The sequence below is a fragment of the Tunturiibacter gelidiferens genome, assembly GCF_051013345.1.
GTDB lineage: Bacteria > Acidobacteriota > Terriglobia > Terriglobales > Acidobacteriaceae > Edaphobacter > Edaphobacter gelidiferens_A.
The window spans coordinates 1,602,532-1,660,202 of the sequence record NZ_CP132939.1 but is presented as its reverse complement, the minus strand read 5'-3'; the positions used below and the strand labels follow the sequence as shown (position 1 = coordinate 1,660,202).

Genomic DNA, 57,671 nt, shown 5'->3' with positions numbered 1-57,671 from the left:
GCTCAAGCGGTACACACACTTGAGGGCTGAAGATCTCGTCAGCCGGTTAGACGAAATGCGAAAGCGGCAATAGGCTTCGCGGCAATCAGTATCTCTTCTGCATGACAGACCTGAATTTCCCTCGATGATGAGCTGCTCGCTCCTTTATATTTGGGGTATTCCCTGCCTACGGTTGTGAAAAATGCTTAAAAGAGATCTGACGGTTCGGGAACACCTGAAGACGATCCAATCGGACGGCGGCCCGCTCCTGCACTAAGAATAAGGACATGAAACAGCTATTTCTGTGCATCATTCTCAGTGCTTTACCTCTACGTGCACAGACCGTGACGATCGATGCTCACGTCGGCGGAGAGATGGGCGAGAAGATCACCAACGCTGCGAACAGCGTTATTTGCTTGAACGGCTGCACCATCAACGTACCGCCCGGCGTTTACGCTCTGACAACTACCGCCAAGCTCCCCAACGGCCGGAAAAACATCAAGCTCATTGGAACTGGAGCCATTCTGACAGGCAATGTTTCGCTGAATACGATGATTTCCGCGCAGGGGAACAACGGCGAAGTCAGAGGCTTCACTTTCCACACGAATGGTTCGAATTACGGCATCGTGGCAAGCGATGGATACGGGCAGATCATTGCTGCGAATCATTTCAGTGGTCCGGCGGGCGTTTACATTGCTGTGAGCGGTTCACCAGGCGGCCTCAGGGCAACTAACAACGACTTCAATGGCGTGACAGGATGCGCATCTCAAGGCGATATCACTGTTTTCTTATCGGCGCATTTCGCGGTGACGAACAACACGGCGCAGAACACCTGCGGCTTCGCAATTCAGACGACGGCATCGCAGCACGGCATAATCTCGCACAACACCATCCAGCAAACGACATTTCGCTCTAGCCTTACGGCGAACGGTTCGCAAACGTCGTTTGTCTTCAATTGGGCACCTAGTCCAAGGATTCAACGCGTATGGGTACAAAAAGACGATATTGCTGACAATGCTCCGGTTGTAACTTACACTGATGCCACACATACAACCGTGACATATTCGAAGGCTCCTCCGAGAGGCAGCATCATTACGGCGCTGGGGTGGACGGCTTTGGAAAACATCCAAGTGAATTCGCAGAGCTGGGATATCACGGTCTCGAACAACGTAATCAACGGCTCTGGGGATTCTGGGATCGACATCGTTAGCGATTTTCATGGGACCGTCAATAGCGCTGCGCAGACAACGACTGCATCGCGGGTGACGTATACATTCCCCGCTAGGAACGCCCTCTCCGGGACGCCTGTAGCGGTCCTCAACGAGCGCATACTCACAGCCGGTGAAGCCACGATCGCCAAGTCAGGGAGCAACTTTGTCGTGACGCTCGCTTCCCAAGCACGGCTTGGCGATTCGTTGGCGGTTTGGGATTTCGTACTCAACTTTCCGGCGTCCATTGCGACCGACTACCCTGGTACGATCACCGTGCACGGCAACACCGTCAAGAGCGTCGCGGCGGCGTGTATTGCACCGGAAATCGCGGCGTCTGATGTCGTCATCGAGGGGAACGTTCTTGAGGACTGCGGCATCGGCGTCTCAACCCCTGCGTATTCCGCTGGGATCTTCACAGGCGGCGCTTCTCCTCTCGTCATCCGAGACAACGTTATCCATAATACTCACCCTATCGCGCGTGCGGGCATATCGGTGCAAAACATCGCAGATGACACGGGCTCTGCAGAAAAGCTCGTCAAGATTCGAGGAAATTCGTGCGTCGGAAGTTTTTCTAGCGGGTGCATCTTCATTCCAACGCTATTAGGGTATCGACAGCAATCAATCGACATTCAGGACGGGCAGGATGTCCCCTACCCTCAGCAACCCGACTTCGATTCCACGTTTACGAATACCCCCGCCAACACCGATCAAATCCAGTACGCGCAGACTGGCGGAGGGGCTCAGTACGACACTGCCACAAAGATGAGCGGCACCGCTTCAGCTAAGATCCCGGCCGGGACATCGCTGCAGATCTTCGTACGAGATACGGCATTCTTCAATCAGTCCATTGCGAAGGTTAAGTTTTGGGCAAAGCGAACAGGGACAAAAGGCAGTCCGCGCGTGATGTTAGTCACAAACCTGGCGAGCAGAACGTATTTTCAGATCGTCCCAATCACCAATACAGACTGGCGGGAGTTCAGCTTTTACACTAGCTTTGCGGGACTTGACACCAACTTACTCCGCCTGGATTGCGAAGCTAAGGATGGCCAACTGAATATCCAGAACGTCCGATTCTCCAAGCGAGCGATTCCAAGGTAGCCATAATCGATAGGACTGAAAGTAGGTGTCAACCATTCCTCGTGGTAATGGTATCTTCATCCACATCTAGAGTTAGGAGATCGAAGGTGAGCGTAATTCGGTTTCTTTTGAGTGCAATGCTGGCGACTACGCCAACGTCTTGTGGGTCTGGACCTGCGTTCCCGTTCAATGACTCTTTGAACGCTACAACGGCATTCATGGGCGATTCGATTACGCAATTCTGGCGGTTGCCTGACCACAACTTGGGAATATCGGGTCAGACAACTGCGCAGATGTTAGATCGATTTAATGCAGATGTTTTAGGCCACGGTTTCAAGCGCGTTGTGATCCTTGGAGGCACGAATGACTTAAGTTTTCACCAGAGTCTTTCGAATGTGTCGCTGAATCTGGACGCGATGGCCGCAATGGCACAAGGTTCCGGCATCGAAGTAGTACTATGCGCACTACCGCCGATTTCCGGACAAAATCTCAGTGACCAAGTAACATATGCGAATAAAGAGATTGCGGCTTTAGCTCGATCGAGAGGTTACCAGCTCGTAGACTATTTCACGCCGATGGCGGGCCATCCTGAGTATTTCATTGATGAAGTGCATCTGGATAAACTTGGCTACTCCGTTATGGAGACAACTTTATCAAGGGTGGTCACCAAGTAACCAAGAGGTGGCGAGAATTCATCGATCGCTTGCCCAGCATGGAATGCCTCAGCAATGCGTTGCCTTGTCAGACGGCGCCGGTAGCGGGTACAGATGGGGCGGATTATCATCCTGGCGAGGAAGTGGCCGTAAATGCGACTTTGCGGGAGCCACGCGACCGATTGGATCTGGGGTCTTCATGGTCTTTGCGGTGGCAATGAAGAAAGCTTTGTGAGTAAATGACAGCGATCACAGAACTCAGTCGCCCACGGTGTCCTCATTACTGCGTAATAGTGACGGTCAATTGGCCAACTTTCGAGACACCATTTGTTCGCTCACCAACTGCTCCGACGTATATCTTAGTTTCTGGACAGGTTCTAAGCGTTCTTACCGGACCTAAGAGATGCGAAAAACGCGGCAAAACGCTCGTGCAGCAGAACCCAGCCGCTACCTGCCAGACATCCGAGAATTAATCCACCTAGCATCATTAACATCCGCGGCGGAAAAGACTTAGCATCTGGATAGGACGCGATGTCAAGGACCTGCAACAACGGAGCTTCGCGGGCTTCGTCAATGCGCGCTGCTTCGTACTGCCTGGAAAGCATCTCGAAGAGAACTTCGTGATACTTCACCTCTCGCGACTTGCGCACATAATCCAATGCCAAAGCTGGAAACTTGGCAGTCGGAATAGCCCCTCCTCCACTCTTGCCAGAACCGGTCTGAAGCCGGGAGAGTTGCCCCTCCAGGTCTGCAATTTCACTCTGAAGCCTAATAAGTTGTGGATTCTGTTCGGTAGCGGATTGACGAAGAGCACTCAGCTCAACTTGCCGCATCGCGATCTGGGCGCGGGTCTCGGCAATGATCTGGATCTCGGAGGCGCTCTGGCCCACAGGAGCAATCAGGCCGGATGTCTCCTGAGTCTTCTTGAGTTCGACCTCCGCATCTGCCAGGTCATCCTTCTCCTTGGCGAGTTGCTGTCCGAAGAAAAGCCTACGCTGAGAAGACTCGCTGAGAGCCAGACGCCCGTTCGTCTCCCTTAACACATCAAGATAGGCATTTGTCATATCTTGGGCTCGCGCCGGGCTCTTGTCCGTCACGCTGATGGTGACGATAGAATCTTTTATGCCGATATCAAAATCCGAGTTAGAAGCAAGACGCTTCTCCGCCTCGCTTTCCTTTTTCACACGGTAAACACTCTTCAGGTCAAAACGCTTTACAAGTTTGCTTCCGACTGACCGGCTCTTGAGAATTCCGACATAAAGGTCACTAGGACTCTTTATCCCTCCCATGAGACTGCCTGCGCCAAGACCGGAAAGCTGAGAGAGTTGTCCCGCAAGCGCAGACGCAGTTGAACTGCTATTCGTGGTAGGTGGAATGAATGAACCTTTCGAGGTATACCGGGGAGGGATAAGGAATGCCGCGCTCGTAGCAATCGCGAATACGGCTACTGTCGTAACAAGGATCGTTCTCCTACCTTCATATAAGGAATTCAAGAGTGAGGCGAGATCAATCGAATTCTCTTCCTCATCGGACGCCAGCGGTCCGTCCATATGAGTTTCCACACTTCCTGCTCGATGTACTTCGTCAACCATTGCAAGTCCCTTTCTGTCTTGTTTTCAGTAGCTTACTTGACGGCATATGACAAACGCATCGCAAGCAAGCAGGATGAAATATGCGACCTCCATTTGACTCAAATCGCAGTTCAATCAAGTTGAGGGATATGAAGGATACCTGGAATTTGAGACCCTGAGTCATCGCACGGGTGCCACTGCGGCGGATAGCGAAGGCCGAGGTCCTTGATTTCTATTACTATCGTTGCCTTTTTGTCGCAGGATAAGGGTGAACCAACCGATCTGAGCAAGCATTGGCAGAGAAAGAAATAGATTGTAAAACACGCTGAATACTAGGCATTGTGCGAGAACTGCGAAAACGAGCTGAGATCGCAAGTCAGGCTTGTACCAGAACCACTGACAGGCACTTGCTGTAACTAAGCTGAAGAGGAACACCGCAAGCAAGCCAAAATCTTGTGCTGGGCCCAAGTAGGCCGTGGAGACATTCAATCGGGACTCAACCAGTTCCCCCGTCATTGCTTCTGCCGCGACGCTCGCATCACCATAGACATAATTGCGGATAACAGTTGGGAGGAGTATTGATAGTGTGTGCGGCAATAGCGGGTTAGCCTCTGGTCTTCTGGATAGCATGGAATAGGCAAGATTATTGAGCGGAGTCGTTGCGTAGATATAGACCCACAAGATCCCAGATGGAAGCCATTGAGGGTAGTGCGAGGTGGGTTGGGCAATCTCGCGAAATCTATCGACACCGGTTCGCTGGTCTCCAACCCAACCGAAGAGCAGAAGGGCTAGGATCCCATAAGCCCCAATCCTCATAAGAGTCTTCGTGCGAATAGGCCGAATTAGGAGCAAGAGAATCAAACATGCGACAAGGCTAAAGAGTAAGGTGCCCCGAGTAACCAACGCCATCCACCAAAGTATAGAAAAAAAGGCACTTTTAGATGTCGCCTCTCCCGGGTAAACAGATAAAGGCCAACACGGCAGAGGGTCAACGCCAAAAGCAGTGAGTTGACCAGACCATGCACCGATGGCAATCCATAGTCAAAATACGTCTTTCCTGGGTTAGTAAAAAGCCAGACGACGGGGAGGCCACCACTGACAGCGGTTTCAAATACAGCTGCCAATATCCAGACACGCCATAGAAACGTGAGTCTTTTTTCCATTACCACTATTTGTGTCTTTGTGAGTGGCACTAATTTGTACCGTCGCCGAAGCGATCGAGGCCGCCATAAAGCAGATCCGAGCGCAACCAACGGAAAAGGCGTCCAGATCGCCAGAACTAACGGGAGTAATTGGACAACAGAGAACCGAAGCAAAGCACTTAGATGAAGCGCATAGAAGACCGTCAACATCCCCCACAAGCCAGTAGCGATGGTCAGGGGATGGACCAAAGGATTCCGTTTCGATGAAAGTAATGGTGGAGGCAGTCTTCCTTCCGTCGTACTCATCACGGGGTCCTCATGATCCTCTCGGAAGGGCATTAGCAGACACTCACTAGATGAGCGCTGTCGCATTTGTAGTTCAGCATAGAGCAATATTGCCGGGCTAGTCACCGAGACTGCTTATATGGAAGCCAGTTTGTAGCCATCTCGAAGCCCTGTCGAAGGCTGAGTTGCTTCAATTGATATTGCTCTTGATTATATTGTCTCAGAAGCTTCCGTATTAGATATACAAGCGATAGGCCGGCGACGTATGGAAACGCAAGGAGTCGTCCAAGAAACTTAGAGAGCATATATATCCGATTCCGCGTCCCCATCCGCACCGAAAACTCCGACTCAGCGCCACCTGTCAGCGAACTGACCTTGTGCAACAGTTTGGCATTCGGCAGCAGGAAGAGGCGCTGATTCGCCTTTAAGCAGCGCAACATAAAGTCGGTATCATCGTGGTAAACAAAGTAGCGTTCGTCCATGAAACCAACCTGATCGAAGACGGAACGCTTGAACAGAACGCAACAAGTCGGCGCATGTTCGATACGACGTGCTTTGTTGAATTGCCCAACATCCTCGACGCCATCATTTAGATGAATACAGCGATAGCCCAACATTGGCTGAAACTTGCCACCGGCTGCCCAAATCACGTTAGGGCGATCATAGTAGTACATCAAGGGCGCAGTCATCTGGCAGGCATTGGCCGTGAGCCCTTCGATTAACCGGGCGAAAAGCTGAGAATCGAATTCGACATCATTGTTCAACAGCAGAATGTGTTCGCAACCAGCATTCAAGGCTGCATAAATACCTTGATTATTTCCAGCAGCGACACCGACGTTTTTCTCGTTTGCAATCACCGTAAAACGGTCACCTTGAGCGCGACACTGAGCGACCGAGTCGTCGTTAGATACATTATCAATAGCCCAAACATGGAAATCTTTGAACTCCTGCTGCTGAAGCGAGGAAAAAAACCTGGCAGTACCGATGAACTATTGAAAAGAACCGTTACGACCCCGATGCTTCGCGTCATTGCTTTCCTCGACGATGCTCTTGAGAAGCCTGCCGTTGTTGGTTCAATCAGTTGCCCGGCCGCGAGTTCCTCGAAATCCCTCACACATCGAGCCATCGGACCAGTACATACTTCAACAAACCAACCACCAGGAACAGAGAATGATTCTTGAAACACATTTTTACCTCGTTCCTAGCCGATAAAAGACGGGCGTTGCGTGACACCGTCGTTCGATTCTGCCAACCGCGACAATGGTATCCGAGCAGCCCCGGATGATGCACAATGTCCCAACCGGCGCGCCGAACTCGCCAGGAAACGTCGGTATCATCTTTGTACATAAAGAAACTTTCATCGAAAAGTTGATCCCCGCCTTCCACTACCGCATCCATCGCCTCGCGTCGGCCCATGGCTACAGCAGTACAAAGCCAGGGAATCTTGTTTGGCCTCGTATAGTGTTTGAGTGACTCGGCAGATTTCGTTTGATCTCGTTCTTCGAAGAACCCATACCAGTTTCGCACCACGCCAGTAGTATCGATCACGTCCATCGGTTGATGCGTCTCGATGTCGTAGCGAAGCAGCGATGGCGTTACCATTCCGATTCTTGCCTCGCCTTCCATAAAGGCCACGGCCTTCTCGATAAAGTCAGGGGCGGGAAAAGCGTCCGGATTGAGGAACAATATATAATCAAATCCTCTCACTCGGCGCCATCCGATATTATTTCCAACACAGACGCCTACATTCTTCTCGCGCAAGATTTCAACCGGCATAGAATACGCACCCGCTCGCTCAAGAAACTCCGGCTGCGTCGACCCGGAATCAACTATCACCACCAAGTCCGCACTGTAAGTCTGAGCATTCAGCGCGGCAATGTATTCATCAAAAAAGCGATCACTATTATAGGTGACAGTTACAACCCCTACAGTGGCTTTCCTTACCGCTGCGTCAACCTTCCGCGAGATTGTCGATTCAGGCGCGGCCATGGAGCAGACCCCTGTCTTTCATCTCTTCAAGCGAGCGCTCATAGCCACTGAGTTCCGGCTCGCTTTCTTCGGCCCATGCAAGAAAGCTGCGCAAACCGTCCTCAAACTTGACCCGCGGCTCAAATCCAAGCATCGCTCTAGCGCGTTCCAGGTCCGCCATCCCGTGGCGGATATCACCTTCTCGGAACGCACCGGTGACCTGGACCTTTGATTTGCCCCCGAAGTAACGATTCACCGCCTGCGCCACCTGCATCACGCTGGTGCGCTCATTCGAACCGACATTGACCGCGTACGACCGCTTTTCCGGGCTGTTGACGCAAGCGACCGTCGCACGCACGACATCGTCGATATAGACGAAATCGCGGCTCTCCTCACCATCCTCGAAGACGTTGATGTCCGCGCCCACTCGAGCCAGATTGGAAAAGATGGCGAGAATGCCGGTATAAGGGTTCTTCAACGACTGTCCGGGACCATACACGTTCTGATAACGCAGTGCGAAGGATGGGATACCGAAAACCTCTCCGAACAGCAGCGTCATCTGCTCCTGTACCTGCTTAGTAAGCCCATAAAACGACGAAGGCTGAAATGGAGCCGTCTCCGGCGTTGGGACGGAGAGGCAAATGACGGCGCATACCGGGCACACGGGATCAAAGAGACCGTTCCTTTTTTCCGAACTCACACGCGGCTGCGGATACACCTGCCCATGTTGCGGGCACTGGTACGCACCCTCACCATAGATGGCGCGCGAGGAGGCGACGACGATCCGCTCCACGCCGTGATCGGCCTTTCTTCCGAGCAGGTCGTACAACAGCGCCGTTCCCGCCAGGTTCACCTGCTCGTACTTTGCAACCTCATACATCGATTGCCCCGTCCCGGTCTCGGCCGCCAAGTTAACAATAACCTCGTGACCGGGCAGCGTAGAAGCCCAGACCTTACGATCCCGGACGTCGCCGCGGACTAGACGCACGCTCTGGCGGAGATCTGCAGTCAGTTCTGTGTTGCTGCCGTGAATTTGTGGGTTGAAATTATCCAACACCGTGACCGAGTGTCCCTGCTGCAGAAGAGATCGCGCGAGGCAGCTTCCGATGAAACCCGCTCCTCCGGTAATAAGTATATTCAAGCGCCTACCGCCATTTTCTCCGCCATATCATGAAGATTGTCGAATTCACTGCCATCTTCTAACATAAACCAACATCAAATATCCGCAGATTTAAACTGCAAGAAACACGTTTATCACCAGATTCTGCAGTATAAATAATTGCTTTAGCGAACTTTCGTCTGGAGCAACCAGCTCGACCTACTCCAATTCTTCCTTTGCAGACACCCACCGCCCGAGTGTCTGAGAATAGCGTTTTAGGATACGTGCAGGAGATCCGCCGATCATGGAATAGGCAGGAAAGGATCGCGTCACGGTCGAATTCGCCGCGACTACGCAATGTTCGCCTAGTGTCACTCCGGGCATCACTGCCACGCGGAAACCAAGAAAGCAACTTCGTCCAATTACCACAGGACCTTTACTGATCAGGGATTGTTCCATGATCAAGCCAGCCCGAGGGTCCATACCGTGGACCTCATCGGTCAAATAAACATATTCGCTCAGAACGCAGCCATCGCCAACCGAGATGCGATCGATTGCTGTGAAATAGGCATGACCGCCAATATAAACGTCGTCGCCAATCTCAATGGTAGGCATGTATCTGACACCGGCGTATTCCGTAATTGCCTGAATATACAGCCCTCCCCCAATAGAAGTTCTCTTGCCGATCCGAACCCGTTTTCGTCCGGAAATCGAATAAGGACGTTGTATATAAGACCGTTCGCCGAAGGCCACCCCCGACGGCCTGTAGAGCAACTCTTTCACCGACTCTTTGATAAACCTCATAAAGTCGGATCTCCGCATACAGACTTATCTCGCATCTTTTCCCCTGCAGATACGCGATTTGCATTTACTTCGGCGCTTATTGAGGCTAGCACCTGATCGCTGGACACCTGCAGGATGCAGTGAGCCTTGTCATGCTGACACATCGGCGAGCAGGGTTCAACAGGCGCAACGGGCTGCAGCACCTGTACCCGATTGCCGGCTGGCCTGAACCGCGTAGGTGAGTTAGGGTGATCCACCGTACAGGAAGACGGAAAAGGGCTGATCACAACAGTGAAGATGCCTAGCCCACCCGCAATGTGAGCAGGACCGGAGTCGTTACCCAGAAAAATTTCTGCGGCAGCAATAATGTCAAGTATCTGTAGCGAGTCTGTCTTGCCTGCCATCGAGAGCGCACTTTCACCAATTGCATTGCTCAACGCTTCGCAGCACCCAATATCCGCCGGGCCGCCGATTACAATCGTCCTCAGACCATAACGCTGATAGACAGCCCGTCCAATTTCCGCGAAGCGGGCGATCGGCCACATCCGTCGAGGATTGGTGGCCCCGGGAGAAATCACAGCATACCTTCCTACCACAGGCGCGGATATAGCCTCCCCGCGGATCTTACGCTGTTCCACGATGGTGCGAAGAGCGCGAATCGGATGTTGCGGAGTGTCTGGATCAACTGCAGCCACTGATTCTAAACCGCAGCGGCCCAATAACCGCGTATACCTCAACGATTCATGCTCGCCCGCCCCGCCAGTTGCAACAACTGTATAGAAGCGATCCACCTCAGTCGAGCCACCATCCGCCCCCCGAATACCCGCAGCGGATCGGAGCGCTTGTGAGATAGGCTAGATAGCCGGAAAAGAAGGAATCGGCTGAATCCCATCGGGGAGCGATCGTCAAATCATACGCGGTATCGGCAATCTCTTTTCTGAAAAGCTTGGTCGCATTGCATATCTCCGCGTAGTCGGCGAAGCCTGGTTTGCGAATCCTAGATCGTGCCAGCCGAAAAGTCCGATGCACATACGGAATAGCATTAACAACGGCTCCCATGGATGAGCCAACGGCGACGTCTATCTGGGCTTCAGGCCAGCGACGGTGTACGCGCTCGAGCAGAGTGAGAGAAAGTATGAGATCGCCGACGCTGTGGTATGGGAACGAGAAAAAATGCGCCTAATATCCGCTGGCGATTGCACACGCCCTTGCGGCAGGAAACGCAACATGCGGAGCACGGCGACATGTGCCACCAAGAGACGAGGTGAAACTCCTGCTCTGACCACACGCCCTAAAGTAGCTTTCAACATTGTGGTACACCCGTGCATCGTCGCAAATGCGCCTTCCATAAGCCGGCGTGTTCGGCCAGAGGCCACTGACGTGGCGCTGTAATCTTTAAGGAAGCGTTGCTGCGCACTAGGATCAGTTTAGTACACCTTGCATAATATACAGCGGACGACGTAAGCATTTCCTTCATATATAGTTGCAGTAAGTCCGGCAATGAAAGACAAGACAACAACAGCTGCGCTACACTAACAATGAAACCGTACAAAAGATCGGGCAGACCACAGCGAATGCGCTTGTGAATTATGCTTGGTGTACGTGAGATCGTCCGACTACGTGGATATTCTTATATGAAGAAAAGAACCTTTGCCGAAATCAAGTTGTCGGTTATGAGGCGACTTCGGCCGTGGCCGTTCTCGATAGGGATTACCAGCCTCTGGCCGGGCACGATCCTCGCTTACGAGCCTGATCGCTACTCCGAAAACCTACCCAAGTATCAGAGAGAGCCCGGACTGAGATCGAGCATAGATCCCCGCTCATTTTATGCCGGCAACCGTACCAATAATTGTGGCGATACCGTACGTCTCAACTTTCTCAGTCTTGTATGCGACCAACTCATCAAAGAGGGGTTCGCGGATCGATCGCTGAACTGGGAGTGTACAAGGGCAACACGGCCTTTCTGCTCGCAGAGTTGGCGCGGTTCTTCGACACGACGGCATACCTTCTGGATACATATGAAGGCTTTCTGGACGAGGACATGGTTGGGGAAGCTAAACCGTGGCACAACTTCTCGGATACCTCGCTCGAATCCGTCCGCTCTTTGGTCGGAGAAAAGAATGTGAGCTTTATTGAGGGCCGCTTTCCGGGAACCGCAAATGCGATACCTGACGCGGAGCGTTTCTGCCTGGTGAATCTCGATTGTGACCTCTACGCACCCTTTTCGGCAGGTCTTCAATACTTCTACCCTCGGCTGTTGCCCGGTGGCTTTCTCATCATGCATGACTATTCGAGTCTTCACTGGCCGCTCGTCGAGAAGGCTGTCGACGAATTCTTTGCGGACAAGCCAGAACGTCCAATTCTGATTCCCGACAAATCGGGCACAGCAGTGGTTCGCAAATCTGTTTCCTAAAGAACAGAATCCAAGGCAGATAGAATAGAAGTCAATGACCATTCGGGGCAACTTAGATGTTGTTGTGGCAGGGCATTTCGTTCGAATGGGTGTTTCATTCAATTGCGAGTCTCAAGAGAGAGATATTAACCTTCGATGATTCATGCGTTCCACGCCAAGCTAAAAGATGACCCGCGGCTGGCTCGCGTACTCAAAGGGGGTGTCGGGAGTTGGGGGAAGGCGACGGCTGTTCTGGTAAATGCTGTCAGTCTGCCAATTGCAATTCGTTATCTTGGCCCGGAACAATATGGGTTCTGGGTAACGATTAGCACCACGATCATGGTGTTGGCAGTGCTCGATCTGGGCATTGCGAATACGTTGACGAATTATATCTCGCGAGCTTATGCCGAACGCTCGGATGAGATGGCGAGACGCTACTATGCCACAGCCTTCTGGGCAACATGTGCGGTCGCTACGGCTCTTGGACTCTTGGGGGCTCTGAGCTGGCCTCTTATCGATTGGGGCAAGCTCTTCGGATTGCGCGATCCGGCGGTTGCGCTACAGGCTGGAATGTGTGCAGCCATCTCATTCGGCTATGTTCTTCTCACTCTGCCTCTGGGCCTTGCGAATAAGGTGATGGGTGGGTATCAGCGTGTGCCAGTTGCAAATGCGTTTGCGATGCTTAGCAGCGCGCTTAGCCTGGTTGCTATCGTAGTAGTGGTACGGATACATGGCACAGTAGTTGATCTGATGATCGCTTATTGCGCCGCAATGCTGACTGGAACCATTCTTCTGAATCTGTGGATGGCACTTCGTCATGAACCACGCATTCGTCCGACGCTGCGAAGCGTGCATCTGGGCGTAGTCCGCGAGATTATGAGTCACGGAATGCTGTTTTTCGTTCTTCAGATCGCTGGGCTCGCCGTCTTCAATACGGATAATCTCATTATTGCGCACTTCCTGGGGGCCGAACAGGTGACTCCATACGCGGTCACCTGGAGGCTCGTAGGGTATGCCTCGGTACTGCAATCTCTCCTGGTGCCGTCGCTTTGGCCGGCGTTTTCCGAAGCGTATGTAAGCCATGACCTCGCCTGGATTCGCACAGCTTACCACCGAATCATGCGTGCTACGGTATTGACAGTCATTCCCGCTGCGCTGGTTCTTGGTTTTGCGGGTCGTTGGGTCATCGGTGTATGGGCTGGTAAGGCGGCTGTTCCCGGTTCTGTTCTTTTATGGGGCATGTGTTTCTGGATAGTTCTGCTGTCGATTACAGTCAACCAAGGGGCTTTGCTGGCGGCGACCCAGCATATCCGATTGCAGGCCATCTACTCAAGCCTCGCGGCGGTCCTGAATCTTATCCTCTCTATCGTTTTGGTGCAGCATCTTGGAGCGACTGGGGTTCTGTTGGGAACGATCATCTCTTACCTAGTGTTCATTGTTTTTCCAGCAACATGGCAGATACGACAAATTTTACAGGGTCGGTATCTACACGCAAATTCAATTCATGGTAAGCAGGAGGTTCAAGCTGATGTCATCGAATCCGTGGACGTTTCGCCAGTTCTGCCCGAAGATGCTTACTTCAAGTAAGACCCAAATGTTTTCGCCTAATGTATAACTTTTAAAAAGATGACACTTCTAACTGAAAAACTTAAGGCAGCTCTCTGGCAGGCATACGGCGCCGTGAATAGTCCCGCGGAATGGGATGGAAACATATATGGCGGAGGCAAGTTAAGCCAACGATTCTGGGAATACCATCAAGCCATTGAGTTGCTTGACCTGACCCCGGACTCCGTCGTGCTGGATATCGGTGGAGGCTCACCAATTACAGGGGCAGGATTTTTTACGACAGTAATCGCCCCTTACGTCAAAGAAGTGCATGTGTTGGATGTGAACGTTGGGGAAGGAAGAGGTTGTCTTCCTAACATCATCTTTCATCGTAACCTAGGAAGTTATGAATCACTTGCGCAATTGTTGAAACAAAATCCACAGATAACCCATATCGCTTCTGTCTCAGTGTTCGAACATATTCCGGATGAAATCCGCCGCGGCATGACGAAAGCAATCAACGAGTTTTTCAAAGGCGATATTTTTGTCACAACCCTCGAGTATCATGCGCGCAGTTGTTTTTTTGAATATCAATTGACTGTGAAAACGCTGTCTGAGTTATTCGCTCCTCTTGATCGGTTTTATCCTGAAAGAATCCTCCAATCCCCGGTTTTGGGGGAAGTTGCGTACCAAGAAACCAGCTTGGTACGCAAAGTGATACGCCGCTTGTTTCCCAGTTGGAGATTGAGTAAGTTCTATGGCACCCCACTGTGGTATCCACTGGCGTTGCGATTTAAAGGCACACCTAGAATGTCCAATTGATGGTGGAGTGCCCGGCACTCCAGTAGCCTGTGGGTCGCCGACCAAATAACGTCGGATGGAATCCCTCGTCAGCAACGCTTGATCAGCGTCTCGCCGATGCCCATATCAAGCCGGCCTTTCCTACGCGGCCCACACGAGAAAGCTGGATGAACAGCGTTGTTGCCTATCACCCGCACTACGTCTAGGGCTTGCTGGATTTTCGCTCTGGCAGCCCATCTTGGACCAGCTAGCGATTTGGACCTCCCCCGATCCGACTTGATTCATTGGTCTAATGCGGATTCAACGAGCGGCTGCATTAAGGCATAGCCTGCGGCAACGGGATGAATCCCATCCAGCGTTAGCCCGGCAGCATAGTGAAGGCCTTCAGCATTGGTCAGTGCTGTGTGATAGTCCACTAAAGTAACGCCCTCTTCCACGGCGAAAGTCTTGATCCATGAATTTAGCTGCGCGATGCGGTCGTAACGCTTTTGTGAAACGTCGGAGATAGATAAACCGCATTTCGGGCGGTCAGAGCAGCCCCATGGTGGGATTGTCCCGATGACAACCTTAATTTTGTTTCGCTTGGCTGTCTCAAGCATATACAGAATGTTAGAGCAGGTCTCCGGGAGAGACTTGAGTGCCGCAGGTCCTGGAGGGGTGGTCGCAGTAGCCCTATCGCGGGCAAAGGGATCACAGAGTTTCCAACCAGGCGAAACATCATTCGTCCCTATGACAATATGGACAGTACCGGGATGGAGATCGACGACATCGCGCTGATAGCGATCCGCAAGTTGTGTGGATGTCTCGCCGGATATCCCTTTATTGATCCAGTTATTGTGCGCTGTGAAGTCGGCCTGCTCACCCCAAATCGCCGTTATCGAATCACCGACAAAGACGACGGTCTCGTTTAGAGGGGTCGTTGTTGGCTGAATAGCAGAAGCGACAGGGAACCCCGAAGGAACTAGACCACTACAAGCCTGAAGAATCAGACAGAGTGGCAGAAAGAAAATAAATCTAACCCGTTTCATTTTGATGCTTCTAGAATAGACCCGCGACAGCAGGTATTTCATACAAAAGGCTCCTGTTCGCCTTTAGCGGCCCCTGGGGGCACCGCTACCCAAGACATTTGGAGGCGAAACTCCATTTGACGGCATGCTACTAGGGGGTACAGGAGAAGAACTCATCTGCGACTACGCAAGCCTCAACGCTGCAGTACCTCGATAGGCTCCTCTCTCTGACACCCTCAATTTGAGACGGTAACGCTCAAGACAGTCGTCACCGATGTCCCGGACGAGCCCGAAGAGATCGCATTCACCGTAACGTTGCTCGTTCCAGCAGGTGTTATGTGTGTTACAGGTGGCGGAGGCGTCGACGAAGTACCACCGTTACTGCCACTACAGCCCAGAACCAATGTCGCCGCAAGCGCAACCGTCCCCGCAAAGAACAACAACATTCGATATCGGCCTCCATTGAAAGACAACCACCGCCCTCTTCGCGTAAACCCCATACCAACAAAAGGGACAAAGCCGAACAACAGCCCAAACGAAATCGTTGCACTTCGCAAAGTACGCAGCGGAACCTGATTCGCGGCGGTCTGAACGTTTGTCGCCATCGTGAACGTCGTAGTGACGGATCCATTGCTTGGCGTTACCGAGGAGGGTGAAAAACTGCATGTGCTATTTGCAGGCAGGCCAGAGCAGCTGAACGTCACCGCGCTGTTGAATCCGTTTTGCGGCGTCACGCTCAAAGTAGCTGTACCGGTCATTCCTGCAAGAATGCTCAAAATCGAAGGATTCGCAGCTAAAGTAAAGGTGGGGGCGGCGGTGGAGGTGTCTTAACTGCCTGTTGCGTTAGGATGTTCGAAGTATTGGAGGCGTAGTTCGAATCTCCGGAATAAGTCGCGACCAGCTGATGAACACCCTGGCCATAGATCGTTGTCGTAAAAGGAATGTTGGAATCGTAAGTCGCGTTCCCCTGTGAACTCGCCGAGAGAACATAAATCATCCCGTCGAGTAGAGGGTTGAACCCTGCTATATCGGCTAGTCCGTCATGATTGAAGTCGGCAACCGCAAACAGGTCCCCCGTAGTGTTTCTTGTATTCGGTGGAAGGCTATTGACGACTCCCGGCTGATAGGTCCCATCTCCGTTTCCGGCAAAAACCACGAAGGACCCCGGGTCATTGTCGAATACATTAATCTTGGGAATCACGATGTCTTGCAGACCGTCCCCGGTCACGTCGCCAACACGGACTCGACCCCCACTCGGATATAGAACGGTGAAAGGGTATATAACCTCGGGAAGAAACGTACCGTCACCGTTGCCTAACATCAGGCCGATCGAACCGTTATTGGTCGAATCGTAATAAGTCACAACCAGATCGGTGACCCCATTGCCGCGGGACTGCACAGCCGCCAAGCCATAAGTGCCGATGTCTGACGCTGCCGGATAGGAGCCTGAGGGCATAAATGTCCCGTCACCCTTTCCCAGCATGATCTGCACCGAAAATGTGATAGGCGTTGTTGAGGAATTCGTATTTTCGGAGGCGTAATCTGCAATTCCATCGCCATTAAAGTCCTGCACAACGACGGGTGTTCCTACACCGCTGCTGGTGATTGGACCACCAAATGTTCCGTCTCCTTTGCCTGGAAAAATATAATAACCAGAAGACGGGGAACACTAGAACCAAAGCCTCCAGAGTTGTAGGCGGCCCCGAAATCTGGTATGCCGTCTCCATTGAAATCCGCTATAACAGGGTTATGTAAGATCGACTGCGAAGGAGACGTGAACAATATTTGATTGGCTCCAAACGTCCCGTCTCCAAGACCAAGATCAACAATAATCTGTTGGTACCCGCCCTCCCCTCCGGTAAGGCGTTGGCGTTATAACCCTCAAGACTCACAACGTCGGGAACCCCATCTCCGTTAAAGTCCGCCACAAGGACTAGCGGCGAATCGCTAAGCGATCCATAAGTTCCGGGAATCAGCGTCCCGGCTTGAAACGTTCCGTCACCCTTATTCAAATACGGCCGAACTTGCAGATTCGCGGTGGAGGAATCTGCCGACAGAAGGTCCGGAAGGCCATCCCCATTAAGATCTACCGCCTGAATTCCAAATGACTTTATGGGGATCGTCAATATAGGCGAGAAACCGTTGCTAAAGCTTGCTGGGTTCACCGAAACAGTTCCCAGGCTTGTGCCGGTAGTTTGATCGGAAAATACAACGGAACCTGTAGGTTTCGGTATCCCGGAAGCAGCCAACGTAGCAGTGAATAACGTCCCGCCCGACGCTGCTTGGTCTGTCAACGTCAGTACCGTCGTTTTCGCTACATTTGTCCCCGATCCTGTAACAGTAACCGTTTGGCTTGTCGAAGTGCTGGAAGCCAGAGTCGCCGTCGGAAGAAATGTAGCGACAATCGAGTGTGTCCCCACACTGAGAGCCATCTTCATGTTCGCTGTGCCCACGGCATATCCGTGCACGGCGTTGCGGACCACCTGAACCGAGCCGAGATACAGCTTGCCATCAAAAAAGTTAACCGTCCCGACCGTGACCGGCTGCCCTCCAGCCTGCACCGACGCAGTCAACGTGGCAATCTGTTGCGCAGCAATGGAATTAGATGGAGTCACCGCCAGAGTCGTTGTCGTTGCTGTCGCTGTCTGCGACAAGGACGGCAAGCACGAAAACAAGGCAAATAAAAGTACCACCAACCCGGATACGCCTTTTCTACGCGGCCCCCAGGAGAAAATATCAGACCATACCATAAAAGAATCCTTCCTTGCTCTGCTTGGTACAGAAGATTGAAAACTAGGTTCTACCACATATGGGCCCCGCAATGGCTCAATTGGTGATCTTAATACCGAGGTAACAGAGACTCCTGCAGGCCTTGACTGTATTGCCGTGATGCTACTCCTTCGAATGAGCCATCCATCGCAAACTGGCTCTTTCGAAACGTCGGCGGACCCGAATCGGCTGCCGCAACAATCTCAATCTGAAGACCGACAATGGTCCCGAGCCCAGAACGACGACCTCACCCTCCACACGCTACTCCTCGTCGTCTTTTCTTTGGCCACCTTCAATTTGGTCCTCCACCAGCCCTCTAGATCATTTGACACGCACATCCAACCCAGAATGGCGGAATTTCTCGAACAGTGCCTCCACAATTTGATTCGCACCCGATTGCACCGACTGTTGCGGAGTTGCCAGGTCTCGTAGGATCTCGCCCTTGGCGATCACGCGCAACTGCTCCGTAGCTGACGAAGGTCGTCAGAACTTTTTCACGTCCGAGGTTCTGGCTCCATGCCTTAAATTCTAAGGTTATTTACACAAATCTTGGCCGAGCCGGACAAGTGTGTTTCGGAAGCTGTGCGGGTTGAAATATGGCAGACCAGCCCCACAAAGCGTCGCGAAATATCGAGCGAATGGGCGAGGCGCTGTTCCAGCGCGCCCGGTCCAAACCTGAGACTTCAAACAGGCTGGTCTGCCCGGCCCCTTTTGTACCAGTTGAGAAGCGATAAAACTGGAACAAGAGGAGCTATGTATGACGCGAGGCAAAAAGCATACAGCGTAGCAGATCGTGAACCTGCTGCGGCAGGTTGAGGTGGGAGTAGCGAATGGCAAGACATTGCCACAGCCGTGCAAGGAAGCCGAGATCGTAGAGCAGACGTACTACCGTTGGCGCAAGGAGTACGGTGGCTTGAAGGTGGACCAGGCTCGGCGTCTGAAATAGCTTGCGCAGGAGAACGCAAAGCTGAAGCGGTTGGTCTCCGAGTTGAACCTGGAGAAGCTGGTGTTGAAGGACATCGCCTCGGGAAACTTCTAAGCCCTAAACGACGGCGCTGTGCGGTGATCCATGCGCGTGATGCGCATGGCATGAGCGAGCGGCAGGCCTGCCGTGTGGCGAAGCAGCCACGCGGCACCCAGCGCTACCGGCCGACACAGCGGGAAGACGAAGACACGCTTACTCAGGCCATCATCACGTTGGCCAGTCAGTATGGCCGTTATGGATACCTCCGGATCACGGCGTTGCTCCAGCGGACAGGCTGGCAGGTTGGCAAGGACCGGGTAGAGCGGATCTGGCGTCGTGAGGGCTGAAGGTTCCACAGAGACAGAAGCCAAGAGGGCGGTTGTGGCTCAACGACGGGTCGTGCGTGCGGCTGCGTCCGCACCACACCAACCATATCTGGAGCTATGACTTCGTGAGTGCTAAGACGCATGACAGGAGGACGGTGCGGATGTTGAACCTGATCGATGAGCACACCAGGGAGAGTCTGCTCGTGCGTCCCGAACGGCGATGGAGCAGCGCCAAAGTGATCGAGGCGCTGGCTGATGTGATGGTGATGAAGGGCGTTCCAGAACATATCCGTTCCGACAACGGCCCTGAGTTCGTCGCCAAAGACCTTCGCAAATGGCTGGCTGATACCGGTGCAAAGACGCCCTATATCGAACCCGGAAGTCCCTGGGCGAACGGTTACTGCGAGAGCTTCAACTCGAAGCTCAGAGATGAGTTCCTAAACCGAGAAATCTTCTACTCACTGAAGGAGGTGCAGGTTCTGGCCGAACGCTGGCGGGTTCACTACAACACGATCAGGCCGCACTCGTCGCTGGGCATCGCTCACCGGCGCCAGAAGCCTAGGCGATTGAAACCAATCTCACGGGGCGTGAAGAGCTGGGAATCGCTACGCGCTTCCCAGCTCTTCACGCCCCGTCCGGCAGCCATCCAGGTACATCAAAAGCTGCGTTACACTAACAATCCATCTGGCACACAAGATCGGTCAGGCCAGAGCTCAAATTCTTGGCAGAAGCTTTCGCATCGTATACACGACAGTCTGCTAACAGACGACTTTATTTTCGTCATGGTGCCTCATCCTGCGCGGCGAATGCCGTAAGATCCTCCGCTGAATGGATTTGACTATTGAGGAACCCTTGAAGCAACGCACGAGTACGGATGGCTTGAAACGGCGTTTCGACCTGTAAAGGCTGGTTCTGATGGGGCATTTTGACGATGTATGCAGGCCGATCATCAAACTTGCCTCCATGACTCGCGGCCTGATCCTCGGCAGTCCACACGCGAGACTCAGCCCAGAGTAACTGCGTTCGCCACGAGTGATCCCCCATGATCAAAATCATCGAAGAATCCCATTCATTGCGCTGCGTCAGCAATTGATAAACATGGTCGAGATACCGATCTGCAAGCGCAAGATTGTCGATATACGAACTCTCATTCAAGGCAAACCGACCCGTTCTGCGATCATAGATCCCACCCGGATGGGGAACCGGCATGTGAAGAAAAAGAAACCCGCTCGAAGAATCTTTCAATTGTTCATCCGCCGCTTCGAGGAGTTCGCGATAGTCGCTGATGTGAAGCTCGGCCCCCTGATCGTCTACTGTAGAGAAGACTTTGAGAGTAGATTCAACGGAATCCCGCAGTGGGGCAAGGGCATTTGCGGTGATAGAAGCATCCCCGATCGACCCTGTAGGCGTTAGCTGGTGAGACGTCCAATAGCAGCGATCTATGACGCTGGGAAGAATTCTGCAATATGGGTTGAACCATCCCGTAACAGCCGTGCTGTAGCCGGCATTCAGAGCGTCCTGAAAGATCGTTTCATGCTGATCGAAGAAGTGCCAGTGATTCGAAACCGGATCGTGTAACGAGAGTCGTGTGCGATCTGCAGAAGAGCGGATACGGTCCACTGGCAGTCCAGTCATCAGCGAAGGGATTACATTCTCAGTCATGATTCCGGCGGGAACGACGTGAGTGAAAACAGTAGATTGTTGCGCAATCCTATCGAAAGCAGGAAGATCCAACCCCACAAATCTATGTTCATAAACTTGTTCATAAGAGAGTTCATCGAGCAGTATCCAAATGATTCTTGGCTTTGCATGTGATCGAGTGAGAGCTGTCTCAACAAGTCGCTGATGGAATGAAATCGGTGTATTCAGTTCTCGCGCTTGCCAGAGACACCAAAGAAGTTGGCTGATAGTAATAGCACCGAAGATTGCGGTGAAGTCTAATAGTGTTGTTGCAAAACGCTGTATTCGCTGAAAGGTGCGCACGAACGATGGTTGCCAGCACATCGCGATGGCAACCAGGGATAAGATAGACCCAAAGAACAGCGTTCGACTTATCCAATGAGGCAGCGGCCAGGCTTGTGCCTTCGCACCGATCTTCAACAGCATCCACGGACCTAACACTATTAATCCGAGCCACAAGGCCAGCCAAAGTCTAGGGGTTTTTGTGCGACAAGAAATAGCCCTGTCAAAATGAGCCACAGAATGATCACGTCGAGAAGAGCAGCGACAAAGACCGAAACCACAGGCCCGCTGCTGTGATAAACGATCAAATGTGCAGGACTAACCAAGGGGCCGATCAGCGGCAGGCAACAAAGAACAGACAATCCGAGGCCGGTAGCTACCGCGTGCAGCAATAACTTCATGCACTACGCCCTTTGCAGGTGGAACAGTATGCGGCCATTCGCCAGAGTAAGCTCATCGATAACAATGAAGTACGCAGCAAATGCCTTTCGAAAGGCGACCTCGGTGATGTGGCTGTAGATAGCTTCGCGGCCGCGAGCGATCTCGATATACTTCGTATCCGTCGGAGGTACCCATTCCATCCGTCTTGGCCTGTGACTCCGGTAATGAGGGCTTTCTTCAAAAACCAAATTCTCCTAGTTCGCCGGGCAGGCTTCAGTGATTCTACTTGAAGTGCGAGGCAAACCTTTATTCTACTGTGTGTCTTCCCATCCAACAGCTAATCATACTGAAGAATATGCGGTGCCGGTTCGGTCAGCGTCCCGTCCTTGCGCTCGTACCACATAAAGAGCTTGTGGTCGCCATTCACCCTCACTGCGACAATAATCCCGCTTCCAAACGCCCCTGTCCCGTCTGTCTTCGAGATGTCAACATGGTGGGAACGAATCGGTTCACCGACGGGGCTCGCGCTCGTCCAGTCTTCGGTGAATCTCTTCAGCGGATAGTCCGCGTGACGTTCGGGATGTTGCTGCCAGTCCGGGTCATTTGTATAAATCGCAAACGCCTTGCCATAATCCTGGGTTTCGAGTGCGCTGAAGAAGTTGCTTACCTTGTGCTCAGCCGGAATGTTAGAAAAGAACCAACCATGTCCCAACAGAAAACCACCTACCCCCGACACGACCAACAGCAGAACAAAAACCCCAAAAGCAATCAACAAATTACGGTTTCGTGTCTCGCGACGGCTATCGAAATCCGGTGCATTCAGCAGCGTCATAGTCCCTCATCCTTGTAGATCAAAACAGATCAAGTGTATTAGACACCGGCTCCATCCATTTCTGGACGACGACTCCACCTCATCGCCACCGATTCCCACCCATACCCTCATGAGTCGCAAGTGATGCCGCATATGTGCGATGTAGTCCTCGATCAGAAACCCGAGGGTCAAAGACTCCCCTGCAACCGATCCAACGTCCCCCAGATGCGCCTTTTCGATATGACCAACCGTCCACGCCATGTGCTCATTCAGCGCAAACCAGAGCGCCAGTACCTGCGCCCAATCACGCTTGGAATAGTGCTGCAGATTCACCCACGCCACCTGCTCATAACCTGGCATGCTCTGCCCCGGCCCAATCTGTAATCGGACGATTCTTCCCAGGTTGTTGACCGCTGAATCGATAAGATGCCCGATCACCTGCTTCGCGCTCCACTTGTCCGGCCGCTCCGGTACGCTCGCCTCAGCCTCGGACACCGTCACCAGCCACGGCATCGACTCGCGCACTACCACCGAGAGCCGCTCGCTCAACTCAACCGGATTCAGCGTCGCAACATCCGACTCCTGTGCATACATCACCATCCAAACGCCCCCCGATACAGTTCGAACTCAGTTCCAGTTGGCAGCAAGTATACCGACACCACATCGAACCTCACCGGAACATCAACCCTCAATTTCTCCGGAAATCCCTTCAGATACGCCCGCGCCATTCTCCGCAGCATCTCTCGCTTATCCCGGTCCACGGCCGACTCCGCCGTCATCCCATCCCTGGCACCTCGCGTCTTCACCTCGACAAAACACAGCGTCGGCCCGTCCCACCCCACCAGGTCGATATCCCCCACAACTTCGCGCTCTTCCACCTCTGCGCTACGACCGTATACCCCAACTTCCGCAGATGAAACAGAGCCTCCCGTTCACCATGCTCGCCCGTCGCAAGGTGAGCGGGCCCCCTCCGCGACGCGCAGCCAGAGCGTCCATCCCTCGCATCGCCCAAGCCTGAATATCAATCCACATCGTGGCTGTCGTCCGTCCTCTCGTATATGATTTCAGCCATCATCTCCGAGTAGAATACGTGGCTTTCGAACCGCTGTCCTTACGCAGGGCCGTGCCGGTTCCACACTCAGAGACGGCCCATTTAAAATCAGAGGTCACACATGCCAAGCGCATCGAGAGTATCGCTCTTTCTCGTTGGGATCTTCTTGACTCTCGCCGGACCTGCGTCAGGAGATCAAGCGGTCGCTCAAAGCCAGCCAGCACCCTCAGCTCAAGCCGATCAACAATCGCCTCCCGAGGCCGCCGAGACCACCGCAGACACGCAGGACGCACCGGACGACGAGCTGGATACTGCCGCCGTGACCCTCGATCTCTCGCACACCTCACCGCTCATTCAAAAGCTCTACCAGGCCACCCGCGAAACCAAGGAGCAACCCATCCTCGATCGGCTCACCGAAGCCAAAAAGCTACTTGCGGACGGAGCCGACGTCAAAGCAACGGACCAGTACGGCCGCACCGCGCTTCACTGGACCATCTTCGGCTCCAGCTACATCACCAAGCCGAAGATCATCGTCTCCTACGAGGAGATCGCAGACCAACTCATCCAGCACGGCGTAGAGATCAATCGCGAAGACATCTACAACGACACCGCTCTTGACTACCTCCTCTACTCCCCAAACTTCGAGATCCAAACCCTGCTCATTGAAAATGGCGCAACCAGCGGATTTCTCACCGCCTTGTTCAACTTTTTCAACCAGGAAAAAGGCGACATGCCACACACCATCGCCGCCAGTGCGGCCCAGTCAAGGAAAGCCGATCTTGCCCCCGGCCAAACTCTGAGCGTCCGGCTTGGCGGCCCCGTCTATAGCGAACACTCCCGGACCGGCGACCCCGTCGAGGCCACCGTCACTTATCCCCTCTGCAAGAACGGAGAAAATATCGCCTGTCCCTCTGGCGAGCTCGTCATCGCCCCCGGCACAAGGGTTCAGGCAACCGTACTCTTCGCGCAAAAAGCTCCGGACAAGTACTCTCGCCCGCGGCTGGTTCTCGACTTTTCCAACATCATTCATGCGAACGGCACGCGTTCGCCACTTTACGCCCGAGTCCTCGACGTCGATAACGCTCGCGAAACCGTCCGCAACAACGAGATCCTCGGCATCGTGCAGCCTCACGCGTCCACCAAGACCTCCATTGCTCTCGCCGGTCTCGGCATGGTCAATCCAATCGCCGGATACACCATCAAATGAGTCTCCGCGGTCTACGGCCTCTCCATTCGACGGGAGATTCTCTTTCCCGCAGGAACCGACCTTCAGATTCAGGTCGTCCGGCCCTCCATGCTGAAGACCCGCGACTCCTGGTCAGGGTGGCCCGTACTGCCGGTCGATGCACAGCTCAAGGCGCTCGTAACCGCAGCCCCTCTGCGCGTCTACACCAAAGACAACAAACCATCCGACGTAACCAATCTCATGTTCATCGGCTCACAGCAGCAACTCGTAGCTGCCTTTCGGGAGTCAGGATGGTTCGAGGCAGACTCCCTCAGCATGGGCTCTGCAGCGAAGTCGGTCCAGGCGACCATTCGCGGTGCCGGGTACACCAACGCTCCCGTCTCTCCTGACGATCAACGGCAAACCGCCCGATCTCGTCTTTCAAAAGTCCCTCGACACCTTTGCCAAGCGTCATCACATCCGCATCTGGAAGGAGCCAGGCACCTATCAGGGCCGCGAGGTCTGGATTGGAGCCGCCACTCACGACATCGCGATCTCAACCGCTAGAAAGAACACCAAGTGGTCCCACCGTATCGATCCCCACGTCGATCGCGAACGCGAATGGATTGAAACCGATCTCCTCTACTCCGGCACCGCAACCTCCTACGCGCTCATCGATCGTCCCCACACCCCGAAGAAAACAGCCAACGGAACCGGCGACGAGTTCCTCACCGACGGCCAACTGTCCATCGTTGTGCTTGGCCCCACCAAGCCGAACATCCTCAACCCGCCGTCCCCAATCCTGCAATCGCGTTAGCGCCAATCACCCCCTCGAAGCACACCTGTAGCATGGAACCATCGACGTGATCTCACCACTTAACGTCGATGGGCCGCGTCGCATCCACCACCGCGCGCATTCAGACTGAGGGCAAACGGATGAACGTAGTTATCTTCGGCGCAACGGGTATGGTCGGTCAGGGCGCTCTACGCGAGTGCCTGCTCGACCCCGACGTAAACCAGGTTCTCACCGTCGGACGAACACCAACCGGCCAGCATCATCCCAAGCTGCGCGAACTGGTCCACGCAGACCTCTTCGATTACTCCACGATCGAAGCCGACCTAACCGGCTACGACGCCTGCTTCTTCTGTCTCGGCGTCACATCCGCCGGCATGTCCGAAGCGCAATACACCCGCGTCACGCATGACCTCACCCTGGCCGCTGCAACAACCCTGGCAAAGCTCAACCCATCCATGACATTCATCTACGTCTCGGGATCGGGAACCGACGGCACCGAGCGCGGTTCGAGCATGTGGGCCCGCGTCAAAGGCAAAACCGAAAATGACCTTCTCAAGCTCCCCTTCAAAGCTGCCTACATGTTCCGCATCGGATTCGTTCAACCGCTTCATGGCATCGTATCCAAGACAAAGTTGTACCGCGCCTTCTACTCCGTCCTGAAACCAGCCCTCCCCATCATGAAAAGCGTATTTCCCAAACAGATAGGCACCACGGAAGAGGTAGGCCGCGCCATGCTGCGGGTTGCCAGACACGGCTTCCCTCGATCCGTCCTTGAATCCAAAGACATTAACACCCTCGGAAGCATCCTCTGATGCGATTCATTCGAAATCAATCAGTTTGCAACCGTTCGGCTGTTGCAAACTCTAAGAGTGATATTGAATCCAATGCGGCAACAGTTCCTGTTCGAGACGATCCGAGTGATTGGACCGATGGGTGATTGTGGGATCGACCATCAAAGAAGCAAGATCAACCAGGTCGGCGAAATCCGCTCCTCACGCTATGCTTTTCATAAGGCATTTCTTCGCCCGCCTCTACAATTGGAATCGTAACTGATATGCATCGTTTGCGTAATACGGGCCCCTTTCTCCTGACCACCCTGCTGTGCGTGATGTTCAGTGCGTATGCTCATGCACAGACACGTCCCCGCCAGTCCGACCTCGCTCCACTCTCGAATCCAATCGACTCGACGCCAACAGGCACAATCCACCAGGTCGCCGCACTCGTCCCCCTCCCCGACGAACTGCCAAACGCACCCGAACAACAATCTGCCAACTTCATCACGTCCGACCAGCAAGCCCCCGGCAGCATCAGCGGCACCGTAGTAGATCCCAGCGGAGCCCAGGTCGAAGGCGCCCTCGTCTCGATCCAGTTCATCGACTCGAGACCCCAACGCACGAGCGCGACAGACTCAACCGGCTCCTTCAACTTCACCGGCGTCACCCCCGGCACCTTCAAGATCGCAGTCGTCTCATCCGGCTTTGCGAATTGGGTCTCGTCCGCCCTTCTCCTTCAAAAAGGACAGCTCTACGAGCTGCCGACGATCATGCTGCAACTCTCCTCCGCCACGACAAACGTCGACGTCAACTTCACACGACACGACATAGCCGAGGAGCAGGTATCGCTCGAAGAAAAACAGCGCGTCCTCGGCGTCTTCCCCAACTTCTACGTCTCGTACAACTGGGATGCTGTCCCTCTCAGCGCTGGCCAGAAGTTCCGCCTGGCCTTGAGGACTGCCTACGATCCCGTATCTATCGCAATCCCTGCAATCATCGCTGGCGTTGAGCAGTCTCAAAACACCTTCAGCGGCTACGGCCAGGGCGCAGCAGGCTACTTCAAACGCTTCGGGGCCTCCTACGGCGACGGCTTCATCGGCAACATGATCGGCAACGCAATCCTTCCGTCGGTCTTCCACCAGGACCCGCGCTACTTCTACAAAGGCACCGGAACCATTCGCTCCCGCGCGCTCTACGCCATGTCCACCGCCTTCATCTGCAAAGGCGACAACGGCCACTGGCAGCCGAACTACTCCTTCATCCTGGGAAACTTCGCCTCAGCCGGCCTCTCCAACCTCTACTACCCCGCCGGCGACCGCAACGGGGCAGGGCTCACAATCTCAAACGCACTCATCGACACGGCCTCCGGCGCAGCTTCCTCCCTCATTCAGGAGTTCCTGATCAAAAAATTTCGCGCGGAGTTCCGAAAAATCCCATCCCCTGAAAACCAGAACGTGAGCGTCCCGCCTCGCTAACTACCGAATGACTCAACCTGACTTCCCCTCGAAAAGTCAACCCATTGCTTCCGCGCCCGGACCCTGCGATACTTAACCGTGCCCATCCTGCACAAATTTCAAATACATACAAAGAGGTCGCGGACATGTCTGCAAAGTACATCTTCGTAACTGGCGGAGTCGTGTCTTCGCTCGGCAAGGGTCTCGCCGCAGCCTCTATTGGCTGCCTCTTGGAGGCCCGTGGCCTCAAGGTCAATCTCATGAAGTTTGACCCCTATCTCAACGTCGATCCCGGCACCATGTCGCCCTTCCAGCACGGCGAAGTCTTCGTCACCGACGACGGCGCTGAAACCGACCTCGACCTCGGCCACTACGAGCGCTTCACCCACGCCAAGCTCACCCGCGATAACAACCTCACCACCGGCCGCATCTACGAGCAGATCATCACCAAGGAGCGTCGCGGTGACTACCTCGGCAAGACCGTCCAGGTCATCCCGCACGTCACCAACGAGATCAAAAACGCCATGCGCAAGGTCGCAGCCGACTGCGAAGTAGCCATCGTCGAAATCGGCGGCACCGTCGGAGACATCGAATCGCTTCCCTTCCTCGAAGCCATCCGCCAGATGCGCCAGGACCTAGGCCGCGAAAACACCTGCTTCGTCCACGTCACTCTCATCCCCTGGATCGCCGCCGCACAAGAACTCAAAACCAAGCCCACCCAGCACTCCGTCAAAGAGATGCTCTCCATCGGTATCCAGCCCGACATCCTCCTCTGCCGCTCCGACCGCGCCGTCCCCCGCGAGATGCGCAACAAGATCGCCCTCTTCTGCAACGTCGAAGAGCCCGCCGTCATCGCCGCCCGCGACGTCGCCAGCATCTACGAGGTCCCCCTGACCTTCGCCGCCGAAGGCGTAGACACTCTCGCACTGAAATACCTCCGCATCGAGACCAAAGCCCCCGACCTCTCCCGTTGGCAGGACATCGTCCGCCGCGCCTACCACCCCAAAGATGAAGTCTCCATCGCCATCGTCGGCAAATACGTCGAGTACGAAGACTCCTACAAGTCCCTCAAAGAAGCTCTCGTCCACGGCGCCCTCGCCCACAATCTCAAGCTCCGTGTCACCTGGCTCGAAGCCGAAGGCCTCGAAACCCCCGACTACGCCGCACAGCTCCAGGGCTTCGACGGCATCCTCGTACCCGGCGGCTTCGGCAAACGTGGCATCGAAGGCATGCTCAACGCCATCCGCTACGCCCGCGAAGAGGCCGTCCCTTACTTCGGCATCTGCCTCGGCATGCAAACCGCCTGCATCGAGTACGCCCGCAACGTCTGCGGCCTCAAAGACGCCAACTCCGGCGAGTTTGACCCCGCCACCCCCTACCGCATCATCTACAAACTCCGCGAGCTCACCGGCGTCGAAGAGATGGGCGGCACCATGCGCCTCGGAGCCTGGGACTGCGTCATGGAGCCCGACTCCCTCGCCGCCCACGCCTACGGCAAGACCGAGATCAGCGAGCGCCACCGCCACCGCTACGAGTTCAACCGCGAGTACGAGGCCATCCTCACCGGCGCCGGCCTCCGCCTCACCGGCACCACGCCAGACGCCACCTACGTCGAGATCGTAGAGATCCCCACCCACCCCTTCTTCCTCGGCTGCCAGTTCCACCCCGAATTCAAATCCAAGCCGCTAGAGCCACACCCGCTCTTCCGCGACTTCATCGCCGCCAGCTACCAGAACCGCCTCGCAATTCGCCACGAGATCTCGGCCTCCTCCAGCATGGAAGCCTGATTCGTGACGCCGTGGTTTGCAGATCAGCTTGCGTCGCGCCCTCCCTTGCGACGCAAGCGAAAGCCCGTGAAAAAACACGCAAACAGCGTCAACACCACGCAGAGCATCGCAACGTAGAAATGTACCTTCGAACCGTTCCAGTGGATGTCCATACCTAGTGATCCAAGCAGCACGCAAAAGAGCGGTATAGCGGCGAGGATCAAAAGCGGTATCGCCACGAGAAGAGTTCCGATCACCGTTTGCCATCTTCGCATTCGCTCAGATACCTAATCCGCTCGAGTGCAATCTACCACGGTTCTCGGTCAAGGCGAGGAAGACGCATCTCGGCACTTCTTTTCTGTAAACTCAAACCCAAACCTATGCCCTCCAACCTGCGCGCTGCCCTCCTGCTCTGCCTCTTCGCCGCTCCCGCCTTTTGCCAAACCCCTCCACGACCGACCCCGGTCTCCGCACCGTCGCCGACGCGAACAAAAACCTAACCGGCACCCCTCCCCACGGCATCGACTGGAGCCCCGACGGCAAGCTCCTCACCTACATCGCCTCTGACGACGACACCACCGGCAAGGCAGGCGATATCGTCCAGATCGAAGCTGCCACAGGCCACGCCAGCGTCCTCGCCACCGCCGAGCAGCTCAGCAAACTCACCGCCGCCGCCGTCAACGAGAAAGACGCAGACCATCGCGCCCGCTACGGCATGTCCGCCTACCTCTGGGCCGCCGACTCCAAACACCTCCTCCTCGACAATGGAGGCCGCCTCTGGCTCTACGACATCGCCGCCGGCACTGGCACCCTGATCGTCGACACCCACGAGGGATCCGGCGACGATCCCAAGTTCTCCCCCGACGCCGCCAACGTCTCCTACCTTCACAACCACAACCTCTACATCCATCCAGTCGCAGCCGCAGGCAAAGAGACCGCCCTCACCCACGACACCACCGACACCCTCCTCAATGGCGAGGTCGATTGGGTCTACCTCGAAGAGCTCGACGTCCGCAGCAACTACTTCTGGTCGCCCGACTCCAAATCCATCGCCTACCTCCAGATGAACGAGGCCAAAGTTCCCCAGTACCCCATCACCGACTGGATCCCCACCCACGCCACCCTCGACAGCCAGCGCTACCCCCAGCCCGGCGACCCCAACCCCGCCGTCCGCGTCGGCATCGTCTCCGCCAAAGGCGGCAAAACCAAATTCGTCGAAGTCCCCTTCAGCCCCAACAACGACTACATCCCCCGCTTCGGCTGGGTCGACGCCAACACCGTCTACATCGAAGTCCTCACCCGCGATCAACAGCACCTCAACCTCTACTTCGCCGACACAAAATCCGGCAAGACCCGCGTCGTCTACACCGACACCGACTCCAAGTACCTCGACTTCAGCACCGACCTCAACATCCTCTCCGGCGGCCGCTTCCTCATCGAAAGCTGGCGCGACGGCCACACCCACCTCTACCTCTACAGCTTCGACCAGCACCATCCCCTCGCCGCCGACGCCACCCTCACCCGCCAGCTCTCCCAGGGCGACTACGAAGTCGAGTACGTCAACAGCATCGACGAAAAGTCAGGCACTGTCTTTTACACGAGCAACGAAGGCTCGCCCCTCGAAGACAATCTCTGGTCCATCAAACTCGATGGCACCGCAAAAGATCAGCTCACCGCCGGTCGCGGCACTCACGGCACAAAGACCTCGCCCGACGGCGCCCACTTCAGCGACTACTACAGCGACGCCATCACCCCGCCTGTCATCAGCCTCTGCAACGTAACTCGCAACTGCTCTCCCATATGGAAGTCGAAGCCCCTTCCCCCGCCACCACCGTCACCAGTGACATCGTCTCCGTCACCGCAGCCGACGGTAAGACCAAGCTTTACGGCCGCCTCACCCTTCCGTCTTCACCCAGCCCCACGTCCGTCTCGGTTCCTCTAATCCTCAACCCCTACAACGGACCCACCCCCAAAGCAGCATCCGCAACTCGTGGAGCTCCACCCAGATCTTCAACGAGCTCCTCGCCCAGCACGGCTTCGCAGTCCTCGACGTCGACACCCGCGGCAGTGGCGGCCGTGGCCGCGACTTCCAGCAGGCCGCCTATCGCAACTTCGGCCCCATCCAGTTCGCCGACCAGATGGCCTCGCTCGACCAGATCCTCACCCAATACCCGCAGCTCGACCCCAAACGCGTCGGCTGGTGGGGTTGGAGCTGGGGCGGCTACTTCACCCTCTACGCCATGACCCACACCGACCGCATCCGGGCCGGCGTAGCCGTAGCCCCCGTCACCGACTGGCGCAACTACGACTCCATCTACACCGAGCGCTACCTCGGCCTCCCCTCCGACAACGCCGCCATCTACAAGGACGATTCCCCCATCACCAACGCCGCCAACCTCAAAGGTCGTCTCCTCCTAGCCCAGGGCACAGGAGACGACAACGTCCACATGGCCAACACTATCCAATTCATCCAGCCCCTGATCGAAGCCGGCATCCCCTACGACCTACAGCTCTTCCCACGCAAAACCCACTCCATCGCCGGCCCCACCGCGCGCGACGAGCTCTACAACCGCATCCTCTGGCACTTCGAAACCAACCTCAAACCCTAACTCCACCCCTACCGCTGCGAAAACAGTACACAGCAGTTTGCATTTGCTGTCGGAGTTGCTGTTGCAGTTGCTGTCGGAGTTGCTGTCGGAGTTGCTGTTGCAGTTGCTGTTGCCCTTTTTGTTGTCATCCCCGCAGGGGATCTGCTTTTGCAGTTGCTTTTGATGTTGCCTTTACCTTTGTCTTTGCAGTCATCCTGAACGCAGTGAAGGACCCCGACACATTCAATCCCCCCATTCCGATCGAACCGTTCAACCCAGAACCTTCCAACCGCCCCACTCCTCCCCACAAAAATCGTCATCTCGACCGAAGCTGTTCACAGCCTCACCGTGAACAGCGCAGCGGAGAGACCCCCGAATTGCCGTTGCTGTTGCTGTTGTCTTTATCTTTGCCGTCACCCTGACCCTGAGCGAAGTCCAATGGGGAAGGATCCTTGTATTTGTTTTTGCACTTGGTTGTGCTGTTGCACTTGCTTTTCCTTCTGTCATCCCCAAAGGGCTCTGCGGTCCGCCTTCCCAGCCCGTCATCCCGAGCGCAGCGCAGTTGCCGTAACCCATACTCCCCGGCCGCCACGCGAAGTAGTAGCATCCAAACAACAATGACTACCCAATACGGTTCCTACGACTCAGGCCGCAGATCCTCCGGAACCCTCCTCGTCGTCCTGCTCTCCTTGATCCTCGGCGCCGCCGCTCTAGCCGTCTTCATCCGCCACGCAACCACTGGAGTATTAGCCCGCGTCGCCACCGCCATCACCGGCCGCACCACCACCTTCGATACCTCAGTTCCCGCCGTGGTCCAGCGCATTCAGCGCCTCAACCGCCTCGAAACCGTCGTCTACTCCATCGACACCGTGGTCGAAGGTTCAAAGTCCAGTGCCGTCCTCCCCGACCTCCTCGCCGGCGACCGCCTCCTCCTCGTCGTCCACGGCCAGTCCATCGCCGGCATCGATCTCTCGCAACTCAAACCCGAAGACGTCCGCATCGACAACAACGGTCAATCCATCCACGTCACCCTGCCCGCATCGCAACTCTTCGTCACCACGCTCGACAACCAGCACACCCGCGTCTACGCCCGCTCCACCGGCCTCCTCGTTCCCGCCGACCAGAACCTCGAGTCCGATACCCGCGCCAAAGCCGAGCAGCAGCTCCAGCAGTCCGCCCTCGCCGACGGCATCCTCGACACCGCCCGAAAGAACGCCCGCGCCACCATCGCCACCCTGCTCTACAGCCTCGGCTTCCACCAGGTCGACGTCACCTAATCCGCAACCGCCAACTGCTTTCGAACTTGCCTTTTGCCATTCTTGTTGTCATCCCCGAAGGGGATCTGCGGTTTGCTTTTGCCGTTGCACTTGCCTGCCTTCGTTTTTTCCCTTCCCCCATCACCGCGGCAACCTTATCTGCCGCATCGCGTCCAACTGGTCAATGCCACTGAAGAAGCACCTCTCAACTCTCACCTTTCCCAACCTCTCACGAACCTGCGATATCATTCAAAGCATGATGTTCCGCTCCAAAGCGAGACCTGAAGACTCTCAAACCGAGGACATCCCGGTCACAGCCCAGCTCCCCTTCCCCAGCCTCGCGCGAGAGGAAGAGGACGAGGACGACGCAGAATCGACCCTCATCAAGACCGTAGGCTGGATCTCTGCCGGTCTCGGAGCCGTAGCTCTAGGCCTCTTCGTCGGCCGCGAACTCCGCCAGCGCTACAAGTTCAACCGCCGCACCCCCTACGACTTCTACGCCCACTCCGGCGACGAGCAGGACGTAGACTTCGGCCTCGGCACCTAGTCAATTCAAAATTCAGTCAATTCAAAAACTCTTCAATGAACCCCCAACAGATTGCACTTTGCATGGACCGCGATGTAGTGCGCCGTTCCACCCATCAACCGCCCCGCAGCGCCCTGGTTATGGCAAAGACCAACCACCAGCAAATCGGGTTTGATCGCCTCAATCACTCGTAACAATTCCGCCGCCACATCCCCCTCAGCGATCTCCTGAATCACACTCACCCCAGCCCGATCTGCCTCCGCCCTCGCCTTGCCCTGGAGATCCGTATAAAAATTCCGCTTTTCGTGCTTCAACAAAACAGGCACCTCAGGCGCCAGCGCCGCAACATAACTCATATAGGCCGGAAAGCTCTCCAGAACGGTGATCAGGTGGAGCTCGGCCGAAGAGAATTTGGCCAGATTCAGCGCAGAATGAAACGCCCGTCCAGCTTCAGGCGATTCATCGAATGCCACGGCGATCTTTTTGAACATGATCTTTTTCCTTCCACTCCACTATTCAGATACCCGCGAAAGGTGGTTGGGACCGAAATAATTGCTTCAGCACATAAATCTGTCCTAAAGCGAACAACCTGCACCCTGATTTACGATAACCACGATGACAAAATTAGCTTTCCTCTTCCCCGGTCAGGGTTCACAGACCGTCGGCATGGGCCGTGATCTCTACGACAACTTCCCCACCGCCCGCGCCATCTTCGACGAGGCCGACGACGCCCTCGGCTTCCCTCTTTCCAAACTCATCTTCGAAGGCCCCGAAGACCAGCTCAAGCTCACCGAGCACACCCAGCCCGCCATCCTAACTGTTTCGGTCGCCGCCGCCCGCATCCTCGCAGAAAAAGGCGTCACTCCCGCCTTCGCCGCCGGCCACTCCCTCGGCGAGTACTCCGCCCACGTCGCCGCCGGCACCTTCTCCTTCGCCGAAGCCGTCCGCACCGTCCGCTCCCGCGGTCAGTTCATGCAGCAAGCCGTGCCCGCAGGAGAAGGTGCCATGGCCGCCATCCTGGGCCTCTCCTCGACCCTCATCTCCGAGGTCTGTTCCCAGGTCACCGATCAGCTCACCCCGCTCCCCACAATGCCCGACGCCAAAACCTTCAACGCAGATCTGGCCGTAGTCTCCCCGCCAATCTCAACTCCCCCGACCAGACCGTCATCTCCGGAGCCGCCGGAGCCGTTCATCTCGCCGCCGACCTCTGCAAGGCTGCCGGAGCCAAGCGCACCGTAATCCTCCACGTCAGCGCACCCTTCCACTGCGCCCTCATGCAGCCCGCCCAACTGTCCCTCACCTCCACCCTCGAAGCCGTCACCTTCCACGACCCCGCCTTCCCCATCGCTGCCAACGTAGACGCCCGCCTCCTCACCAGCCGCACCGAGGTCCCCGACTGCCTCATCCGCCAGGTCACCGGCTCCGTCCGCTGGGTCGAGTGCGTCCAACTCCTCATCGCCCAGGGCGCAACCCACTTCATCGAAGTAGGCCCCGGCAAGGTCCTCTCCGGCCTAATGCGCCAAATCGACCGCAACCAAAAGACTTCCCACGTAGAAGACTCCGCCTCCTTGGAAAAAACCCTCACTGCCCTGACCGCCAGCTAGTGCATGGTTGTTGCGTCCAGCGCGAAGTTCAAGTCCAGTACGTCTTCCTCCACCAGCAGATTCCGTGTAACCGGATCGAAGCCACCCGCCTTCGATCCGCCATCTTCTCCACTGACCTTCACCACGTAGGAGCCATTCACCACATAGTGAAAGACGAATGTTCCATCGTTCGCAATATCTGCCTCGCGCACAACCGCCTTGTCCTCCGGGTCGAGTAACTGCACCGTACCTTTTTTCACCACACTCCCATCAGCCTTCGCGCTCACCAGTCCCCGAACGATGTGCAGTCCATTGGCCGGAATTGTTACATCGGCACCAGTCCGATCCTCACCGTCGTGCAGAACGATTGGTAACGTCTCTCGAAGCCTGTACTTATCGCCAAAGTACACCTTGAGCCCATCACCCTTTGTCATCCTCACATCCATCTCACTACCACCGGTAATCTGCTTTGGCTTCCACGTCACTTCGCGCAGCCCAATCATCACCGAATATGTGCCCGGCGGTAGACCTGCCTCGCGATATCTCCCGCGATCGTCTGTCTGCACCGCGTCCAGTCCTAATACATGCGTCGTGTTATCGTTCGCACTGTTGGCGAATCGCTCCCACGTCTGCTTTGCATTTCGCCAAAGCAGTTTGACAGGAAGGTTTTCCGCGGGCGAACCATCGTCATAGAGAACAGTGCCAGAGATAGAAGCGCCCCGCTGCATCGTCAAGGAAGTCGACGTCGTTCGGCCCGCGATCACCGTCACAGAATTCAATGCATACTTCAATCCCTCATCCTCACCTGTCACTGCTCCTGACGTCTCCGCCACCAGAACGTCATACGGCGTCACATATCCCGCGCAACGCCCCAAAATGTAATACTCCCCAGCGGCGACACCATCGATCTGAAAGACCCCGTCCATATCCGTCGGCGAAGAATAGGCATGCTTATCACCCGACGGTGCGCCATCTTTCTTTTTTGCTGGCACACTCTGAATCGTCACACTTCCGAAGCGGCAGACGGTGTGCGTATCCGCACAATACAAGTGGCCCGTCACCGAGCCCGTCTCCTGTCCGAAAGCCTGTCCTACAGCCCCCACGCCCAACAGCACCGTCAGTACGAACAGCGTACTCAAGCAGCGGCCAGCATAATCACCGTTCTGCGTTGTCATCGTACGGCCATAATACCGACAACTCGATCAGGCCAGATGAGATACTTGCAATAAAGTTTGAGCCCGAAATGAACAGAGGACCCGCATGCAAATCAACGACGTCGTAGAAAACTTCACCCTCCAAAATCAAGACGGCAAAGAGGTCAACCTCACCGACTTCAAAACCAAGCCCGTAGTCCTCTTCTTTTACCCCCGCGCCGACACCCCCGGCTGCACCATCGAGTCCTGCGGCTTTCGCGACGCCTTTGAGAAATTCCAGAAGCAAGGCATCGTCGTCCTCGGCATCTCCCGCGACACCGTCGCCGCCCAGAAAAATTCAAAGACAAGTACGACCTCCCCTACGACCTCCTCGCCGACCCCGACATGGAGCTCATCAACCGCTACGACCTCGTCAAGCCGAAGAACATGTACGGCAAGCTCGTCAAAGGCGTCAAGCGCACCACCTACCTCATTGGCCCCGATACAGGAAAAGGCCAGCGCCTCCTCCACATCTTCGAAGAGGTCAAACCCGAAGGCCATGCCGAAGAGGTCCTCGCCCTCCTCAAATCTCACGCAAAGAAATAACCTCGCCAACATCCGCCGCAACAAACCGCGCCGCAGCATCGAAGAACCCAGAGACCTTACCGATGAACACCTATCAAGTGAGATTTAAGACTCACCCCGACCCCCAACACCCCGGTGGATACATCCTCCAGTTTCAGCGAGTCGGCGACATCACCCATGAAGAGAGCCCCTTAAAGGTTGTCTTTCCCGACAAAGTGAAGCTGGAAGGGGCCTTCCTCAAAGCTGGCCTCTATCTTCACTCCTTCGGCACCCGGGACTCAGGCAGAGACGTGATGCCGGACCCCAATCAGGACTATGAAGTAACAGATCAGATGATGCGGCAACTCGGATTCGATACACCCGCCTGATCGCTTCGCCTGAATCACCCGTCTCGCTCTCGTCAGCGACTTCCAACAAGCGATATCGAGCACGTTGGTGCCACTTAGATTCAGCGATCGAATATTGATAAATCTCAAGAAATATTCACTTCGTAACCCCACGTTCATACTTCTTTGATCGCAGGTTAACCGGCTGCCTGAAAACTTAGGGCTATGCGAAAAAAAGATTTTCTTCTGCACCCAACCTTGTGGCGGCCATACTGTTTTTCTTTCTATGTTCCCATCTACAGGCTCAGTATGAGAACGGCAGCCTCGTAGGAACTATCCATGATGCAACCGGAGCCGGTGTCTCCGGCGCTTCAGTGACCATCACCAACAACGCCACGGCCATCACCGCAAAAGCGACCTCCAACAGCTCCGGCGACTACGAAATTCCCTCCCTCCGCGTTGGCGTCTACACCATCTCTGCCAACTCTCCCGGCTTCTCCGACGCGGTCGCCAAAAACATCACCATCTCCGTCGGCGTCCGCGAGCGCATCGACCTCTCCCTCCAGGTAGGCTCCACCCAGACCACCGTAGAAGTCTCCGACGTCGCGCTCCAGATCGAAACCGAGACCAGCCAGCGCGGCCAGACCATCACGCAGTACCAGAGCGCCGCCTTCCCCCTCGTCAGCCGCAACTACTCTGACCTCCTCGGCCTCGTCACCGGCTCCCGCCAGGCACCCACAGCCGCCACCACCAGCTCCATCAGCTCGCTCGTCCGCGCCGGAGCCTACAACATCAACGGCCAGCGCAGCGTGTTCAACAACTTCCTCCTCGACGGCATGGACAACAACGCCTACGGCGAGAGCAACCAGGGCTTCGACAACCAGATCATCGCCGTCCCACCCGACTCCGTCGCCCAGTTCCAGATCGTCACCAACAACGAGAGCGCAGAGTACGGCCGCTCCTCCGGCGCTACCATCAACGTCGCCTCCGCCAGCGGAACCAACCGCTTCCACGCCACCGTCTACGAGTTCATCCGCAACACCGACCTCAACGCCGCCGGCTACTTCAAGCCCACCCTCGTCGGCACCAGCGGAAACGTCGTTCCCTTCAAGAAGCCGACCTTCAACCGCAACCAGTTCGGCGTCAACTTCGGCGGCCCCATCATCAAAGACAAGCTCTTCTACTTCGTCGACTACGAAGGCTTCCGCCAGGTCCTCAAGCCGCTCAGCGTCAACACCGTTCCCACCACCAACGAGCTCAACGGCAAGCTCGTCGTCGACGTGCAGAATCCCATCACCGGAGTCGTCTACCCCAAAGGCACCGTCATCCCCGCAGCTGCCATCAACCCCGTCTCTCAGCAGATCATCGGCTTCTTCAAACAGATCCCCACCCAGGGCACAGGCCTTTCCACCAGCGGCCTCGCACAGGACAACTACGCCACCCAGGTCCCCTTCACCGACAACTCCGACAAGGGCGACCTCCGTCTCGACTACCAGCAGAACCCCAGCAGCTCCTGGTTCCTCCGCGTCTCCGATCGCAAAGAGACCGGCGTCAACCATCCCGTCTTCCCGCTCCCTCTCGACGGCCAGACCAACGGCACCATTCGCGTCCTCGACCAGCAGATAGCCCTCGGCTACACCCACCTCATCGGCGCCAACAAGGTCCTCGATGCGCGACTCGGCCTCTCCCGCACCAAGGCCGGCAAATTCTCGCTCTCCATCGGCGACAACGCCATCTCCATCCCCGGGCTGCCCTCTGATCCCACCGTCGCCGGCGGCCTTCCTTCGACCAGCATCAACGGCGGCTTCACCTCCTTCGGCCGTCAAAGCACCAACCCCCAGTGGCAGGACCCCGCCCTGCTCGATCCCAAGGTCAACTTCACCTGGATCAAAGGCCACCACTCTCTCAAATTCGGCTACGAGTACGAGCACATCTGGATGGCCGTAAACGATAACAACCCCCTCTACGGCTCCTTCAGTTACTCCGGCGGCTTCAGCCTCTGCCCAAGCTCCACCGTCAACGGAGTCAAAATCCCCACCAACCCGAACGGTCAATCCTGCGCGGACATCAAGGGCGCAGTCGCCGACAACTACTGGGCCGACTTCCTCTTCGGCACCACCAACAACTACTCCCTCGCCAACCTCTTCGTCGCTCACCTCCGCCAGACTCTGCAAAGCGTCTACGCCCAGGACGACTGGAAGGTCGATCCCAAACTCACCCTCAACCTCGGCCTCCGCTGGGAGTACGGCTCGCCCTACTCCGAACAGCACAACAACATCTCCAACTTTGATCCCATCACCCAGACCGTCCTCACCATCACTCCAGGCGCGGTCGCCGGCAACGGCATCACCCCCGTATCCCCAGGCGGAGTCTACGGCAGCACCCTGGTCAACCCTGACCTCAACGACTTCGCTCCCCGCCTCGGCTTTGCCTACGCCGCGACCCCGCGCACCTCCATTCGCGGCGGCTACGGCACCAGCTACGTCCACTACACCCGCGCAGGCTCGGGCGACATCCTCGCCATCAACGCCCCGCAGGCCCAGTTCGTCTCCGTCACCCAGAAGACACCAAGCACCACCAACCACTGCCCCGTAGGCGGAGCCTCTGCAAGCTGCTACGTCACCGCCGACCAGGGCTTCCCCAACGGCATCGCCACCACCTTCAATCCGGCGACCGACAACATCACCTACGTCCCCAAGAACACCCGGGACAGCTACGTCCAGAGCTACTTCCTCAGCGTGCAGCAAGAGCTCGCCAAGAACACGCTCCTCGACATCGCCTACGTCGGCAACCACGGCAGCAAGCTCCAGGGCTTCCTCAACGCCAACCAGATGAACCCCTCGGTCATCACTAATGGCCAATTCACCCGCCCCTACGGCAACTGGCCCAGCGACATCACCGAAGCCCTCAACGAGTTCCACTCGCACTACGACGCCCTTCAGGTTCGTTACGAGCAGCGCTTCGTCGCCGGCCTCACCCTCCTCAACTCCTTCACCTGGTCGCACTCGCTCGACAACGCCAGCGCCTCCCTCGAAGGCAACAGCCCCTCGCCGCAGGACGCCAACAACATCAACGCCGACTACGGCCAGTCCGACTACAACCTCCCCATCAGCAACGTCACCAGCCTCGTCTATGACCTGCCCTTCGGACACGGTCGCCACTTCCTCAACACCGCCAACGGCTTCACCGACACCGTCCTCGGCGGCTGGCAGATCAGCGCCATCAACACCGTGCAGGCCGGCACCGCATACAACATCGGCTACTCTCCCAACTCCGCCAACGCGGTCTCCCCTCAAATCGCTGCAACCTTTCGCGGCGCCAACGAGTACCGCCCCAACGTCGTAGCCGGTCAGCCGGCCATCAAAAAAACCAAGCTGAGCAACGGCTTCATCCAGTACATCAACCTCGCCGCCTACACCCTTCCCGAGACCAGGGACGGAAACGGAAATCTGGTAAGCCCCTTCGGCAACGCCTCCAGAAACCCAGGACGTTCGCCAGCCTTCTACCAGACCGACGTAGCCCTCAACAAAACCTTCAACACCCCGCTCGAGAGCCTGCGAGTGCAGTTCCGCGCAGAGTCCTACAACCTCTTCAACCACACCAACTTCTACATCCCCGGCAGCGGTCTTAGCGGCACCCTGAGCACCGCAGCCACAAGCACCGCCCCGGCAACCCTCAACAACCCAACCAGCGGCGGCCAGATCACCAGCACCTTCGAGCCGCGCATCTTCCAGTTCGGCCTCAAGATCCTCTACTAACCTCAACCCGCACCAAAGCAAAAGCCCTGCGCCAACCAGCGCAGGGCTTTTTTTCAAAACACCACGAGCAGCTATGGCTTCGGCGTCCAGAAATCCGGCTCTGCCTGGACAAACGCCTCTGGCGGATAGCTCATCTTCGGCGCCATCCGGAACAGATTCGACTGTCTCGACTCGACGCACGAAGCCTCAAGCGCCTCCAGCTTCTTCAAGCCCTCTGGCCCCAACGCCTCGAGGAACTTCGGTTCCTTAGCGAAGTTCGCGTCGATCTCCTCCCCGGACCTCAGCGTCGTAATCACCAGAAACGTGCTGCCCCCGCCATAAAGCTGCTCGTAGGTTCCCCAGTGAGCATCCGGAATACCCTTCTTGTACGCGTCGATCACCAGCTTCACCAACTCGTTCCACTCACCAGTGTGGCCCGGGCGAACCACGAACTGCGTCAGCTCCGCATAGCGAGACCCCACCCGATATCCCTGGTTCAAACTGAGATCGTCCCGTCGCATCCACATGCTGGAGTTCGTCTCCGCAAGCAGATCGCCATCAGCTTCATTCGCCCGATCAAGCTCCGCCGAAAGAGACGCGTTGCCGTTCACCTTCTTGCGCTCAGCTTCAATATCCGCAAAGCTCGGATAGGCGCTGAGAAACAAAACCCTCGGCCGGCCCGAGAGAGACGTGAGCGCGTAATAGTGGTCCGTAGCCTTCGCCCCCGCCATTGCCTGAGCAAACGCAGCCTCGCTCTTTTCGTGGGCTGCCCCCTCCTTGCCCGGCTTCGTGTACTCCCGCTGAATCGTTAGTATTTTTTGACTCGCAATCGTCTTATCCTGCGCGCAGACGGCAGGCGTCACGCTGCTTACAAAACCTGCAAGCAACAGAGGGAGAGCAATACATTTGCAACTGATTGGCAGCTTCATACAGTATTTCTCCTGAATTCAAACGTGAGAGAAGCCAAGGAGGTGTGCAGTCAACGAACTCCTCTGATGTCTTCGCGAGAGGTATATCGGCTGCAATGCGGACAGCCGCGCCTGGGATAAAAATCCTCAGCCCGGCTGCCCGGGAACGAGTATTTCCCCGGAGCCTGGAAGCAAGTGCTTAAAGAGTGCGAGCCATAGTAGGAACTTCCCCGCAACAAATCAATCAATTTCTGTTACTTATAAGGTCACAAAAAATCGCTGCGACTGCCTTGCCACGCAGTTGCCGAAAACCCGCCTTCGCGGATATAAGGATTGCTCCGGTTATCCGATACTCGGGATACTCCCGCGAGGCTGAGACTATTTCAGTCAACTGGTAGTTTTGCCAGTTATCGGGGTACCACGGCGTTGATAGGTTGGCTCAGTCGACGAATGGGTCTCTTTGCCTTTTGTGAGTTGCCGAAAAGAGGACTGTTGAGGACTGTTCGGGAGTAGCGGGGGATGCCTGTCATCCTGAGCCTGGAGGACTATGGGAGGTGGCTGGCCCTCGTGGAGCCTGCTAGGCCGTCTACAGACCTTCTCAGGCCCTCTCTGGCGCCTATGGAGTTTGGAAGGTAGACCCCATGGTGCGGAATGTTCGGAACACAGACCCAGAGCCTTGTGAGCCGTGGGCACATGACCCTCCGCCTCTACTCCCTATTGTGATTCTGATAAAAGGCGTAGGTCGCAGTTTGCAGAATGATCCGCGCCCAAACTTTGTACGGGCAGAATCAACCTGCGTTACAAGGGAATGGCTGTAATCGAAAGGGCGACACTTATGAATTCAATCGTGGTCAGCTCGATAATCTTTGCATCCGTCTTTGCCTCAGCTCTGGTCGGCATGGCTGTCCGGCGCGCCCTTCCCGAGGATCACGTCGGATCGGATGCAAAGGAAGTCGTAAGGCTGGCGACTGGGCTCATTGCGACCATGGCCGCTCTGGTCCTCGGGATGCTGGTCTCCTCCGCAAAGTCCTCCTACGATGCTCGCAAGAACGAGGTCGCCGAGATGTCCTCGGAGGTTCTCGCCATTGATCGCTCACTGGCAAAATTTGGCCAGGAGACCGGGGAAATCCGCACTGAGTTTCGTCAAATGGTGCAGGCTGGTCTCGACCGCATCTGGCCAAGCCAGTCGTCTCGTCAGGCCGAGCTGAGACCAGGAAACTACAGCGAGACTGCTTTGAACGAGCTGGAACTTCTGGCGCCAAAGGATGACAGACAGGCCGCCGCCAAAGTCCAAGCCATCTCCATGGTCGTTAGCCTAAAGCAGTCTCAATGGTTAATGTTCCTCAAATCGGAACAGAACGCCGTGCCACTTCCACTTTTGGTGATCTTGGTCTTATGGTTGGCCGCCATCTTTGTCAGCTTTGGTCTTTTCGCCCCGCCCAACCCCACCGTAGTCGTGACGTTGGCCCTCAGCGCGCTGGCGGTTTCCTCTGCGATGTTTCTCATTCTCGAGATGTATACGCCGTTCAGCGGAGTACTGAGGATTGCGCCGACCCCAATTCTCGATGCGCTGAGCCAGATGGGACATTGAAAGCCGACGCGCTGCTCCTCGGATCACAGTTTCATTCTCCGTAAGGAGTGTCTTTTTAGCCGGACAGCAACACGATCGGACGTTATCTGGGATGTTGACGTACAGCTTGCTAGCAACGCCGTATCTCATCCACGTTTGGGGTCAACGCGGGTGGGATTCTGCTGTGGCCAACCGTCGCGGTTCATGCAGGCCGGTCTGTCTTTCTCTTTGGAGCGCGGTGGAGGAAACGAAGAATACCAGCTTCCGGTCATGTAAGACCGAGTTGTAAGACCGAGTTGTCGACACCTCGGAAACAATCCTGCCGACCGACCTCCCAACCCGTCGTGTTTAGTCCCCTGAAGGCGGCGTTATGAGAAACTTCGACCTTGACCTTGCCGCAAAGCTGACTTTGTAGGAGGTTCGCTGGTTGCTACAGAGTCAAGACCCAGCTTCCACATCTTTGCACGCGTATTGCATCACAGAAACCGGTACTCACCTGCTCGAAGCTACACCAAGGAAGAGCACTTGATCTCAACCGAATGCTTTCTCGACGCAACAGAAAGAGACCTCTGGATCTTGCATCTGGAATGCGTGACTGTTTCCCTTGCGGTTGTCACTCAGGCTGTCCTCCCTATCGCTCTCCAATCCAGTCTTTCACTACGAGACCAGAAGTCCCGGGGCGAATTCGTCGGAGACACAGACAATAGCATAGCCCTGCTGGAAGAGCTGGTTGAGGCCTGCGGGAACTTCTGCAAGAGGCACTACCATCATCGGACGAGGCATCGTATCCCCTGCACACGCGTCCCGACCATCAGCACGCCAGAGCCATCCGCAGCCTGTGCGGTACCGGAGGCGGTGATGATGTAACCGTGAGCCGCCAGACTTTGGGCCACAGTCGATGCTGTCCCTAGAGTAGCGGTCGCTACCTGGGTCTCATAGACGGTTGACCGATCCGCCTGCCACCCATAAGAAAGATAGGTGATCTGCCCGGCATTATAGGAAACGGCTGTGATCACTCGGCTGTGCGCGCCCTCCTGCGTAGCTGCCGCCTGAAAGTCGCTCGGAGCGATCGTGTTCTGACTGAGATCGAAGCCGCCAGACTGTGTCGTCGTCTGTATCCAGGACAGCCCGAACACATCGTAGTCCGACGACAGGCTAATTGAGGTAATGACTGTATTCGCAGCGCTCAAATTGCCGATCGCCGATGTGACGGGGCCGCTTCCATTGAGATCGCTCTGGAAATCTTCGAGTGAGCCGTGGAGATAGCCCGTATTAAGTCCCGTGACTCCAGATGGTAGAGCGAACGGGGCAAATTGATCCAGACCAAAGTCATTTTCCAGCCATATCGGCGTTCCGGTTGCATTCGTAAATGTATCCCAGCCATTGACGCCGATACTGCTAAGGGCAACTTCGGCGACATAGCCATTGACCGTTGAAGCGGCATCCACCTCCTGAAAGCGTAGATCACCAGCCTCGGGTGCTCGCGCGGTGACCGTCAAAACGCCTGCCCTGCTGGTGGCAGAACCGAAGGCGTTCGTCAGTGCCACCGAGAACGTCGAACCGGCGTCGGCGGCCAGAACGGATGCTGTACTGTATGTACTACCGGTGGCGCCGGAGATGGGAGTTCCATTCCTACTCCACTGGTATTTGAGATTCGGGCCCGCGGCCGTGACGGAGAAGGTTGCCTGCAGCCCCATCGGAATACTTTGGTCAGCAGGCTGAGTGATGATCAAGGGTGCCAGCCCGGTAGGCTGGGCCGGCTGGCCTCTTAATCCGCAACCCGATAAAGCAGATATCAGTGAAAGAAGGATTACGAGAGGGAGGATCGGGGCCGTGGAGGCTGTCCGTACATCGTGCGCTAACAAAAGAACTCTCCATTATGAGCAGCTGCACTTTCAATATATGTCTGGCAGCCCGGACGGGTTGTCATTTCTTCGTCATTTCAGAAACGCACACTTCCCACGAACCGATAACTGAATCGCACGAAAAACCCTGCCAGCTCAACCGGTCGATGCAACACTATCTAATCGCTGATCCACAAATGCTTACCCTGAAGAATCGATCTGTTTGGCTGATGTGGCCAAACCTAGCCAGGGTAAGGTTCCGGCTGATCTAACCCTAGCCAGCGCTTTCAGATTTTGTTTTCAATGAATGTGGGTCTGAGCTGGAGTGTTGCGTCGACCCATTGAGACCACCGCGGTTTTCGGCAACTTCGGCAGTGTAGCAGCCTGGAGAGGCTCCCAAGTAATTCAGGCCTTCAAGGTTCGACGATCGTCCACCAGTGTCCCTGAGAGGTTAGCATGCACCGAAAGCTCACCCAAGTCGATAGAAGCAACTCCAACCTTGCCAGCCTCCCTATAATGAAAAAGGGGAGCGCAGGCATGACACAAACTCAAACAGCCGCCGCCATCCTCGCCGCGGCCACCGCAGCCGCAGGCACCCTCACCTACGCCGCCTTCTGGCCGGAGTCTCAACTCTTCGGCAAGGTACTCATCGCGAGCAGTGATCCGAACCAGATCGCCCTCACCTACGACGACGGCCCCAACGACATCGTCACCGAACAACTTCTCGAAGTCCTCGCCCGCAACCAGACACGCGCAACCTTCTTCCTCATTGGCCGCTACGTCCAGCAACGTCCCGCCATCGCCCGCGCCCTCGCAGCCGCCGGACACCTCATCGGCAACCACACCATGACCCACCCCGTGCTCGCCTGGCAATCGGCCGCACGCATCCGCGAAGAACTCACCCAATGCAACGCCGCCATCGAAGACACGCTCGGCATCCCAGTCCGTTACTTCCGCGCACCCCACGGAGCCCGCCGTCCCGCAGTCTTACGCATCGCCCACGAGCTCGGCCTCACCCCCGTACAGTGGAACATCATCCCAGGCGACTGGAACCCCATCTCCGCCGGCGAGATTGCCGACCGCACTCTCCACGCTATTCTGCGAAACCAAAAGAGAAGTCGCGCATCGAATATCGTGTTGCACGATGGCGGTCAGGCAGGCCTCGGCCAGCCCCGCCTTCCAACCGTCAAAGCGACAGACCTGCTCCTCCAGCACTACAAAACCCAAGCGGCAATAAGCTTCGTCACCGTCGATTCCTGGGCCTGATTCACCCGAAATCAAGTACCATAAGCCAACCCCTGATGAGCACAACCTCCGCCAACCCGGCATCCGTTGGGTCGAACGCGCCTCCCGTCATCGACCCCGAACTCCCCGCACCCTTATCCATGGGCGAGGTCCTCCGCATCTCCATGATGCGCCGCCTCTGGTACGCGCAGGTCATCTCCGTCTTCGGAGACTTCCTCGCCCTCTTCGCCGTCATCAACGTCCTCACCTTCAAGCTCCACGCCACCGCGCAGCAGGTCACCGGCGTGCAGATCTCCTACATGCTTCCCATCGCGGTCCTCGGCATCCTCGCCGGAGTCTTCGTCGACCGCTGGCCCCTCAAGCCAACCATGGTCTCCAGCGACTCCATCCGCGCGGGCCTCTGCCTCCTGCTCATCTTCGCCACCCAGATCTGGCACTTCTACGCCATCCTCGCCGCCATCAGCATCGTCTCCAGCTTCTTCGGCCCCGCCCAGGGAGTCGCCATCCGCTCCGCCGTCCCCCTGCACGGCCTTCGCTCCGCAAACGCACTCATGCAGCAGGTCATGTTCGGCATGCGCATCGTCGGCCCTGCCATCGCCGGCCTCATGGTCTCCTACCTGGGAGCCGTCAGCTGTTACGCCTTCGACTCCGCCAGCTTCATCGGCTCCGCACTCCTCATCGCATCCGTCTCCTTCCTCGCACCCGGGCCCAAGGCCGCCGCACCGACACCCCACGCCCCAGACGCATCCGCACTCGGCAAAGTGTGGCTCGACATGAAACAGGGCATCAACTTCATCGTGCACCACGCCGCCCTGCTCTTCGTCATCCTCGCCATGGCGGCCGGCATGTTCGTCCTCGGCTGCTTCGGCCCGCTCATCGCCATCTACGTGCGCGACTCCTCCACGCCTCCACCAAATCCTTCGCCATCGCCTCAGCGATGATCGGCCTCGGCATGCTGGTCGGCATCAACGGCCTCAACACCTTCGGCAAAAAGCTGAAGGACACCGTCCTCGTCTACTCCGGCCTCTGCGGCATCGCCGTAGGTCTGGTCATCCTCACGCTGCTGCCGCACCTCTGGTCGACCATCCTCGGCAACCTCATCATCGGCTTCTCGGTAGCGGGAATCATCGTCCCCTCCCAAACCCTCTTCCAGAAAGCCACCCCGCCAGAGCTGATGGGCCGAGTAGGTTCCACCTTCATGTCCATCATCTTCACCGCCCAGATCTCAGGCCTAGTTCTCTCGGGCATTCTCACCCAGCACATCGGCGTCCGACAGGTCTTCGCCCTCTGCGCCGCCATGCTGGTAGTCCTGATGGCCGTAGGCAAAATCTGGATGGAGCCAAAGCCCACAACGCCACAGCCCGCCTGAACTCCCCATTCACGCAGCCTGCCGCATCTGTATGACCGGCGCTACTAGGCGACTTCCCAGAATAGGAGCGCCGGAGTAAAAATAGACCACCGACGTTCTAGTTCCAGGGACATCAGAAGCTTCCAAGGAGTGGCACACGCTGCATCGGGCCTAGAAAACTTTCTTTGCGAAGGAGAATTCACCATGCCTGAACTTATGCGGGAGTCTATCGGTCTGCCGTGGATTGGTGGGTGGCGCGGAGGTGATCGCAGCGTAGAGCTAAAACACAAGCTGATGCTTGGCGTGATCAGTGCAATGCTGGGTGCTTTGCTTCAAGGTTGCACAGCGGGCAAACCTCCTTCCCATGGAGAAACCAGCCTGGCCAACGCGGCGAAAGACGTCACCATTCCATTGGAGGCAGGCAAGATGAACAACCCGCTGCCTGAGACCGACGAGGTCGTGAGCCAGGGCCGCGAAGTGTTTCTCGGGTCTTGCGCCCAGTGCCACGGTCCCGACGCCCGCGGAGACGCGAACCTCGGCCGCAGCATGGACCCGCCTGCCATGGACCTGAGCTCAGCCCACGTGCAGCACTGGAACGACGCGGAACTGTTCTGGATCGTACAGAACGGAGTTCGCCTCACAGGCATGCCTGCCTGGAAATCGAGCATCTCCGAGAACGACACCTGGAAGCTCGCACGTTTCATCCACAAACTTCCCATCCCCAACGCTGCCCCCGCCTCCACACCAGTCCCGACACAGACCCAGGCCACCACTTCCACGCAGGACAAGTACACCCTCAAAATACCCAATGGCCTCGCGTTCTCTGAGTTCAGAGGATACGAAGGCTGGCCGGTGATCGCCATCAGCCATAACGGAGGTGCGGTCGCTGCGATCCTCGGGAATCCTGTGATGATCAACGCCTATAAGGCAGGAATTCCCGGTAACGGCAAGCCCTTTCCCGATGGTGCCAAGATGGCTAAGGTCCATTGGAACGCGAAGGTGGATGCCAGTGAACCCGGTGCGCCGACAGTGCCAGGCTCCCAGCACGACGTTGATCTCATGGTGAAGGACAGCAAGAGGTTCGCAGACAGCGGCGGATGGGGTTACGGCGTCTTCGAGTATGACGCCGCGTCCGGCAACTTCAGGCTCGGCAACTTAGGTGACAAGCCGCCGCAGGGGAACGACGCCAAGTGCGGGTTCGCGTGCCACACGGCAGTCAGAACAAAAGATTACGTCTTCACGGCTTACGGGCAAAGGTGATGCGGTAGGAGCAGACTATCCTTGTTGTCTCTGTGCACAAGCTAAACCGTTGGCTCAACGATCTTCAAAGCGTCTCTTCCTCGGAAGGCTTGTCAGGACCGACACTCCAGTGATCCCAGCATCGATCCAGGCGCCCAGACGAAGCATTTGGTGTCCTCCGTGCAGTTCACGCTAAAAGAAGAATCTTGCCGATGCCGCCTTTCTCCGCTTCAGCGTGTGCTCTTGCCGCGTCGGCGAGCGGCATCGTCCGATCGATAGAGATCTTGAACCTTCCGTTCGCGATGTCTTCTGCGAGCGAACGCATCCCCGCTGCGTCAGGATGGGAGCCGAAGGCCTCCACCTTTACGTTAGGGTGAAGTTTCGCATTTGGTGGAGGCCCCACCACGGAGGCATAGGTCCCCCCGGCTTCACTTTCGCCAGAAGCGCATCGCCGACGTTGCCGCCAATCGTATCCGCGACGACCTCGACCAACCCTAGTGAGTCCATCTCCTGGCGGCTATCGAGCGCCAAAAGAGCATCGGCCCCGAGCTCCTCCGCCGCCTTCTTCTGTGACCCGCGGACGCCGGCGATGACGTGAGCACCAAGCTTCTTCGCCACCCATACCGCAGTGCGGCCCACACTGCCCAGCGCGCCGGTGATGACGACAGTCTGGCCAGGATGAACCTTGCCGGCCTCAGTGATGAGTTGTTCCCCGGTGTTCAGCACCACCGGGAGTGCGGCAGCGTCGATGGGATCAAGTCCCTTCGGGAGCTTCGACAATCCCGCAAGATCAGCCAACAGCAACTCGGCGTAGGCCTTGCCGGCGCGGCCGAAGACCTTGTCGCCCTCGGCGAATCCCTCGACGCCCTTACCGACCGAGCGTACGACGCCGGAGTAGTCGTAACCAAGGATGGTGGGCAGCTCCAGCGGCATAAAATCCTTCATGGCGCCGCTGCGGATCTTCCAATCGATCGGATTGACTCCCGCTGCGGTCACGCGAATAAGAATCTGGCCGTCGCCCGCTTTGGGATCGTCCCACTCCTCATACTTCAGCTTATCGGGGCCGCCGTACTCGTGCAGCACAACTGCTTTCATAGACCTACCTCGCTAGCTTCGCGACTTTAGATGCGCTTGATCGCGGCACGGGTTCCTGGAGACGAACCCGCTCTAACCGTCATCCAGCAGCTCTACAATATCAGCGGTTGAGACCATCGAAGCAAGATACCGCGACGAGCCCTTCAACTACGCATGCGCGACGTCGAGCTTCTCGAAGCAGAAGCGAAGGCTCCCTGCGGTGAATGTGCGTATAGCCTCGACGCCGGCAGACAATTCAAATCAAGAGCAGAACAAACGGTCGATCAACTCCTCGGATCAGCACCGAAAAACACGTCTCTCTTCATCGATCATGAAAAACGGACCTGGGCAGTTCCCTGAAGGTCCGCCATTCGGCAAGTTCGGAAATTGAGAGCGCCGTGTAGTGGCAGGACAGGTTGCGCTTTTCTGGCGAAGCCCAGACGCGATATAGTTTCTACGTCGGATCCGGTTGCTTAGGAGAATGCGATGAAAAAGCACGCATGTCTGGGTCTATCCGCAGTTCTATTTTCGACGCTGATGCTCAGGGCTCAAGATGTGTCTGTCGCACAAGCTCGGGGGGACGGGAGCGTACGATTTCTTGTCGTGGTCACAACACAGTCGGGTCAACCGGTTGCCGACCTTCGCAAGCAGGATTTTACAGTCTTCGACGATGATGAAATCCGTCCGATCAAATCGTTTCGGACAATACCCGCCTCCAAAACACAGGATGGAATCCATACCTTGATGGGCGTCAGTATGGCAAATTCGTCTAGTGAACCCATGGCCATGAGAATCTCGTCCACGTATGAGATTATTTTCGACGGAGCAAAATCATCAGGACGCCGACAGTTTCATGACGTTGGCATCAAGGTAGACAGACCGAATCTCAAGGTAGCCACGCGGCCCGGCTACCTGACGTCAGCATACTGAAGGCTTCTAGCTTCAGACCAGGCTAACAGTGCCCCTCAACTCGTAAGCACCTGCACGCTCCCGTAAAGTCACGCTTTCGGCAACTACGAAGGAAGGCTGACCGACCTCCCGAATTCGCACTCGGCGGCCGGCTGGAATTTGTCATCGACAAGCGTCCGAAGCCAGATCTCCAGGCCAACCAAAAATAAATCTCAAAAAGTTGGCGTATTTTTCGAAGCCGAAAAGTATGGTGCTAAAGCTCCACATCCACCACGCATCTCACCACGTTTTCACCATCAAAAAACCACCTCCAAACACACAGTTTTCCCGAAACCCCCTTCAAAAACCTCAGCAAATTAGCAACTCCTCACCCGCCCACCACACCAAAAAAATCTACAGAAAAAATAAAACCACCTTCCGAAACTATCTCCAGTCGAGTTTCAGGAAAACGATTTGCGAGCCGCTTCAAGGACCATTCCAATCTCCGCTTCCCCGTGCGCCGTCGAGACAAAAGCAGCCTCAAACTGACTAGGCGGCAACCAAACCCCTGCATCGAGCATAGCCCGATGAAACCGCCCAAAAGCCGCCGTATCCGACGTAGCCGCACTCGCAAAATCTGTGACTGGTCGATCCGTAAAAAACCAGGTAAACATTGACCCAACACGATTGGTCGTCAACGAAATACCCGCCTCCCGCGCCACTCCCGCAACCCCTCTGCGATGCGAGCAGTAGTGCTCTCAAGGCCGTTGTAAACATCCTCTTCATGCTTGATGAGATGACTCAACGTAGCGATGCCTGCGGCCATCGCCAAGGGGTTCCCACTCAACGTTCCGGCCTGGTAGACAGGCCCAAGCGGAGCGAGAAACTCCATCACATCGGCTCGTCCACCAAACGCTCCGCAGGGCAGGCCGCCGCCGATGATCTTGCCAAGGGTAGTGAGGTCCGGCGTGACGTCGTAGACCTGTTGGGCACCCCAAGCGAAAGACGGAAGCCGGTCATTACTTCGTCAAGGATCAGAAGTGCGCCATACTCCGCAGTGATCGCTCGCAAACCCTGCAGGTACTCCGCAGCAGGCGCGATCGTCCCGGCGTTGCCTACCACTGGCTCCACGATTACGCAGGCTATCTCGTCTGGCCGTGCGGCGAAGGCTGCTCGTACTGCCTCGAGATCGTTGTATGGAAGAGCAAGGGTGTGCATCGCAGTCTCAACAGGAACACCAGCAGAGCCGGGAATTCCCAAAGTGGCTACACCGCTTCCGGCCTTCACCAGCATGGCATCCGAGTGGCCGTGGTAACAGCCTTCGAACTTGACGACGACGTTGCGGCCGGTGAAGCCGCGAGCGAGTCGGATAGCCGACATACATGCCTCGGTTCCGGAACTGACGAAGCGCAGCTTTTCGACCGAGGGGAAACATCGCGTCACCAGCTCCGCCAAATCTGCTTCAGTCGCAGTAGAGGCTCCGAAGCTAGCCCCGCGCGAAGCGGCCTTTTGAATCGCTTCGACCACCGGCGGAAAGGCATGTCCGAGGATCATCGGCCCCCAGGATCCGAAGAAGTCAAGATACTTATTCCCATCCGCATCAAACAGATAGGCCCCTTCGGCATGGGTGACGAACGGCGGGTCACCACCTACTGCACGAAACGCCCGCACCGGCGAGTCAACGCCCCCAGGCAGGAATTTTTCAGCGCGAAGCTGCAATTGACGGGAGCGGACGAGGGAACGGGACATAGCAACAGTATAAGAGGGCATATCATAAAGACATGACCGAGCCAGAACGTGCAGAGATTGAAGGCCGGGCGTTACTGCTGTACGACGGCGTCTGCGCGCTCTGCAACGGCGTTGTCCAGTTCCTCCTCAAACATGACCGACGAGAGAGATTACGATATGCCCCGCTGCAGAGTGCTCTCGGCCACGAGATACTAGGCCGCTTCGGCATTCACAGCTTCCCCGATGGGGTGATGTTGCTGACTGATGCCCTGAGGCCGCAGGAACGGCTCTACCAGCGTTCGGATGCGGTCGCGGAGGGGCTGAAGTTGCTCGCACTACCGTGGAGGCTTCTGGGGCAGCTGGTGACGCTGGTGCCACGGCCTTTGCGCGAGTTCGGCTACGGAGTGATCGCTCGCCTTCGCTACCGCATCTTTGGACGCTACGATACCTGCCCTCTACCACCTTTGGACCAGCAACGAAAACTTTTGGGTGTGTACGAATAACGGTTGTTTACGACGCTTTGACTGATGCCCTGCTAGACTAAACTTCTTCTTTTCAAGCACTACGATATGGAGCACGACCTTGCCGGATGAGACCTCCCCGCCGCCCGATTCAATCGCCACGCACCGCGCTACGCCCGAGCAGAACAAACCCAGGAAGACCTCTCCGCTGCAATCCGCGATTGCGCAGAAAAAGGCCGCAAGCCTGAACCAGTCCGCCGCGGGGGATAAGGTCAAGAGTCCGTCAAAGAAGAGCATCAGTTATGCGGATGCCGGCGTCGACATCACCTCGGGCGACCGCAGCAAACAGCGCATCAAGATGCTGGCGCGCAAGACCTTCAACAGACAGGTGCTGAGCGAGATCGGCGGCTTCGGCGGCCTGTTCGCGCTGGACCTCGAAAAGTTTCCCAACCCGGTGCTGGTCTCGAGCGCTGACGGCGTTGGCACGAAGCTGAAGGTCGCGTTTGAGCTGGGCATTCACCATACCGTTGGGCAGGACCTGGTCAACCACTGCGTGAACGACATCGCGGTGCAGGGCGCGACGCCGCTGTTCTTCCTTGATTACCTCGCCACCGGCAAGCTCGAAGATATGGTGATCGAGCGAGTCGTGCAGGGTATCAGCGAGGCCTGCAAAGCCAATGGCTGCGCGCTGATCGGGGAGAGACGGCGCAGATGCCGGGGTTCTACGCGGATGGCGAGTACGATCTCGCCGGAACGATCATCGGTGCGGTGAGCCGCGACAAGATCATCACTGGAGAGCACATTCAGGTCGGGGATGTTCTGGTTGGGCTTCCTTCGAATGGACTGCATACGAACGGGTATTCGCTGGCGCGCAAGCTGTTGTTCGAGGTTGCGAAATATGGCCCGGAGCAGTACATCAACGAGCTGAAGGACAAGACGGGAGCTGCCTTGATGCGGACGCACCGCAGCTATCTGTCGGTCATCAAAAAGCTGACCGGAGCCGAGGTGGTGAGCGGGATGGCGCACATTACTGGTGGCGGGATCACGGAGAATCTGCCGCGCATTCTACCGAAGGGAATGGGAGCCCTGATCGATCGCGCCTCGTGGACGGTGCCACCGCTGTTTGAACATCTTCAACAATTGGGCAACGTGGATGAGGACGAGATGCTGCGGACCTTCAACATGGGCATAGGGCTGATCGCGGTGATTCCGGCAGAGAAGATCAAGAAGGCAAAGGCGATTCTGAACCGCGCAAACGAACGGCACTGCCTGATTGGCCGTGTAGTACGCGGGGAACGCAAGGTCAGCTACAACTAGATCGTTCGCAGTGTCGGTTTACAAGCCCGCTGGCCCTTTGATTTGGCAGAAAATCAGCGGGCGTAGGTGCGGGTTATCTCCGAAGGATCGACTACGCGGTGAGGGCGTAAGAAGACGGGCGATGCGGACGGCTACGTCGAAAGAAAAAGTAGATGAGAACGCTGACGACCGCGGCGTAGGCACACCAGACCGAAGTGAAGGCATAACGCTTGACCAACATGACCACGAGCAGCCCCACGAGGTTGAGCCACGCCAGTGTGATGAGATCGCGGTAGCCGGAGAAGAAGAGCGAGCCGCAGGTGGCGATGACATAGAGGATCGCGATGAGGGTGGTGGTCGTGATGGCGTTGACGTAGACGATGCTGTTGTCCTGGACAGAGACCTGGAGCGGATAGGCGATCAGTCCCCAGAGCATGTAGAGCATGAGCGCGCCGCCAAGGATGGCGAAGGGGAGCATCTGGCGGCGGAGCTTCCGCGTGGGCTCGATAAGCAGCACGCTGAGTGGAAGGAGAAACGGCAGCAGACCCTGTGCGTAGAGAACGTACGCTGCGCCCCCGTTATGTGTCACTGTAGGCGAAAGTATTCCGTCAAGGCCTAACCAGACAAAGCCTTCGATGAACTGATGGAAGGCGAAGAGACAAGGCATCGCGGCGAAGAGCAGTTCGCGGCGGTGTTTCACCTCGGTGAGCGTGGCGACGCCAATTCCGCCCAGAGCGGCGCTGCCGACAAAGTTCGCGGTTGCAGAGAAGCACATAGAGTCCTCGTGGTTCAGGCCATCATATCTTGAGAGTTTGCCGACGGCCTTGTGTTCTTATAGAAGGCACCAAATCACTCAAGGAACAACATGAAGATTCGAGTCAGTGTTTGCTTTGTTTACGTCGTAGTCAGCTTGTCTTCAGGTAATCTCACGAACGCGCAGGGTACCCCTTCTTCAGCAAATACGCGGGTTTCGCGGACGACAATGGACGGCGAGCTGATGGAAATTACTATTCCTCGCTTGGAGGAGTTGTACCTTGCTCATAAGTACACAGTGACCGAGGTGGTCGAGTGGTACCTGGCGCGGATTGCGAGATACAACGGAATCTATCGCGCCGTGCAGACTGTTGATGCACAGAACGCGCTGGCCGCCGCGGCTCGCGAGGATGCTGAGGCAAAGGCCGGAGGGAGCAGCTTTCGGCGTGGGCCAATGTGGGGCGTTCCGATTGTGACGAAGGCGAATACAAGCATCAAGGGATTAATTACAACCGATGGCTGGAAGGGTTACATGATTCCAGGCCATGAGCTGGTGGCTTCGAAGGATGCAACGATCGTCGCGAAGCTGCGGGCGGCGGGAGCGGTGATTCTGGGACAGACAAACATGCCGGACTTTGCGGCCAGCGATACGAATCGCAGCACAGCGTTTGGGCGGACGGGAAACGCCTACGATGTGCGGTTCAGTCCGGGGGTTCGTCGGGTGGGACGGTGACGGCGGTGACAGGCAACTTCGCCCTGCTGGGCAACGGGACCGACACGGGGAACTCGATTCGCATGCCGTCGGCGACGAGCGCGGTGGTGGGTGTGTTTCCGACGCGAGGGCTGGTGAGTATCGCGGGGATCGCACCGCTGGATTGGCTGCTCGACAATACGGGGCCGATCGCACGAACAGTGACCGATGCAACGATTGCGCTGGACGCGATGGCCGGCGAGGACGCTGCGGATGCGCGGACAAAAGGTTCCACAACGAAAGCTCAGAGTGGACCTTATACGCATTACCTGAAAGCGGGTGCGCTAAAAGGCAGGCGGTTTGGCGTGCCAGCTTTCATTCTCGCTGGTGCAGGGATTCCGTTTCAGGGGATTCCTTCCTCGACTACAGCGAGTGAGGTAGCAGAGGACACCGCAGATTCGCGTGAGCCGTTGCGACCAGAGACGCGGGCAGCGTTCATGAATGCGATTGAAGGTCTAAGAGCTGCTGGGGCTACGGTGCTATTCGATGATTCGATTCTGCCGGACAGCTTTGCGGTGACGGTGGCGCGGGTAGGGACGTTTCCCTATGTGAAGGAGGGGACGGAGAAGTTTCTGGCGGAGTATGGGCCTGCACAGTATCACTCGTCGAAGGAGTATGAAACGGTGACTGGCTCTCCGCTGCCGCCGACCATTATTGGTGGCGCGGACCCCGCGACGCGACGAGGACGGGCGACGATTGTGCAGGAGTCGATCGAGAGCGACCCGCTGGCTGAAGCTAATTTTTATGGGCCGCGTAGAAAGGCTCTCGAAGCTTATAACGAGACACTGGACCGGCTGAATCTGGACGGCTTTGTCTACCCGGCGACGCAGATGCCTCCGCCCGATGAGACGATGCCGCAGAATGGAAAGCTCAGCGAGGGACCGCATAGCGATACGGGATGGGTGAATATGATTGGCGTGCCAGCGGTGGTGGTGCCGGGTGGATTCTATTCCGATGGACTGCCGTTCGGGCTGGAGATCTCGGCGCGACCCTGGAAAGATGGGGATCTGCTGGGCTGGGCTTATGCGTACGAGCAGGCGACGAAGCATCGCAGGCTGCCGGTATTGGTGGAGAAGGGTTTGCTGCCGGATGCGCGATGAG

The 57,671-nt window shown here is 56.4% G+C and carries 47 protein-coding genes and 7 pseudogenes (1 of these 54 running past the window's edge); 30 read left to right on the top strand and 24 right to left on the bottom strand.

The window, feature by feature from the left end:
• From RBB80_RS08185 to RBB80_RS08175, 3 genes are all read left to right on the top strand, one after another.
• Positions 1-73, top strand: partial view of a tyrosine-type recombinase/integrase gene (locus RBB80_RS08185; RefSeq protein ID WP_433967731.1) — the final stretch only. 143 nt of this gene lie to the left of the window's left edge; only the last 73 of its 216 coding nucleotides appear in the window; its start codon lies beyond the left edge, outside the window; the stop codon is at positions 71-73.
• Between the two features lie 193 nt (positions 74-266).
• Positions 267-2,288, top strand: a complete 2,022-nt coding sequence (locus RBB80_RS08180) for a right-handed parallel beta-helix repeat-containing protein (protein WP_433967729.1) — start codon at positions 267-269, stop codon at positions 2,286-2,288.
• A gap of 86 nt (positions 2,289-2,374) precedes the next feature.
• Entirely contained in the window at positions 2,375-2,941 is a 567-nt protein-coding gene (locus RBB80_RS08175) for a GDSL-type esterase/lipase family protein (protein ID WP_433967727.1), read from the top strand.
• Positions 2,942-3,297: 356 nt separating this feature from the next.
• Here the strand turns inward: RBB80_RS08175 and RBB80_RS08170 are convergent, their stop codons facing one another.
• The 6 genes from RBB80_RS08170 to RBB80_RS08145 all read right to left on the bottom strand — a co-directional run bounded on the left by RBB80_RS08170 (position 3,298) and on the right by RBB80_RS08145 (position 10,406).
• Positions 3,298-4,470: a GumC family protein gene (locus tag RBB80_RS08170; RefSeq protein WP_433967725.1), complete on the bottom strand. Its 1,173-nt coding sequence runs from the start codon at positions 4,468-4,470 to the stop codon at positions 3,298-3,300.
• 1,570 nt (positions 4,471-6,040) lie between these two features.
• On the bottom strand, positions 6,041-6,904 hold the full coding sequence (locus RBB80_RS08165; protein WP_433969572.1) for a glycosyltransferase family 2 protein: 864 nt from the start codon (positions 6,902-6,904) through the stop codon (positions 6,041-6,043).
• A gap of 124 nt (positions 6,905-7,028) precedes the next feature.
• Positions 7,029-7,907, bottom strand: coding sequence for a glycosyltransferase family 2 protein (locus RBB80_RS08160; RefSeq protein ID WP_433967723.1), 879 nt, complete (start codon positions 7,905-7,907; stop codon positions 7,029-7,031).
• Entirely contained in the window at positions 7,894-9,027 is a 1,134-nt protein-coding gene (locus RBB80_RS08155; protein ID WP_433967720.1) for an NAD-dependent epimerase/dehydratase family protein, read from the bottom strand. The genes RBB80_RS08160 and RBB80_RS08155 overlap by 14 nt, the downstream gene beginning before the upstream one ends.
• A 177-nt stretch (positions 9,028-9,204) precedes the next feature.
• Positions 9,205-9,789 (bottom strand): acyltransferase, encoded by a 585-nt coding sequence (locus RBB80_RS08150; protein WP_433967718.1) that lies wholly within the window; start codon positions 9,787-9,789, stop codon positions 9,205-9,207.
• On the bottom strand, positions 9,786-10,406 hold the full coding sequence (locus tag RBB80_RS08145; RefSeq protein WP_433969571.1) for a glycosyltransferase family 9 protein: 621 nt from the start codon (positions 10,404-10,406) through the stop codon (positions 9,786-9,788). The genes RBB80_RS08150 and RBB80_RS08145 overlap by 4 nt, the downstream gene beginning before the upstream one ends.
• 1,211 nt (positions 10,407-11,617) lie before the next feature.
• On the opposite strand from RBB80_RS08145, the gene RBB80_RS08140 reads away from it, so the two are divergent.
• The 3 genes from RBB80_RS08140 (at position 11,618) to RBB80_RS08130 (ending at position 14,527) form a co-directional block, all read left to right on the top strand.
• Positions 11,618-12,181: a TylF/MycF/NovP-related O-methyltransferase gene (locus tag RBB80_RS08140; RefSeq protein ID WP_433967716.1), complete on the top strand. Its 564-nt coding sequence runs from the start codon at positions 11,618-11,620 to the stop codon at positions 12,179-12,181.
• Between the two features lie 135 nt (positions 12,182-12,316).
• The gene (locus RBB80_RS08135; protein WP_433967714.1) at positions 12,317-13,747 is read left to right on the top strand and encodes a lipopolysaccharide biosynthesis protein; all 1,431 of its coding nucleotides are present in this window, start codon (positions 12,317-12,319) and stop codon (positions 13,745-13,747) included.
• 39 nt (positions 13,748-13,786) lie between these two features.
• A complete protein-coding gene (locus RBB80_RS08130) occupies positions 13,787-14,527 on the top strand; it encodes a hypothetical protein (RefSeq protein WP_433967712.1) in 741 nt (246 codons plus the stop codon).
• A 260-nt stretch (positions 14,528-14,787) separates the two neighbouring features.
• On the opposite strand, the gene RBB80_RS08125 is transcribed toward RBB80_RS08130, so the two are convergent.
• Positions 14,788-15,576 carry a GDSL-type esterase/lipase family protein gene (locus RBB80_RS08125; protein ID WP_433967710.1) on the bottom strand — a complete coding sequence of 263 codons (789 nt, stop codon included), beginning with the start codon at positions 15,574-15,576 and terminating at the stop codon, positions 14,788-14,790.
• A gap of 173 nt (positions 15,577-15,749) precedes the next feature.
• The gene (locus RBB80_RS08120; protein ID WP_433967708.1) at positions 15,750-16,118 is read right to left on the bottom strand and encodes a hypothetical protein; all 369 of its coding nucleotides are present in this window, start codon (positions 16,116-16,118) and stop codon (positions 15,750-15,752) included.
• A 1-nt stretch (position 16,119) separates the two neighbouring features.
• On the opposite strand from RBB80_RS08120, the gene RBB80_RS08115 reads away from it, so the two are divergent.
• Entirely contained in the window at positions 16,120-16,344 is a 225-nt protein-coding gene (locus RBB80_RS08115; RefSeq protein WP_433967706.1) for a hypothetical protein, read from the top strand.
• Here the strand turns inward: RBB80_RS08115 and RBB80_RS08110 are convergent.
• Together RBB80_RS08110 and RBB80_RS08105 are read right to left on the bottom strand one after the other, a co-directional pair.
• Positions 16,307-17,086 (bottom strand): FG-GAP-like repeat-containing protein, encoded by a 780-nt coding sequence (locus RBB80_RS08110; RefSeq protein WP_433967704.1) that lies wholly within the window; start codon positions 17,084-17,086, stop codon positions 16,307-16,309. The two genes, RBB80_RS08115 and RBB80_RS08110, sit on opposite strands and share 38 nt — an antisense overlap.
• 163 nt (positions 17,087-17,249) lie before the next feature.
• Entirely contained in the window at positions 17,250-18,128 is an 879-nt protein-coding gene (locus tag RBB80_RS08105; RefSeq protein ID WP_433967702.1) for an FG-GAP-like repeat-containing protein, read from the bottom strand.
• A gap of 944 nt (positions 18,129-19,072) precedes the next feature.
• Between RBB80_RS08105 and RBB80_RS08100 the strand changes: the two are divergent.
• Positions 19,073-20,134, top strand: a pseudogene (locus RBB80_RS08100) (IS3 family transposase).
• 218 nt (positions 20,135-20,352) lie between these two features.
• On the opposite strand, the gene RBB80_RS08095 reads toward RBB80_RS08100, so the two are convergent.
• From RBB80_RS08095 to RBB80_RS08075, 5 genes are all read right to left on the bottom strand, one after another.
• Positions 20,353-21,771 (bottom strand): sulfatase-like hydrolase/transferase, encoded by a 1,419-nt coding sequence (locus RBB80_RS08095; protein ID WP_433967700.1) that lies wholly within the window; start codon positions 21,769-21,771, stop codon positions 20,353-20,355.
• Positions 21,772-21,938: 167 nt separating this feature from the next.
• Entirely contained in the window at positions 21,939-22,115 is a 177-nt protein-coding gene (locus RBB80_RS08090; RefSeq protein ID WP_433967698.1) for a hypothetical protein, read from the bottom strand.
• A 137-nt stretch (positions 22,116-22,252) separates the two neighbouring features.
• Positions 22,253-22,747 carry a hypothetical protein gene (locus RBB80_RS08085; protein ID WP_433967696.1) on the bottom strand — a complete coding sequence of 165 codons (495 nt, stop codon included), beginning with the start codon at positions 22,745-22,747 and terminating at the stop codon, positions 22,253-22,255.
• 6 nt (positions 22,748-22,753) lie between these two features.
• Entirely contained in the window at positions 22,754-23,326 is a 573-nt protein-coding gene (locus tag RBB80_RS08080; protein ID WP_433967694.1) for a DinB family protein, read from the bottom strand.
• On the bottom strand, positions 23,320-23,604 hold the full coding sequence (locus RBB80_RS08075; RefSeq protein ID WP_433967693.1) for a YraN family protein: 285 nt from the start codon (positions 23,602-23,604) through the stop codon (positions 23,320-23,322). Before RBB80_RS08075 ends, RBB80_RS08080 begins: the two co-directional genes overlap by 7 nt.
• A 294-nt stretch (positions 23,605-23,898) precedes the next feature.
• Between RBB80_RS08075 and RBB80_RS08070 the strand changes: the two genes are divergently transcribed.
• The 5 genes and pseudogenes from RBB80_RS08070 to RBB80_RS08050 all read left to right on the top strand — a co-directional run bounded on the left by RBB80_RS08070 (position 23,899) and on the right by RBB80_RS08050 (position 29,752).
• Complete coding sequence (locus tag RBB80_RS08070) at positions 23,899-24,984, top strand: ankyrin repeat domain-containing protein (protein ID WP_433967691.1); 1,086 nt, start codon at positions 23,899-23,901, stop codon at positions 24,982-24,984.
• Between the two features lie 87 nt (positions 24,985-25,071).
• Positions 25,072-25,759, top strand: a pseudogene (locus tag RBB80_RS08065) (LssY C-terminal domain-containing protein).
• Between the two features lie 68 nt (positions 25,760-25,827).
• A complete protein-coding gene (locus tag RBB80_RS08060; RefSeq protein WP_433967689.1) occupies positions 25,828-26,550 on the top strand; it encodes an NAD-dependent epimerase/dehydratase family protein in 723 nt (240 codons plus the stop codon).
• Positions 26,551-26,792: 242 nt separating this feature from the next.
• Positions 26,793-27,986 carry a carboxypeptidase-like regulatory domain-containing protein gene (locus RBB80_RS08055; protein ID WP_433967688.1) on the top strand — a complete coding sequence of 398 codons (1,194 nt, stop codon included), beginning with the start codon at positions 26,793-26,795 and terminating at the stop codon, positions 27,984-27,986.
• A gap of 125 nt (positions 27,987-28,111) precedes the next feature.
• Entirely contained in the window at positions 28,112-29,752 is a 1,641-nt protein-coding gene (locus tag RBB80_RS08050; protein ID WP_433967686.1) for a CTP synthase, read from the top strand.
• Between the two features lie 23 nt (positions 29,753-29,775).
• Here the strand turns inward: RBB80_RS08050 and RBB80_RS08045 are convergent, their stop codons facing one another.
• Positions 29,776-29,988, bottom strand: coding sequence for a hypothetical protein (locus tag RBB80_RS08045; RefSeq protein ID WP_433967684.1), 213 nt, complete (start codon positions 29,986-29,988; stop codon positions 29,776-29,778).
• Between the two features lie 179 nt (positions 29,989-30,167).
• Here RBB80_RS08045 and RBB80_RS08040 point away from each other — a divergent pair, with 179 nt between their 5' ends.
• From RBB80_RS08040 to RBB80_RS08025, 4 genes are all read left to right on the top strand, one after another.
• Positions 30,168-31,673, top strand: a complete 1,506-nt coding sequence (locus RBB80_RS08040) for a DPP IV N-terminal domain-containing protein (RefSeq protein ID WP_433967682.1) — start codon at positions 30,168-30,170, stop codon at positions 31,671-31,673.
• 37 nt (positions 31,674-31,710) lie between these two features.
• On the top strand, positions 31,711-32,340 hold the full coding sequence (locus RBB80_RS08035; protein ID WP_433969570.1) for an alpha/beta fold hydrolase: 630 nt from the start codon (positions 31,711-31,713) through the stop codon (positions 32,338-32,340).
• 596 nt (positions 32,341-32,936) lie between these two features.
• Positions 32,937-33,596, top strand: a complete 660-nt coding sequence (locus tag RBB80_RS08030; protein ID WP_433967681.1) for a DUF4230 domain-containing protein — start codon at positions 32,937-32,939, stop codon at positions 33,594-33,596.
• 163 nt (positions 33,597-33,759) lie between these two features.
• On the top strand, positions 33,760-34,122 hold the full coding sequence (locus RBB80_RS08025; RefSeq protein WP_433967679.1) for a hypothetical protein: 363 nt from the start codon (positions 33,760-33,762) through the stop codon (positions 34,120-34,122).
• 32 nt (positions 34,123-34,154) lie between these two features.
• Here the strand turns inward: RBB80_RS08025 and RBB80_RS08020 are convergent, their stop codons facing one another.
• Positions 34,155-34,592: a universal stress protein gene (locus RBB80_RS08020; RefSeq protein WP_433967677.1), complete on the bottom strand. Its 438-nt coding sequence runs from the start codon at positions 34,590-34,592 to the stop codon at positions 34,155-34,157.
• A gap of 124 nt (positions 34,593-34,716) precedes the next feature.
• Here RBB80_RS08020 and fabD point away from each other — a divergent pair.
• Positions 34,717-35,705, top strand: a pseudogene (fabD, locus tag RBB80_RS08015) (ACP S-malonyltransferase).
• Here the strand turns inward: fabD and RBB80_RS08010 are convergent.
• Positions 35,702-36,859 carry a carboxypeptidase-like regulatory domain-containing protein gene (locus tag RBB80_RS08010; protein ID WP_433967676.1) on the bottom strand — a complete coding sequence of 386 codons (1,158 nt, stop codon included), beginning with the start codon at positions 36,857-36,859 and terminating at the stop codon, positions 35,702-35,704. The pseudogene fabD and the gene RBB80_RS08010 overlap by 4 nt on opposite strands.
• Before the next feature lie 85 nt (positions 36,860-36,944).
• Here RBB80_RS08010 and RBB80_RS08005 point away from each other — a divergent pair.
• The 3 genes and pseudogenes from RBB80_RS08005 to RBB80_RS07995 all read left to right on the top strand — a co-directional run bounded on the left by RBB80_RS08005 (position 36,945) and on the right by RBB80_RS07995 (position 41,486).
• Positions 36,945-37,423 (top strand): annotated as a pseudogene (locus RBB80_RS08005) (peroxiredoxin).
• Between the two features lie 62 nt (positions 37,424-37,485).
• Complete coding sequence (locus RBB80_RS08000; protein ID WP_433967674.1) at positions 37,486-37,770, top strand: hypothetical protein; 285 nt, start codon at positions 37,486-37,488, stop codon at positions 37,768-37,770.
• Between the two features lie 218 nt (positions 37,771-37,988).
• Positions 37,989-41,486: a TonB-dependent receptor domain-containing protein gene (locus RBB80_RS07995; RefSeq protein WP_433967673.1), complete on the top strand. Its 3,498-nt coding sequence runs from the start codon at positions 37,989-37,991 to the stop codon at positions 41,484-41,486.
• A 71-nt stretch (positions 41,487-41,557) separates the two neighbouring features.
• On the opposite strand, the gene RBB80_RS07990 is transcribed toward RBB80_RS07995, so the two are convergent.
• Entirely contained in the window at positions 41,558-42,394 is an 837-nt protein-coding gene (locus RBB80_RS07990) for a hypothetical protein (protein ID WP_433967672.1), read from the bottom strand.
• A gap of 814 nt (positions 42,395-43,208) precedes the next feature.
• Here RBB80_RS07990 and RBB80_RS07985 point away from each other — a divergent pair.
• Positions 43,209-43,964 carry a hypothetical protein gene (locus RBB80_RS07985; RefSeq protein WP_433967671.1) on the top strand — a complete coding sequence of 252 codons (756 nt, stop codon included), beginning with the start codon at positions 43,209-43,211 and terminating at the stop codon, positions 43,962-43,964.
• A gap of 746 nt (positions 43,965-44,710) precedes the next feature.
• Here RBB80_RS07985 and RBB80_RS07980 read toward each other — a convergent pair.
• Positions 44,711-45,640 carry a hypothetical protein gene (locus tag RBB80_RS07980; RefSeq protein ID WP_433967670.1) on the bottom strand — a complete coding sequence of 310 codons (930 nt, stop codon included), beginning with the start codon at positions 45,638-45,640 and terminating at the stop codon, positions 44,711-44,713.
• Between the two features lie 684 nt (positions 45,641-46,324).
• On the opposite strand from RBB80_RS07980, the gene RBB80_RS07975 reads away from it, so the two are divergent.
• The 4 genes from RBB80_RS07975 to RBB80_RS07960 all read left to right on the top strand — a co-directional run bounded on the left by RBB80_RS07975 (position 46,325) and on the right by RBB80_RS07960 (position 49,640).
• Positions 46,325-47,053, top strand: coding sequence for a polysaccharide deacetylase family protein (locus RBB80_RS07975; RefSeq protein WP_433967669.1), 729 nt, complete (start codon positions 46,325-46,327; stop codon positions 47,051-47,053).
• A gap of 35 nt (positions 47,054-47,088) precedes the next feature.
• Entirely contained in the window at positions 47,089-47,973 is an 885-nt protein-coding gene (locus RBB80_RS07970; RefSeq protein ID WP_433967668.1) for an MFS transporter, read from the top strand.
• Positions 47,970-48,401, top strand: coding sequence for an MFS transporter (locus tag RBB80_RS07965; RefSeq protein WP_433967666.1), 432 nt, complete (start codon positions 47,970-47,972; stop codon positions 48,399-48,401). The genes RBB80_RS07970 and RBB80_RS07965 overlap by 4 nt, the downstream gene beginning before the upstream one ends.
• Positions 48,402-48,584: 183 nt before the next feature.
• Positions 48,585-49,640 (top strand): cytochrome P460 family protein, encoded by a 1,056-nt coding sequence (locus tag RBB80_RS07960; protein WP_433967664.1) that lies wholly within the window; start codon positions 48,585-48,587, stop codon positions 49,638-49,640.
• A 166-nt stretch (positions 49,641-49,806) separates the two neighbouring features.
• Here RBB80_RS07960 and RBB80_RS07955 read toward each other — a convergent pair whose 3' ends face one another.
• Both RBB80_RS07955 and RBB80_RS07950 read right to left on the bottom strand, forming a co-directional pair.
• Positions 49,807-50,022 carry a zinc-binding dehydrogenase gene (locus RBB80_RS07955; protein WP_433967662.1) on the bottom strand — a complete coding sequence of 72 codons (216 nt, stop codon included), beginning with the start codon at positions 50,020-50,022 and terminating at the stop codon, positions 49,807-49,809.
• Entirely contained in the window at positions 49,983-50,714 is a 732-nt protein-coding gene (locus tag RBB80_RS07950; protein WP_433967660.1) for an NADP-dependent oxidoreductase, read from the bottom strand. Before RBB80_RS07950 ends, RBB80_RS07955 begins: the two co-directional genes overlap by 40 nt.
• Positions 50,715-51,179: 465 nt before the next feature.
• On the opposite strand from RBB80_RS07950, the gene RBB80_RS07945 reads away from it, so the two are divergent.
• A complete protein-coding gene (locus tag RBB80_RS07945; protein WP_433967658.1) occupies positions 51,180-51,623 on the top strand; it encodes a hypothetical protein in 444 nt (147 codons plus the stop codon).
• A 419-nt stretch (positions 51,624-52,042) separates the two neighbouring features.
• Here RBB80_RS07945 and hemL read toward each other — a convergent pair.
• A pseudogene (gene hemL, locus RBB80_RS07940) lies at positions 52,043-53,330 on the bottom strand (glutamate-1-semialdehyde 2,1-aminomutase).
• A gap of 32 nt (positions 53,331-53,362) precedes the next feature.
• Here hemL and RBB80_RS07935 point away from each other — a divergent pair.
• Positions 53,363-53,812, top strand: a complete 450-nt coding sequence (locus RBB80_RS07935) for a thiol-disulfide oxidoreductase DCC family protein (RefSeq protein ID WP_433967656.1) — start codon at positions 53,363-53,365, stop codon at positions 53,810-53,812.
• Between the two features lie 202 nt (positions 53,813-54,014).
• Positions 54,015-55,087 (top strand): annotated as a pseudogene (gene purM, locus RBB80_RS07930) (phosphoribosylformylglycinamidine cyclo-ligase).
• Between the two features lie 91 nt (positions 55,088-55,178).
• On the opposite strand, the gene RBB80_RS07925 reads toward purM, so the two are convergent.
• Complete coding sequence (locus tag RBB80_RS07925) at positions 55,179-55,841, bottom strand: DUF6629 family protein (RefSeq protein ID WP_433967655.1); 663 nt, start codon at positions 55,839-55,841, stop codon at positions 55,179-55,181.
• Positions 55,842-55,931: 90 nt separating this feature from the next.
• Here RBB80_RS07925 and RBB80_RS07920 point away from each other — a divergent pair.
• Positions 55,932-57,670, top strand: a pseudogene (locus tag RBB80_RS07920) (amidase).
• Position 57,671: the final 1 nt, after the last annotated feature.

Excerpts from the sequence above, each read along its gene's own strand:
- RBB80_RS07945 (WP_433967658.1), top strand. The coding sequence starts at position 51,180 with ATGAAAAAGCACGCATGTCTGGGTCTATCCGCAGTTCTATTTTCGACG.
- RBB80_RS08010 (WP_433967676.1), bottom strand. The coding sequence starts at position 36,859 with ATGACAACGCAGAACGGTGATTATGCTGGCCGCTGCTTGAGTACGCTG.
- RBB80_RS08120 (WP_433967708.1), bottom strand. The coding sequence starts at position 16,118 with ATGGCGACAAACGTTCAGACCGCCGCGAATCAGGTTCCGCTGCGTACT.
- RBB80_RS08160 (WP_433967723.1), bottom strand. The coding sequence starts at position 7,907 with ATGGCCGCGCCTGAATCGACAATCTCGCGGAAGGTTGACGCAGCGGTA.
- RBB80_RS07975 (WP_433967669.1), top strand. The coding sequence starts at position 46,325 with ATGACACAAACTCAAACAGCCGCCGCCATCCTCGCCGCGGCCACCGCA.
- RBB80_RS07985 (WP_433967671.1), top strand. The coding sequence starts at position 43,209 with ATGAATTCAATCGTGGTCAGCTCGATAATCTTTGCATCCGTCTTTGCC.
- RBB80_RS08130 (WP_433967712.1), top strand. The coding sequence starts at position 13,787 with ATGACACTTCTAACTGAAAAACTTAAGGCAGCTCTCTGGCAGGCATAC.
- RBB80_RS08135 (WP_433967714.1), top strand. The coding sequence starts at position 12,317 with ATGATTCATGCGTTCCACGCCAAGCTAAAAGATGACCCGCGGCTGGCT.
- RBB80_RS08085 (WP_433967696.1), bottom strand. The coding sequence starts at position 22,747 with ATGACGCTGCTGAATGCACCGGATTTCGATAGCCGTCGCGAGACACGA.
- RBB80_RS08180 (WP_433967729.1), top strand. The coding sequence starts at position 267 with ATGAAACAGCTATTTCTGTGCATCATTCTCAGTGCTTTACCTCTACGT.
- RBB80_RS07970 (WP_433967668.1), top strand. The coding sequence starts at position 47,089 with ATGAGCACAACCTCCGCCAACCCGGCATCCGTTGGGTCGAACGCGCCT.
- RBB80_RS08070 (WP_433967691.1), top strand. The coding sequence starts at position 23,899 with ATGCCAAGCGCATCGAGAGTATCGCTCTTTCTCGTTGGGATCTTCTTG.
- RBB80_RS08030 (WP_433967681.1), top strand. The coding sequence starts at position 32,937 with ATGACTACCCAATACGGTTCCTACGACTCAGGCCGCAGATCCTCCGGA.
- RBB80_RS07980 (WP_433967670.1), bottom strand. The coding sequence starts at position 45,640 with ATGGGGCTGCAGGCAACCTTCTCCGTCACGGCCGCGGGCCCGAATCTC.
- RBB80_RS08170 (WP_433967725.1), bottom strand. The coding sequence starts at position 4,470 with ATGGACGGACCGCTGGCGTCCGATGAGGAAGAGAATTCGATTGATCTC.
- RBB80_RS07935 (WP_433967656.1), top strand. The coding sequence starts at position 53,363 with ATGACCGAGCCAGAACGTGCAGAGATTGAAGGCCGGGCGTTACTGCTG.
- RBB80_RS07990 (WP_433967672.1), bottom strand. The coding sequence starts at position 42,394 with ATGAAGCTGCCAATCAGTTGCAAATGTATTGCTCTCCCTCTGTTGCTT.
- RBB80_RS08125 (WP_433967710.1), bottom strand. The coding sequence starts at position 15,576 with ATGAAATACCTGCTGTCGCGGGTCTATTCTAGAAGCATCAAAATGAAA.
- RBB80_RS08025 (WP_433967679.1), top strand. The coding sequence starts at position 33,760 with ATGCCACTGAAGAAGCACCTCTCAACTCTCACCTTTCCCAACCTCTCA.
- RBB80_RS07965 (WP_433967666.1), top strand. The coding sequence starts at position 47,970 with ATGATCGGCCTCGGCATGCTGGTCGGCATCAACGGCCTCAACACCTTC.
- RBB80_RS08020 (WP_433967677.1), bottom strand. The coding sequence starts at position 34,592 with ATGTTCAAAAAGATCGCCGTGGCATTCGATGAATCGCCTGAAGCTGGA.
- RBB80_RS07950 (WP_433967660.1), bottom strand. The coding sequence starts at position 50,714 with ATGAAAGCAGTTGTGCTGCACGAGTACGGCGGCCCCGATAAGCTGAAG.
- RBB80_RS07925 (WP_433967655.1), bottom strand. The coding sequence starts at position 55,841 with ATGTGCTTCTCTGCAACCGCGAACTTTGTCGGCAGCGCCGCTCTGGGC.
- RBB80_RS07960 (WP_433967664.1), top strand. The coding sequence starts at position 48,585 with ATGCCTGAACTTATGCGGGAGTCTATCGGTCTGCCGTGGATTGGTGGG.
- RBB80_RS08050 (WP_433967686.1), top strand. The coding sequence starts at position 28,112 with ATGTCTGCAAAGTACATCTTCGTAACTGGCGGAGTCGTGTCTTCGCTC.
- RBB80_RS08150 (WP_433967718.1), bottom strand. The coding sequence starts at position 9,789 with ATGAGGTTTATCAAAGAGTCGGTGAAAGAGTTGCTCTACAGGCCGTCG.
- RBB80_RS08000 (WP_433967674.1), top strand. The coding sequence starts at position 37,486 with ATGAACACCTATCAAGTGAGATTTAAGACTCACCCCGACCCCCAACAC.
- RBB80_RS08055 (WP_433967688.1), top strand. The coding sequence starts at position 26,793 with ATGCATCGTTTGCGTAATACGGGCCCCTTTCTCCTGACCACCCTGCTG.
- RBB80_RS08080 (WP_433967694.1), bottom strand. The coding sequence starts at position 23,326 with ATGGTGATGTATGCACAGGAGTCGGATGTTGCGACGCTGAATCCGGTT.
- RBB80_RS08060 (WP_433967689.1), top strand. The coding sequence starts at position 25,828 with ATGGGCCGCGTCGCATCCACCACCGCGCGCATTCAGACTGAGGGCAAA.
- RBB80_RS08090 (WP_433967698.1), bottom strand. The coding sequence starts at position 22,115 with ATGGAATGGGTACCTCCGACGGATACGAAGTATATCGAGATCGCTCGC.